The sequence below is a fragment of the Streptomyces sp. NPDC087859 genome (assembly GCF_044742595.1).
Classification (GTDB): Bacteria; Actinomycetota; Actinomycetes; order Streptomycetales; family Streptomycetaceae; genus Streptomyces; species Streptomyces canus_F.
The window spans coordinates 1-56,520 of record NZ_JBIUUU010000015.1 but is presented as its reverse complement, the minus strand read 5'-3'; the positions used below and the strand labels follow the sequence as shown (position 1 = coordinate 56,520).

General features: G+C 70.4%; 52 protein-coding genes, 1 pseudogene and 1 riboswitch (1 of these 54 only partly in view). Of the genes and pseudogenes, 13 read left to right on the top strand and 40 right to left on the bottom strand.

The annotated features are described in order from the left end of the window. Nucleotides 1–271, top strand: the 3' end of a protein-coding gene (locus tag ACIOHP_RS33425) for an ATP-binding cassette domain-containing protein (RefSeq protein ID WP_401893371.1). The gene continues 410 nt to the left of window position 1, outside the view; 271 of the gene's 681 nt are visible here — the last part of the coding sequence; the start codon falls outside the window, past its left edge; its stop codon occupies nt 269–271. Here ACIOHP_RS33425 and ACIOHP_RS33420 read toward each other — a convergent pair. Further along, a complete protein-coding gene (locus ACIOHP_RS33420; RefSeq protein WP_401893369.1) occupies nt 258–842 on the bottom strand; it encodes a TetR/AcrR family transcriptional regulator in 585 nt (194 codons plus the stop codon). The genes ACIOHP_RS33425 and ACIOHP_RS33420 overlap by 14 nt on opposite strands. Nucleotides 843–918: 76 nt before the next feature. Here ACIOHP_RS33420 and ACIOHP_RS33415 point away from each other — a divergent pair, with 76 nt between their 5' ends. Beyond that, nucleotides 919–2,460, top strand: a complete 1,542-nt coding sequence (locus ACIOHP_RS33415; protein WP_361545535.1) for an MFS transporter — start codon at nt 919–921, stop codon at nt 2,458–2,460. A 61-nt stretch (nt 2,461–2,521) separates the two neighbouring features. Here the strand turns inward: ACIOHP_RS33415 and serA are convergent, their stop codons facing one another. The 6 genes from serA to ACIOHP_RS33385 form a co-directional block, all read right to left on the bottom strand. Then, nucleotides 2,522–4,111 (bottom strand): phosphoglycerate dehydrogenase, encoded by a 1,590-nt coding sequence (gene serA / locus ACIOHP_RS33410; protein WP_327719553.1) that lies wholly within the window; start codon nt 4,109–4,111, stop codon nt 2,522–2,524. 230 nt (nt 4,112–4,341) lie between these two features. Beyond that, complete coding sequence (ilvC, locus tag ACIOHP_RS33405; RefSeq protein WP_046261684.1) at nt 4,342–5,340, bottom strand: ketol-acid reductoisomerase; 999 nt, start codon at nt 5,338–5,340, stop codon at nt 4,342–4,344. 117 nt (nt 5,341–5,457) lie between these two features. Continuing rightward, on the bottom strand, nt 5,458–5,982 hold the full coding sequence (gene ilvN, locus ACIOHP_RS33400) for an acetolactate synthase small subunit (protein ID WP_266887700.1): 525 nt from the start codon (nt 5,980–5,982) through the stop codon (nt 5,458–5,460). Nucleotides 5,983–6,003: 21 nt separating this feature from the next. Further along, on the bottom strand, nt 6,004–7,848 hold the full coding sequence (locus ACIOHP_RS33395) for an acetolactate synthase large subunit (protein WP_361545530.1): 1,845 nt from the start codon (nt 7,846–7,848) through the stop codon (nt 6,004–6,006). A 241-nt stretch (nt 7,849–8,089) separates the two neighbouring features. Beyond that, on the bottom strand, nt 8,090–11,083 hold the full coding sequence (locus ACIOHP_RS33390) for a putative bifunctional diguanylate cyclase/phosphodiesterase (protein ID WP_401893368.1): 2,994 nt from the start codon (nt 11,081–11,083) through the stop codon (nt 8,090–8,092). 393 nt (nt 11,084–11,476) lie between these two features. Continuing rightward, nucleotides 11,477–12,463: a 2-hydroxyacid dehydrogenase gene (locus ACIOHP_RS33385; protein WP_401893367.1), complete on the bottom strand. Its 987-nt coding sequence runs from the start codon at nt 12,461–12,463 to the stop codon at nt 11,477–11,479. Between the two features lie 76 nt (nt 12,464–12,539). On the opposite strand from ACIOHP_RS33385, the gene ACIOHP_RS33380 reads away from it, so the two are divergent. Both ACIOHP_RS33380 and ACIOHP_RS33375 read left to right on the top strand, forming a co-directional pair. Beyond that, on the top strand, nt 12,540–13,538 hold the full coding sequence (locus tag ACIOHP_RS33380) for an aldo/keto reductase (protein WP_361545522.1): 999 nt from the start codon (nt 12,540–12,542) through the stop codon (nt 13,536–13,538). A gap of 113 nt (nt 13,539–13,651) precedes the next feature. After that, complete coding sequence (locus tag ACIOHP_RS33375; RefSeq protein WP_401893365.1) at nt 13,652–14,818, top strand: PQQ-dependent sugar dehydrogenase; 1,167 nt, start codon at nt 13,652–13,654, stop codon at nt 14,816–14,818. A gap of 8 nt (nt 14,819–14,826) precedes the next feature. Here ACIOHP_RS33375 and ACIOHP_RS33370 read toward each other — a convergent pair whose 3' ends face one another. From ACIOHP_RS33370 to ACIOHP_RS33340, 7 genes are all read right to left on the bottom strand, one after another. Then, complete coding sequence (locus tag ACIOHP_RS33370; RefSeq protein ID WP_401893363.1) at nt 14,827–15,021, bottom strand: DUF6191 domain-containing protein; 195 nt, start codon at nt 15,019–15,021, stop codon at nt 14,827–14,829. An 88-nt stretch (nt 15,022–15,109) separates the two neighbouring features. Next, complete coding sequence (locus tag ACIOHP_RS33365; protein ID WP_401893571.1) at nt 15,110–18,148, bottom strand: AAA family ATPase; 3,039 nt, start codon at nt 18,146–18,148, stop codon at nt 15,110–15,112. 137 nt (nt 18,149–18,285) lie between these two features. Continuing rightward, nucleotides 18,286–18,471, bottom strand: a complete 186-nt coding sequence (locus ACIOHP_RS33360; RefSeq protein ID WP_361490618.1) for a hypothetical protein — start codon at nt 18,469–18,471, stop codon at nt 18,286–18,288. 196 nt (nt 18,472–18,667) lie between these two features. Beyond that, entirely contained in the window at nt 18,668–19,249 is a 582-nt protein-coding gene (locus ACIOHP_RS33355) for a hypothetical protein (protein ID WP_361545513.1), read from the bottom strand. Between the two features lie 35 nt (nt 19,250–19,284). Further along, entirely contained in the window at nt 19,285–19,857 is a 573-nt protein-coding gene (locus ACIOHP_RS33350; protein WP_361545510.1) for a GNAT family protein, read from the bottom strand. Next, nucleotides 19,835–22,063, bottom strand: a complete 2,229-nt coding sequence (locus tag ACIOHP_RS33345; RefSeq protein ID WP_401893360.1) for an MMPL family transporter — start codon at nt 22,061–22,063, stop codon at nt 19,835–19,837. Before ACIOHP_RS33345 ends, ACIOHP_RS33350 begins: the two co-directional genes overlap by 23 nt. A gap of 191 nt (nt 22,064–22,254) precedes the next feature. Next, nucleotides 22,255–22,551, bottom strand: a complete 297-nt coding sequence (locus ACIOHP_RS33340; RefSeq protein ID WP_307025548.1) for a hypothetical protein — start codon at nt 22,549–22,551, stop codon at nt 22,255–22,257. A gap of 186 nt (nt 22,552–22,737) precedes the next feature. On the opposite strand from ACIOHP_RS33340, the gene ACIOHP_RS33335 reads away from it, so the two are divergent. Next, a complete protein-coding gene (locus ACIOHP_RS33335) occupies nt 22,738–23,550 on the top strand; it encodes a methyltransferase domain-containing protein (RefSeq protein ID WP_401893358.1) in 813 nt (270 codons plus the stop codon). Between the two features lie 53 nt (nt 23,551–23,603). Here the strand turns inward: ACIOHP_RS33335 and gatB are convergent, their stop codons facing one another. The 10 genes from gatB to ACIOHP_RS33285 all read right to left on the bottom strand — a co-directional run bounded on the left by gatB (nt 23,604) and on the right by ACIOHP_RS33285 (nt 35,111). Next, complete coding sequence (gatB, locus tag ACIOHP_RS33330) at nt 23,604–25,118, bottom strand: Asp-tRNA(Asn)/Glu-tRNA(Gln) amidotransferase subunit GatB (protein WP_327719541.1); 1,515 nt, start codon at nt 25,116–25,118, stop codon at nt 23,604–23,606. Between the two features lie 15 nt (nt 25,119–25,133). Continuing rightward, entirely contained in the window at nt 25,134–25,373 is a 240-nt protein-coding gene (locus tag ACIOHP_RS33325; RefSeq protein ID WP_053747884.1) for a hypothetical protein, read from the bottom strand. Continuing rightward, on the bottom strand, nt 25,370–26,872 hold the full coding sequence (gene gatA, locus ACIOHP_RS33320; RefSeq protein ID WP_401893356.1) for an Asp-tRNA(Asn)/Glu-tRNA(Gln) amidotransferase subunit GatA: 1,503 nt from the start codon (nt 26,870–26,872) through the stop codon (nt 25,370–25,372). The genes ACIOHP_RS33325 and gatA overlap by 4 nt, the downstream gene beginning before the upstream one ends. Before the next feature lie 5 nt (nt 26,873–26,877). Continuing rightward, entirely contained in the window at nt 26,878–27,174 is a 297-nt protein-coding gene (gene gatC, locus ACIOHP_RS33315; protein WP_007384860.1) for an Asp-tRNA(Asn)/Glu-tRNA(Gln) amidotransferase subunit GatC, read from the bottom strand. A 227-nt stretch (nt 27,175–27,401) separates the two neighbouring features. Further along, a complete protein-coding gene (locus tag ACIOHP_RS33310; protein ID WP_361545497.1) occupies nt 27,402–29,645 on the bottom strand; it encodes a bifunctional diguanylate cyclase/phosphodiesterase in 2,244 nt (747 codons plus the stop codon). A 270-nt stretch (nt 29,646–29,915) separates the two neighbouring features. Beyond that, nucleotides 29,916–32,108 carry an NAD-dependent DNA ligase LigA gene (gene ligA, locus ACIOHP_RS33305; protein ID WP_401893353.1) on the bottom strand — a complete coding sequence of 731 codons (2,193 nt, stop codon included), beginning with the start codon at nt 32,106–32,108 and terminating at the stop codon, nt 29,916–29,918. Between the two features lie 15 nt (nt 32,109–32,123). Next, a complete protein-coding gene (locus ACIOHP_RS33300) occupies nt 32,124–33,122 on the bottom strand; it encodes a methionine synthase (protein WP_401893351.1) in 999 nt (332 codons plus the stop codon). Next, nucleotides 33,119–33,808, bottom strand: a complete 690-nt coding sequence (locus tag ACIOHP_RS33295; protein WP_401893349.1) for an SDR family oxidoreductase — start codon at nt 33,806–33,808, stop codon at nt 33,119–33,121. Before ACIOHP_RS33295 ends, ACIOHP_RS33300 begins: the two co-directional genes overlap by 4 nt. Nucleotides 33,809–33,834: 26 nt before the next feature. Continuing rightward, complete coding sequence (locus ACIOHP_RS33290) at nt 33,835–34,374, bottom strand: TIGR00730 family Rossman fold protein (RefSeq protein WP_351683765.1); 540 nt, start codon at nt 34,372–34,374, stop codon at nt 33,835–33,837. Then, on the bottom strand, nt 34,371–35,111 hold the full coding sequence (locus ACIOHP_RS33285) for a class I SAM-dependent methyltransferase (protein WP_401893347.1): 741 nt from the start codon (nt 35,109–35,111) through the stop codon (nt 34,371–34,373). Before ACIOHP_RS33285 ends, ACIOHP_RS33290 begins: the two co-directional genes overlap by 4 nt. A 77-nt stretch (nt 35,112–35,188) precedes the next feature. Here ACIOHP_RS33285 and ACIOHP_RS33280 point away from each other — a divergent pair, with 77 nt between their 5' ends. Both ACIOHP_RS33280 and ACIOHP_RS33275 read left to right on the top strand, forming a co-directional pair. Further along, nucleotides 35,189–35,515 (top strand): DUF427 domain-containing protein, encoded by a 327-nt coding sequence (locus ACIOHP_RS33280; RefSeq protein WP_327719533.1) that lies wholly within the window; start codon nt 35,189–35,191, stop codon nt 35,513–35,515. Nucleotides 35,516–35,544: 29 nt separating this feature from the next. After that, on the top strand, nt 35,545–36,327 hold the full coding sequence (locus ACIOHP_RS33275) for an alpha/beta fold hydrolase (RefSeq protein WP_401893345.1): 783 nt from the start codon (nt 35,545–35,547) through the stop codon (nt 36,325–36,327). Here ACIOHP_RS33275 and mnmA read toward each other — a convergent pair. Then, nucleotides 36,317–37,444 carry a tRNA 2-thiouridine(34) synthase MnmA gene (gene mnmA, locus ACIOHP_RS33270; RefSeq protein ID WP_401893343.1) on the bottom strand — a complete coding sequence of 376 codons (1,128 nt, stop codon included), beginning with the start codon at nt 37,442–37,444 and terminating at the stop codon, nt 36,317–36,319. The two genes, ACIOHP_RS33275 and mnmA, sit on opposite strands and share 11 nt — an antisense overlap. Nucleotides 37,445–37,504: 60 nt before the next feature. Here mnmA and ACIOHP_RS33265 point away from each other — a divergent pair, with 60 nt between their 5' ends. Further along, on the top strand, nt 37,505–38,167 hold the full coding sequence (locus ACIOHP_RS33265) for an N-acetylmuramoyl-L-alanine amidase (protein ID WP_401893341.1): 663 nt from the start codon (nt 37,505–37,507) through the stop codon (nt 38,165–38,167). 22 nt (nt 38,168–38,189) lie between these two features. Here ACIOHP_RS33265 and ACIOHP_RS33260 read toward each other — a convergent pair whose 3' ends face one another. Genes ACIOHP_RS33260 through ACIOHP_RS33250 form a run of 3 tightly spaced genes read right to left on the bottom strand, consistent with a single transcriptional unit; the run spans nt 38,190 to nt 39,902 of the window. Continuing rightward, nucleotides 38,190–39,359, bottom strand: a complete 1,170-nt coding sequence (locus tag ACIOHP_RS33260; RefSeq protein ID WP_401893339.1) for a cysteine desulfurase family protein — start codon at nt 39,357–39,359, stop codon at nt 38,190–38,192. Between the two features lie 52 nt (nt 39,360–39,411). Next, the gene (locus ACIOHP_RS33255) at nt 39,412–39,693 is read right to left on the bottom strand and encodes a DUF4190 domain-containing protein (RefSeq protein WP_361545469.1); all 282 of its coding nucleotides are present in this window, start codon (nt 39,691–39,693) and stop codon (nt 39,412–39,414) included. Nucleotides 39,694–39,737: 44 nt separating this feature from the next. After that, the gene (locus tag ACIOHP_RS33250; protein WP_361490644.1) at nt 39,738–39,902 is read right to left on the bottom strand and encodes a hypothetical protein; all 165 of its coding nucleotides are present in this window, start codon (nt 39,900–39,902) and stop codon (nt 39,738–39,740) included. A gap of 143 nt (nt 39,903–40,045) precedes the next feature. Here ACIOHP_RS33250 and ACIOHP_RS33245 point away from each other — a divergent pair, with 143 nt between their 5' ends. Then, complete coding sequence (locus ACIOHP_RS33245) at nt 40,046–40,672, top strand: TetR family transcriptional regulator (RefSeq protein WP_401893337.1); 627 nt, start codon at nt 40,046–40,048, stop codon at nt 40,670–40,672. A gap of 75 nt (nt 40,673–40,747) precedes the next feature. Here ACIOHP_RS33245 and ACIOHP_RS33240 read toward each other — a convergent pair whose 3' ends face one another. From ACIOHP_RS33240 to ACIOHP_RS33230, 3 genes are all read right to left on the bottom strand, one after another. Continuing rightward, entirely contained in the window at nt 40,748–41,128 is a 381-nt protein-coding gene (locus tag ACIOHP_RS33240) for a hypothetical protein (protein ID WP_401893335.1), read from the bottom strand. Nucleotides 41,129–41,242: 114 nt separating this feature from the next. Beyond that, nucleotides 41,243–42,259 carry a helix-turn-helix transcriptional regulator gene (locus tag ACIOHP_RS33235; protein WP_401893333.1) on the bottom strand — a complete coding sequence of 339 codons (1,017 nt, stop codon included), beginning with the start codon at nt 42,257–42,259 and terminating at the stop codon, nt 41,243–41,245. A gap of 61 nt (nt 42,260–42,320) precedes the next feature. Continuing rightward, nucleotides 42,321–43,175, bottom strand: coding sequence for a thioesterase family protein (locus ACIOHP_RS33230; protein ID WP_401893332.1), 855 nt, complete (start codon nt 43,173–43,175; stop codon nt 42,321–42,323). 136 nt (nt 43,176–43,311) lie between these two features. Between ACIOHP_RS33230 and ACIOHP_RS33225 the strand changes: the two genes are divergently transcribed. Then, nucleotides 43,312–44,532, top strand: a complete 1,221-nt coding sequence (locus ACIOHP_RS33225) for an alpha/beta hydrolase (protein ID WP_401893330.1) — start codon at nt 43,312–43,314, stop codon at nt 44,530–44,532. On the opposite strand, the gene ACIOHP_RS33220 is transcribed toward ACIOHP_RS33225, so the two are convergent. From ACIOHP_RS33220 to ACIOHP_RS33180, 9 genes are all read right to left on the bottom strand, one after another. Then, on the bottom strand, nt 44,441–45,097 hold the full coding sequence (locus ACIOHP_RS33220) for a trimeric intracellular cation channel family protein (protein WP_046261652.1): 657 nt from the start codon (nt 45,095–45,097) through the stop codon (nt 44,441–44,443). The two genes, ACIOHP_RS33225 and ACIOHP_RS33220, sit on opposite strands and share 92 nt — an antisense overlap. Before the next feature lie 66 nt (nt 45,098–45,163). Beyond that, entirely contained in the window at nt 45,164–46,396 is a 1,233-nt protein-coding gene (locus ACIOHP_RS33215) for an ABC transporter ATP-binding protein (RefSeq protein WP_401893328.1), read from the bottom strand. A gap of 11 nt (nt 46,397–46,407) precedes the next feature. After that, the gene (locus ACIOHP_RS33210; protein ID WP_266821713.1) at nt 46,408–47,505 is read right to left on the bottom strand and encodes an ABC transporter ATP-binding protein; all 1,098 of its coding nucleotides are present in this window, start codon (nt 47,503–47,505) and stop codon (nt 46,408–46,410) included. Beyond that, a complete protein-coding gene (locus tag ACIOHP_RS33205) occupies nt 47,502–48,500 on the bottom strand; it encodes an ABC transporter permease (protein ID WP_361545450.1) in 999 nt (332 codons plus the stop codon). The genes ACIOHP_RS33210 and ACIOHP_RS33205 overlap by 4 nt, the downstream gene beginning before the upstream one ends. A gap of 110 nt (nt 48,501–48,610) precedes the next feature. After that, nucleotides 48,611–50,410 carry an ABC transporter substrate-binding protein gene (locus ACIOHP_RS33200; protein WP_361545447.1) on the bottom strand — a complete coding sequence of 600 codons (1,800 nt, stop codon included), beginning with the start codon at nt 50,408–50,410 and terminating at the stop codon, nt 48,611–48,613. A gap of 69 nt (nt 50,411–50,479) precedes the next feature. Beyond that, nucleotides 50,480–51,490, bottom strand: coding sequence for an ABC transporter permease (locus tag ACIOHP_RS33195; RefSeq protein ID WP_361545444.1), 1,011 nt, complete (start codon nt 51,488–51,490; stop codon nt 50,480–50,482). 313 nt (nt 51,491–51,803) lie between these two features. Then, nucleotides 51,804–52,604 (bottom strand): enhanced serine sensitivity protein SseB C-terminal domain-containing protein, encoded by an 801-nt coding sequence (locus ACIOHP_RS33190; RefSeq protein ID WP_266821720.1) that lies wholly within the window; start codon nt 52,602–52,604, stop codon nt 51,804–51,806. A 172-nt stretch (nt 52,605–52,776) separates the two neighbouring features. After that, nucleotides 52,777–53,547 carry an enhanced serine sensitivity protein SseB gene (locus ACIOHP_RS33185; RefSeq protein WP_361545441.1) on the bottom strand — a complete coding sequence of 257 codons (771 nt, stop codon included), beginning with the start codon at nt 53,545–53,547 and terminating at the stop codon, nt 52,777–52,779. Between the two features lie 80 nt (nt 53,548–53,627). Further along, nucleotides 53,628–54,290, bottom strand: a complete 663-nt coding sequence (locus ACIOHP_RS33180; RefSeq protein WP_361545438.1) for an AAA family ATPase — start codon at nt 54,288–54,290, stop codon at nt 53,628–53,630. Nucleotides 54,291–54,511: 221 nt separating this feature from the next. Further along, a riboswitch (glycine riboswitch) is annotated at nt 54,512–54,621 on the top strand. Nucleotides 54,622–54,764: 143 nt separating this feature from the next. Here ACIOHP_RS33180 and gcvT point away from each other — a divergent pair. The 3 genes and pseudogenes from gcvT to ACIOHP_RS33165 all read left to right on the top strand — a co-directional run. Further along, entirely contained in the window at nt 54,765–55,880 is a 1,116-nt protein-coding gene (gcvT, locus tag ACIOHP_RS33175; RefSeq protein WP_361545435.1) for a glycine cleavage system aminomethyltransferase GcvT, read from the top strand. A 118-nt stretch (nt 55,881–55,998) separates the two neighbouring features. Next, entirely contained in the window at nt 55,999–56,376 is a 378-nt protein-coding gene (gcvH, locus tag ACIOHP_RS33170; RefSeq protein WP_266887787.1) for a glycine cleavage system protein GcvH, read from the top strand. Nucleotides 56,377–56,392: 16 nt separating this feature from the next. Next, nucleotides 56,393–56,520 (top strand): annotated as a pseudogene (locus tag ACIOHP_RS33165) (serine hydroxymethyltransferase); the annotation flags it as partial.

Genomic DNA, 56,520 nt, shown 5'->3' with positions numbered 1-56,520 from the left:
CGGCGACCGGTATCCGCACGAGCTCTCCGGCGGCCAGTGCCAACGCGCCGGGATCGCCCGGGCGTTGGCCTCCGAGCCGCGCCTGCTGGTGCTGGACGAGCCGGTGTCGGCGCTGGACCCGTCGGTGCGGGCCGGGGTGCTGAACCTGCTGACCGACCTCCAGGACGAGCTGGGGCTCGGCTATCTGTTCATCTGCCACGACCGGGCGGTCGTACGGCATTTCGCGGACCGGGTGATCGAGATGCGGGACGGGCGGATCAGCTCTTCGTGACCCCGGCGATCACCTGGCTCAGGCCTTCGGTGAGCGCGTCGGCGTCGGCCGCGTTCTTGGGGTCGAAGATCCACTGCGTGATGAGACCCGTCATCAGGGTCGTGTAGAACTTGCCGAGGGTGTCCCGGGTCTCGTCCGGGACGTCCTCCTCCGGCATCCCCATGAACAGTGCGACGAGGGCGCTGTCGGCATCGCGTTGCTGCTGCGCCAGGTGATCGCGTACCGCGGGCAGCTGGTCGCCCATGGCCACGATCTCCACGCTGAGGCGCCACATCGAACCCGGTCCCCGCATGGTGCCGATGATGTTCGACCACACCTCCCGGAACCTCTCGATCGAACCGGGCTCCGCCACGATCCCGGCGGCCCCCTCGCCGTCGAAGGCTTCGGAGAGATCCCCGACCAGCGACAGATACGCCTCCGCCAGCAGCGCGTCCTTCGAGCCGTAGTGATAGCCGATCGAGGCGAGGTTGGTCCCCGACTCCTTGACGATGTCGCGCGCCGTGGTGCGCGCGAAGCCCTTCTCCAGCAGGCAGCGCTTGGCGCCTTCGAGCAGGTCCTCACGGTGTCCCATGCGCCCACTCTATCTAGACAAGCGATTTATACAAGCGTCATAGACAAGCGTTTAAGACGTCCGTATAGTCGCCGCCATGACGAACCCGACGAGCACTCCCGAGGGCACTTCCGCCGGCACCCTCGCCGGACGCCGTGAATGGACCGCCCTCACCGTCCTGATGCTTCCGCTGCTCCTGGTCTCGATGGACGTCTCCGTCCTCTACTTCGCGATCCCGTCGATCAGCGCGGACCTTGAGCCGAGCGGCACCCAGCAGCTGTGGATCTTCGACATCTACGCGTTCGTGCTGGCCGGACTGCTGATGACGATGGGCTCGCTCGGCGACCGCATCGGCCACCGCAGGCTCCTGGTGATCGGCGCCGCCGCCTTCGGCGCCGCCTCGCTGGTGGCGGCATACGCGAACAGCGCCGAGACCCTGATCGCGGCCCGTGCGGTCCTCGGCATCGGCGGCGCGACCCTGATGCCGTCGACGATGGCCCTGCTGCGCACGATGTTCACCGACCCCGGCCAGCGCGCGAAGGCGATCGGCATCTGGTCCGGCGTGATGACGGCCGGGATCGCGCTCGGCTCGGTGATGAGCGGGGTACTGGTCGAGCACTTCTGGTGGGGCTCGGTCTTCCTGGTCAACCTGCCCGCGATGGCCCTACTGCTGGTCCTCGGCCCGCTGCTGCTCCCCGAGTCGAGGAACCCCTCCCCCGGCCGCTTCGACTGGGTGAGCGTCCCCCTGTCGATGGTCGCCGTGCTCCCCGTGGTCTACGGCCTCAAGGAGATCCCCTCGGAGGGCTGGAACGTCCGCTACGTCGTCTCGATCACCGTCGGTCTGCTCTTCGCGGCCCTCTTCGTCCACCGCCAGCGCACCACGGCCTCACCGATGATCGACCCGGCCCTGTTCCGCGGCCGCGGCTTCGCGCCCTCCGTCGCGCTGAACCTCGTCTCGGCGTTCGGGATCCTGGGGTCGGCCTACTTCACCACGCAGTACCTTCAGTCGGTGCTCGGCAAGAGCGCGCTGGAGTCGGCCCTGTGGGCGCTGCTGCCGTCGGTGCCGATCGGGGCCGCGGCACCGATCGCGACCGCTCTGGTCCAGAAGGGCGTCAACCGCGCCTACGTCATCACCGCGGGCTTCGCGATCTCCGCGTGCGGCTTCGCGCTGCTGGCACTGGCCGGTACGGACTCGATGTGGCTGGTGCTGGCCTCCTGCGGTGTCCTCGCGGTCGGCGGCGTCACCGTGATGTCCCAGATCATGGACCTCGCGATGGGCACCGCGCCGGTCGAGCGGGCGGGCACCGCGTCCTCCCTGATGGAGACCGGCGCGGAGTTCGGCGGCGCGCTGGGCATGGCGGTCCTCGGCTCCATCGGTACGGCCGTCTACCGCCACGACATCCCGGCCTCGGCGCCCGACGTGGCCCACGAGACCCTGGGCGGGGCGCTGGCGGTCGCCGATCAGGTGCCGGGACTGGCGGCCGCGGCCCGGGAGGCGTTCACCAACGGGATGCAGGCGGCGGCGATCGCGGGGGCGGTGCTGCTGGCGGGTGCGGCGGTGCTGGCGGCGGTGACGCTGCGGGGTGTCGAGGTACGGGAGCCGGTGAAGGAGCCGGAGCCGGACAAGGTTCCCGCGTAGGACGGAAAAGGCCGGGCGGGCTGAGGGTTTCCTCAGCCCGCCCGGCCTTTCGCGTGGTACGTCAGACCAGGTTCACCGCACGAGCCGACGTGGCCCCGATCTCCACCTCGAGCTCGGCCAGGACCGCCGGGGGCACCGTGTCGTCCACCGTCAGGACGGCGAGCGCCTCGCCACCGGCCACCGAACGGGACACCTGCATGCCGGCGATGTTGATGCCGGCCTCTCCGAAGACGCGGCCCACGGTGCCGACGACGCCCGGCCGGTCCTCGTACTTGAGGACGACCATGTGGTCGGCGAGGGCCAGGTCGACGTCGTACTCGCCGACCGCGACGATCTTCTGGAGGTGCTTCGGACCGGCCAGCGTGCCGGAGACCGCGACCTCCTCGCCGTTGCCCAGTGTGCCGCGCACGGTGACGACGTTGCGGTGGTCGGCCGACTCCGAGCTGGTCGTCAGGCGCACCTCGACACCGCGCTCCTGCGCGAACAGCGGGGCGTTGACGTACGACACGGTCTCGTCGACGACGTCCTCGAAGACACCCTTGAGGGCGCTGAGCTCCAGCACCTTCACGTCGTGCTGGGTGATCTCGCCGTAGACCTCGACGTCGAGGCGGACCGCGACCTCACCGGCGAGCGCGGTGAAGATCCGGCCGAGGCGCTCGGCGAGCGGCAGACCCGGCTTGACGTCCTCGGCGATGACGCCGCCCTGGACGTTGACGGCGTCCGGGACCAGCTCACCGGCGAGCGCCAGGCGCACGGAGCGGGCGACGGCGATGCCGGCCTTCTCCTGGGCCTCGTCGGTGGAGGCGCCGAGGTGCGGGGTGCAGACGACCTCGTCGAGCTCGAAGAGCGGGGAGTCCGTGCAGGGCTCCTTCGCGTACACGTCGAGGCCGGCGCCGGCGACGCGGCCCTCCTTCAACGCCGAGAACAGCGCCGTCTCGTCGACGATCCCGCCGCGCGCGGCGTTGACGATGCGCACGCTCGGCTTGACCTTGTGCAGGGCCTCGTCACCGATGAGACCGAGGGTCTCGGGGGTCTTCGGCAGGTGCACGGTGATGAAGTCGGAGACCTCGAGCAGCTCGTCGAGGGAGAGGACCTTCACGCCCATCTGCGCGGCCCGGGCGGGCTGCACGTAGGGGTCGTAGGCCACGACCTTCATGCCGAAGGCCGACATGCGCTGGGCGACGAGCGCGCCGATGCGGCCGAGGCCGACGACACCGAGGGTCTTCTCCGCCAGCTCGACGCCGGTGTACTTGCTGCGCTTCCACTCGCCGTTCTTCAGCGCGGTGTTGGCCTGCGGGATGTGGCGCGCGGTGGCCAGCAGCAGACCGCAGGCCAGCTCGGCGGCGGTGACGATGTTGGAGGTGGGGGCGTTGACGACCATCACGCCGGCCTTGGTGGCGGCGGAGACGTCGACGTTGTCCAGGCCGACGCCGGCTCGTGCGACGACCTTCAGCTTCTTCGCGGCGGCGATCGCCTCGGCGTCCACCTTGGTGGCGGAGCGGATCAGGATCGCGTCCACGTCGGCGATGGCGGGCAGCAGCTCGGCCCGGTCAGCGCCGTTGCACTGCCGGATCTCGAAGTCCGGGCCGAGCGCGTCGACGGTCGCGGGCGACAGCTCTTCAGCGATGAGTACGACAGGTTTCGAGCTCACGTGAGTCCTCACAAGTCCAATGCGGACGGCCGTCCCGACGGCCGCATGCGGTGGAGGTGGCTAGCCGCGTGGAAGACGCACGACGCTGTGGGCCTGACGCGAATGTTGTGCGCCAGTGTAGTGGCGCGGCGGAGGTCGTCTTGCGCCTCTGCGGAAGGATCACCCGTCCGTGCTCCGACGGGTTGGACAACGGGGCCGGAGCATGGCGTTCCGGCCCCGTCGGCCGAGGCTTACGCCTCCTCGTCGACCCAGCTCATCAGCTTGCGCAGCTGCTTGCCGGTGGTCTCCAGCAGGTGCTCGGAGTCCTGCTGCTTGTACTCGTTGTACTTCTTCAGACCGCCGTGGTACTCGGCCATCCACTCACGCGCGAAGGTGCCGTCCTGGATCTCGGCGAGGACCTTCTTCATCTCGGCCTTGGTGGCGTCCGTGATGATGCGGGGACCGGTGACGTAGTCGCCCCACTCGGCGGTCTCGGAGACGGACCAGCGCATCTTCTCCAGGCCGCCCTCGTACATGAGGTCGACGATCAGCTTCAGCTCGTGCAGGCACTCGAAGTACGCGATCTCGGGCTGGTAGCCCGCCTCGGTCAGCGTCTCGAAACCGGCCTTGACCAGCGCGGCCGTACCACCGCAGAGAACGGCCTGCTCGCCGAAGAGGTCGGTCTCGGTCTCCTCGGTGAAGGTCGTCTTGATGACGCCCGCGCGGGTGCCGCCGATGCCCTTGGCGTACGACAGGGCCAGCGCGAAGGCGTTGCCCGTGGCGTCCTGCTCGACGGCCGCGATGCAGGGAACGCCGCGACCCTCCTCGTACTGGCGACGGACGAGGTGGCCCGGGCCCTTCGGGGCGACCATGCAGACGTCGATGCCGGCCGGGGGCTTGATGAAGTCGAAGCGGATGTTCAGACCGTGGCCGAAGAACAGCGCGTCGCCGTCGTTGAGGTTGTCCTTGATGGACTCCTCGTAGACCTGGGCCTGGATCGGGTCCGGCACCAGGATCATGATGACGTCGGCCTCGGCGGCGGCCTCCGACGGCGTCACCACGCGCAGGCCCTGCTCCTCGGCCTTGGCCTTGGACTTCGAGCCCTCGTGCAGACCCACCCGGACGTCGACACCCGAGTCACGCAGCGACAGCGCGTGGGCGTGGCCCTGGCTGCCGTAACCGATGACCGCGACCTTGCGGCCCTGGATGATGGACAGGTCGGCGTCGGCGTCGTAGAACAGCTCGGCCACTTTGGGTTCTCTCCTTGAGTGCAGGTGTTGCGTCCCACCGTATGACGGCGGGGTGACGTGAAGTTTCGGGGTCTCGCCATACGGGCGGCCGACGACCGCGGCCGCCCGTACAAAGCGTTACGCAGATCGGTCGAGGGCGCGCAGTGAGCGGTCCGTGATCGAACGGGCGCCGCGGCCGATGGCGATCGTGCCGGACTGGACGAGCTCCTTGATGCCGAACGGCTCCAGCATCTTGAGCATGGCCTCCAGCTTGTCGCTGCCGCCGGTGGCCTCGATGGTGACGGCCTCCGGGGAGACGTCGACGGTCTTGGCGCGGAACAGCTGGACGATCTCGACGATCTGCGAGCGCGTCTCGTTGTCGGCGCGCACCTTCACCAGAACGAGTTCACGCTGAACGGCGCTCGCCGGCTCGAGCTCGACGATCTTGAGCACCTCGACGAGCTTGTTGAGCTGCTTGGTGACCTGCTCGAGGGGCAGCGCCTCGACGCTCACCACGATCGTGATGCGGGAGATGTCGGCGTGCTCGGTGACGCCGACGGCGAGCGAGTCGATGTTGAAGCCGCGACGGGAGAACAGCGCGGCGATCCGGGCGAGGATGCCCGGCTTGTTCTCCACCAGGACGGAGAGCGTGTGCTTGGACATGATCTTTTACGTCTCTCTCGCTCAGTCGTCTTCGTTGTCGCCGAAGTCGGGGCGGACGTCCCGGGCGGCCAGGATCTCGTCGTTGGAGGTGCCGGCGGCGACCATCGGCCACACCATGGCGTCCTCGTGGACGATGAAGTCGACGACGACCGGGCGGTCGTTGATGGAGTTGGCCTCTTCGATGACCTTGTCGAGGTCGTCCGGGGACTCGCAGCGGATCGCGTAGCAGCCCATGGCCTCCGACAGCTTCACGAAGTCGGGGACACGGGTGCCCCTGGCCTCCGGGTTGACGTCGTCGGGGCCGGAGTGCAGCACGGTGTTGGAGTACCGCTGGTTGTAGAAGAGGGTCTGCCACTGGCGGACCATCCCGAGGGCGCCGTTGTTGATGATGGCGACCTTGATCGGGATGTTGTTCAGGGCGCAGGTGGTGAGCTCCTGATTGGTCATCTGGAAGCAGCCGTCGCCGTCGATCGCCCAGACCGTCCGGTCCGGCTGACCGGCCTTGGCGCCCATCGCGGCCGGGACCGCGTAGCCCATCGTGCCCGCGCCGCCCGAGTTCAGCCAGGTGGCCGGCTGCTCGTACTGGACGTAGTGCGCGGCCCACATCTGGTGCTGGCCGACACCGGCCGCGAAGATCGTGCCGTCGGGGGCGAGCTGTCCGATGCGCTCGATGACCTGCTGCGGCGAGAGCGAGCCGTTGTCCGGCTGGTCGTAGCCGAGCGGGTACGTCTCGCGCCAGCGGTTCAGGTCCTTCCACCAGGCGGTGTAGTCGCCCTGGTGGCCCTCGCTGTGCTCCTTCTGCACCGCCTGGACCAGGTCGGCGATGACCTCGCGGGCATCCCCGACGATCGGCACGTCCGCGGCGCGGTTCTTGCCGATCTCGGCCGGGTCGATGTCGGCGTGGACGATCTTCGCGTACGGGGCGAAGCTGTCCAGCTTGCCGGTGACGCGGTCGTCGAAGCGGGCTCCGAGGGCGACGATCAGGTCGGCCTTCTGCAGCGCGGTGACGGCGGTGACCGCACCGTGCATGCCCGGCATTCCCACGTGCAGCGGGTGGCTGTCGGGGAATGCGCCGAGCGCCATCAGTGTGGTGGTGACGGGCGCTCCGGTGAGCTCGGCGAGAACCTTGAGCTCCGCGGTGGCGTGTGCCTTGATGACACCGCCGCCGACGTAGAGGACGGGCCGCTTGGCGTTGGTGATGAGCTTCGCGGCCTCGCGGATCTGCTTGGCGTGCGGCTTGGTGACGGGCCGGTAGCCGGGCAGGTCCATGGTGGGGGGCCAGGAGAAGGTGGTCCGCGCCTGGAGGGCGTCCTTGGCGATGTCGACCAGGACCGGGCCGGGGCGGCCGGTGGAGGCGATGTGGAACGCCTGCGCGATCACCCGCGGGATGTCCTCGGCCTTGGTGACGAGGAAGTTGTGCTTGGTGATCGGCATCGTGATGCCGACGATGTCCGCCTCCTGGAAGGCGTCCGTGCCGATCGCCTTGGACGCGACCTGCCCGGTGATCGCCACGAGCGGCACCGAGTCCATGTGCGCGTCCGCGATCGGGGTCACCAGGTTGGTGGCACCGGGCCCGGAGGTCGCCATGCAGACGCCGACCTTGCCGGTGGCCTGCGCGTAACCGGTGGCCGCGTGGCCGGCGCCCTGCTCGTGGCGGACCAGGACGTGGCGCACCCGCCGGGAGTCCATCAGCGGGTCGTACGCGGGCAGGATCGCACCGCCGGGAATGCCGAATACCGTCTCGGCGCCGACCTCCTCGAGAGAGCGGATGAGGGACTGCGCGCCCGTGACGTGCTCGGGGGCGGACTGCTGTCCTCCGGATCGGGGCCGCGGCTGCGGATGGGCCCCGGTGGCCTGCTCGGTCATCGTCATTCTCTTCTCGATGCTGAGGGTTTTTGCGAGGTTTGTACGGTGTGATGCTTTTTACGCCTGGTGTCTGTGCAACAAAAAACCCCTCGTGCCAAGAGGCAAGCGAGGGGAGCGCGCCGGGTGTGGTCGCTGGGAGTTCCGGGTCGATCCGGACGTCACCAGCTCAGCCGACGCGCTGTCCAAGTACGAGAATTCGGGTGCGCATGGCACAGACCCTCCCCCCGGCACACACCCAGTGTCAAGCGGGTGGGACGGGAGTCTCATTATGTGAGCGAAGGGCACTTCCGCCTCCGAGAACAGCGGGCACACCACTTGTGTACACCCCCGCACCTCCCCCCGCGAACGCGGGCTCCGCAGGTCCGTGCGGTACCGGATAATGGCCGGAACCGAGCGCCCGGCGCAGCCGGTACTCGTCCAACGGACCGGAGAACGCCATTCCCTGCCCGTGTGTGCACCCCATCGCGCGCAGCGCCACGACCTGCTCGGGCAGATCCACGCCGTCGGCCACGGACTGCAGCCCGAGATCCCCGGCGATCCTGAGCAGACCACTGGTGATCTTGTGCAGCCGCGCGGACTCCACGACCCCCTCGACCAGACTGCGGTCGAGTTTGAGCACGTCGACGGGGAGTCTGCGCAGTGCCGTGATCGCCGCGTAACCGCTCCCGAAGCCGTCCAGGGCGATCCGGACACCGAGCCTGCGCAGGGCGCCGAGACGGCGTTCCAGCTCGTCGAGGGAGACCCGGGGGTCGGTCTCGGACAGCTCGATCACCAGGGACCCGGACGGCAGGCCGTGCCGGGTCAGCAGGGCCTCGATCGAGCCGAGCGGCAGGGAGCGGTCCAGCAGCCGGCGGGCGTTCATCCGGACGGCCACCGGCATGGTCAGCCCGGTCGCGGCGCGCTCGGCGGCCTGCTCGACGGCCTCCTCCAGCATCCAGCGGCCCAGTTCGGCCGTCTTGTCGCTGTCCTCGGCGACCCTGAGGAACTCGGCCGGCGTGAAGAGCACCCCCTGCGAGGAGCGCCATCGTGCCTGGGCGGCGACCGATGTGATCCGGCCGTCCTCCAGACAGACCACGGGCTGGTGCAGCAGCGCGAACTCGCCGTCGTGCAGCGCGGCACGCAGGCGCGTGGCCAGCTCCGCCTTGCGCACGACGTCCTGCTGCATCTGGGGCGCGTACAGCTCGACGCGTCCCTTTCCGGCCGACTTGGCGCGGTACATGGCCAGGTCGGCGTTGCGCAGGATCTCGCCCGCGCCGAGGCCCGGCTCCGAGAACGCGACGCCGATGGAGGCGGCGACACGGACATCGTTGCCGTCGATGAGGTAGGGCTGCGAGAGCGTGATCCGGAGGCGGTCGGCGAGATCCAGGATGTGCCGCTCGCGGGCGCTGCGGTCACGGGTGCCGTCCCCGACGATCAGGGCCGCGAACTCGTCGCCGCCGAGCCTGGACGCGGTGTCGCCGTGCCGGACCGCGTCCTGGAGTCTGCGGGCGGCCTGGACGAGCAGCTCGTCCCCGGCCTGGTGCCCGATCGTGTCGTTGACGGCCTTGAAGCCGTCGAGGTCGATGAAGAGGACGGCGGTGCCGCGGTCGGAGGCGCGGCGGCCGGAGAGCGCGTGCTGGACGCGCTTGGTGAACAGGGCGCGGTTGGGCAGGTCGGTGAGCGGGTCGTGCTCGGCGTTGTGCTGGAGCTGCGCCTGGAGGCGCACTCTTTCGGTCACGTCCCGGCTGTTGAAGATGAGGCCGCCGTGGTGGCGGTTGACGGTGGACTCGACATTGAGCCAGCCTCCGTCACCGGACCGGAAACGGCACTCGATGCGGGTGGTGGGTTCATCGAGAGGGTTGGCGGCGAGGAAGCGGCGCACCTCGTGCACCACGCAGCCCAGGTCCTCCGGGTGGATGAGGTTGGCCAGTTCGGTGCCCACGAGGTCCTCCGCGGGGCAGCCGTAGACACCGGCGGCCGCCGGGGAGACGTAGCGCAGGATCCCGTTGGGCGCGGCGATCATGATGACGTCGCTGGAGCCCTGCACCAGGGAGCGGAAGTGGTTCTCCTTCTGCGCCAGCTCCTGGGTGAGGGTGATGTTGTCGAGCAGCATGATGCCCTGGCGCACCACGAGGGCGAGCACGACGGTGCCGCCGGTGAGGAGCACCACGCGGTCGACGCTGTGGCCGTTGAGGACGTTGTAGAGGATGCCCAGCGTGCAGACGGCGGCGGCGAGGTACGGCGTGAGCGCGGACAGGGAGCCGACGATGGGCCCCGCGGCCGGATACCGGCTGTGATCGCCTCCCTGCGGGGGCGCGTGGTGGTGGACGCCGCCGCGCTGTCCCGGCAGATGCTCGTGGACCACGCGCGTGTGCCCCGCGCCGTCCTGCCCGTCGGAGCCCGCCTGCCCCTGGCGGGATGCGGCCCAGGGCGCGTAGGCGAGCAGGAGCGAGCCGGCGAACCAGCCCGCGTCCAGCAACTGGCCGGAGCGGTAGGCGTTCTGGACCAGCGGCGAGGTGAACAGGGCGTCGCACATGACGGTCAGGGCGAGTGCGCCGATCGCGGTGTTCACCGCCGTACGGTTCACCGCCGAGCGCCGGAAGTGCAGCGCGAGCACCATGCTGACCAGGGCGATGTCCAGCAGCGGGTAGGCGAGCGACAGCGCGGTCTGCGACACGCTCGACCCGTCGGACCGTGCCGCCTGGGCGAGGGCCAGGCTCCACGAGAGCGTGAGCAGCGAGCCGCCGATCAGCCAGGCGTCCAGCCCGAGGCAGACCCAACCGGCCTTCGTCACCGGCCGTTTGGCGAGGACCAGAAGGCCCACGATGGCGGGCGGCGCGAAGCACAGGAAGAACCCGTCGGCGTAACTGGGGGTGGGCACCGGTCGTTGCAGAACGACCTCGTACCACCCCCAGACCAGGTTGCCCAGGGACGCCATGGCCGAGGAGAGGGCGAACAGTATCCAGGCGAGTCGAAAGCGGACGCGCCGGTTACGGGCGTAGAGGAAGCAGGAGACGGCGGCGATGGCCGCCGCGGCGCTCAGCCCGAAGTCGCCCATGATCAGCGCGACTTCCTGGGAGCCCCAGCCGAGCGCGGAACCGACGGCGTATCCCGCGCACACGAGGGCCAGCAGGAGTTGGTGGACCAGGCTCGTCCGGCTGCCGGAGGCCGGCGGCCGGGGAAGCAGCGCCCCCGGCGAATGCTGTGCCCGCAGCGCTCCGTTGAGGGTGGTCGTGGGAGGCGGCGGCGAACTCACCGGACCCTCCTGGTCCGCGCCGCTCCAGGGTCCCGGGAGTCCGGGGCCGCTGGATGCGCATGCCTCCTGCGGCTGCTGTGCCTGCGCTGGTGATGGCTGTGACGGCAGCTGTGGCTGCCGTGGTGACCGCGTCTGCGCGCGGCCGTGCGCCAGGGTCGTCGTCGGCGGCTTCGCCGCGTCGGATCGTTCGTCCATAGGCCGTGCATCGCCCGTCGCCCCCCTCACAGTCTGCAATGTCCATCCCCGGCGCCGAACTGTCCGCGGCGCAGCCCCTGTCGGGACGATACACCAGTCTCGTCACTCAGGGACATAGTTCCTCTACGCTCCGTGACGACCAGCGGCGATGCGAGCACGGACCGCGTCCGGGGGGTTGCGGAGGGTACCGGAAACGGATTACGCGCTTGTTGCTCCGCGGATCTCAGCGCTTGTGGGGCCCGTCGTAAGGATCACGTTGCGCAGTGGCTCCCGGTTCACGAAACGCCCCAACTGGTCCACCAACAGCCGCTTGGCGCGCGGCAGGAACGCGGACGTCGGTCCGCCCACATGGGGACTGATGAGCACACCGGGCGCCTGCCACAACGGGTGCCCCGCGGGCAGCGGTTCGGGGTCGACGACGTCCAGGGCCGCGGTGATCCGGCCGCTGTCCAGTTCGGCGAGCAGGGCCTTGGTGTCGACGACGCCACCGCGCGCGACGTTCACCAGGAGGGCGCCGTCCTTCATCCGGGCCAGGAACCCGGAGTTCACCAGACCCCGGGTGGTGTCGTTCAGCGGCGTGGAGAGGATGACGACGTCCGCCTCCGGCAGCAGGGCGGGCAGTTCGGCGAGCGGGTGCACCGGTCCGCGCTCCGTGGTGCGCGCGGAGCGCGCGACGCGCGCCACCCGCGCGACCTCGAACGGTACGAGCCGGTCCTCGATGGCGGAGCCGATGGAGCCGTAGCCGACGATGAGCACTGACTTGTCGGCGAGCGCCGGGTGGAAGTCGCCCTGCCAGTGCTCCTGCTGCTGGGCGCGGACGAAGCCGGGGATGCCGCGCAGCGAGGCCAGCGTGAGCGTCAGGGCGAGCTCGGCGGTGCTCGCCTCGTGCACACCGCGCGCGTTGCACAGGTCCACGCCGGGCACGATGTCGTCCAGTTGCGCCAGGACGTCGTCGACGCCTGCCGTGAGCGTCTGGACGAGCCGCAGGTTGCGCATCTCCTTCAGCGGGCGGACCTTCACGGGCTGCCGCTTCATGTACGGCACGACGTACACGGCGCAGTCGGCCGGGTCCCCGGGGAACTCCTGCCGCCCGTCCTCACCCCCGTCCCAGAAAAGGTAGTGGGGCCCTCGGGGGAGCCCTGCGATCTCTTCCGGCGGGATGGGGAGCCATACGTCAGCGGTCATGGTCAGAGGCTATGTCAGGTGTGTGAGGCGCAGAGGTTAGGTTGTGGGGTGCCGGAAGAGGGAGGGTCACGAGCAGGTGGAGCGCAGGACGATCGGGGCGGCGGCGCTCGCGGTGGGGGGTGTCGGACTCGGTTGCATGCCGATGAGCTGGGCCTACAGCGGGTCGCGGCAGCGGGGCGAGGAGTCGTTCAGGGCCGTGCACCGGGCGCTGGACCTGGGCTCGACGCTGCTGGACACGGCCGACATGTACGGCCCGTTCACCAATGAGCTGTTGGTGGGGCGGGTGTTGAAGGAACGGCGCGGTGAGGCCTTCGTGTCGACGAAGGTGGGGCTGCTGGTCGGCGAGCAGCACATCGTGGCCAACGGCCGGCCCGGTTATGTGAAGCGGGCGTGCGACGCGTCGCTGCGGCGGCTGCAGACGGACGTGATCGACCTGTACCAGCTGCACCGGGCCGACCCCGAGGTCCCGGTCGAGGAGACCTGGGGCGCGATGGCGGATCTGGTCCGGGCCGGGAAGGTGCGGTCGCTGGGGCTGTGCGCGGTGGGCGCGCGCGGTGGCCGCCGGTCCGGGGCCCGTCTGCACGACGCGACGATCCGCCAGTTGCAGCGCGTCCAGCAGGTCTTCCCGGTGAGCGCGGTGGAGGCGGAGCTGTCGGTGTGGTCGCCGGAGGCCCTGGAGTCGCTGCTGCCGTGGTGCGAGGCCCGCGGGGTCGGCTTCCTGGCGGCGATGCCGCTGGGCAACGGTTTCCTCACCGGCACCCTGACCCCGGGCGAGGGCTTCGAACCGGACGACGTCCGGGCCCGCCACCCCCGCTTCACGGCGGAGATGATGGCCGCCAACCAGCCGATCGTCGTCGGTCTGCGCCGCATCGCCGCCCGCCACGGCGACGCCGTCACACCGGCCCAGGTGGCCTTGGCGTGGGTGCTGTCCCGGGGCCGCCATGTGGTCCCGGTCCCGGGTGCCAAGCAGGAGCGCTGGGTGACGGAGAACGCGGCGGCGGCCGAGCTGCGGCTGTCCGCGCAGGACCTGGCGGAGGTGGCGGCACTGCCGAAGGCGCGGGGATCCTGGGACTGACGGGATCCGGCGGCGCAGCGGCCCGTCGCGGTTCGGGTCCCGGAGATCGGGAACCTGTGAGGCCCGAGCGGTGTAAGAACAGTAGAAGCCACCGCGTCGAAGGGACCGAGATCGTGCAACGACGAGCAGTGTCGGCCGTGTTGGCCGCAACCGTGCTCCTGGTGACGGCCGGGTGTTCCTCCGACGACGGCGGTGGCGGGGCGTCGGGCGGTGGTACGACACCGAGCAGGAGTACGACGTCGGAGGCCTCCCCCACCCGGCAGGCCGCCGAGGAGACACCTCCCGCGAAGGGCTCGGTGAAGGTGCTCCGCACGGCCGCCACCGGGCTGGACACCCCTTGGGGCCTGGCCCCGCTGCCCGACGGCGATCTGCTGGTCTCCTCCCGGGACGAGGCGACGATCACCCGCGTCGACGGGGAGACCGGCAAGAAGACCGAGCTGGGCGAGGTGCCGGGGGTCTCCCCCGCCGGTGAGGGCGGGCTCATGGGCCTCGCGCTGTCGCCGGACTACGCCTCGGACCACATGGTCTACGCCTACTTCACCTCGGCCTCGGACAACCGCGTCGTCCGCATGCTGTACGAGGAGGGGAAGCCGTCCGGCGAGCAGCTGGGCGCACCGGACACCGTCTTCAGGGGCATCCCCAAGGGCTATATCCACAACGGCGGCCGGATCGCCTTCGGCCCGGACAAGATGCTGTACGCGGGCACGGGCGAGAGCGGCAACACCGGTCTGTCCCAGGACAAGAAGTCCCTGGGCGGCAAGATCCTGCGGCTGACGCCGGAGGGCGAGCCGGCCCCGGGCAACCCGTTCCCCGACTCCCCCGTGTACTCGCTCGGCCACCGCAATGTGCAGGGCCTGGCCTGGGACTCCAAGCAGCGTCTGTTCGCCTCGGAGTTCGGCCAGGACACCTGGGACGAGCTGAACGCGATCGAGCCGGGCGGCAACTACGGCTGGCCGGAGGCCGAGGGCAAGTCCGACAAGGGCGACTTCCGCAACCCCATAGCCCAGTGGGCCACGGATGACGCCTCCCCCAGCGGTATCGCCTACGCCGAGGGCTCGATATGGATGGCGGGGCTGAAGGGGCAGCGCCTGTGGCGCGTCCCGCTGAAGGGCACGGAGGCCTCGGCGGACCCGCAGGCTTTCCTGGAGGGTGAGTACGGCCGGCTGCGCACGGTGGTGTCGGCGGGCGGCGACAAACTGTGGGTGGTCACCAGCAACACGGACGGGAGGGGCGACCCGAAGGAGGGGGACGACCGGATCCTGCAGGTACAGGTGAGCTGACCGGGCCGTCAGTCCTCGGCGGACTCGTCCTCGTCCTCGTCCGGCGTCGGCCGCCGTACGACGACCTTGCCGGACGCGAGGTCTATCGGTCCGCGTCCGGGGTCGTTGTCTCCGATGTCCTCCCGTGACAGTGCCAGCCGGTTCTCTTCGTCCTGGGTGTGTTTTCGACCGGGTGCGAACAGTTCCTCGAAGGCGTTGAACACGGGACCTCCCTGGGCCGACGTCCTTTACAGCGTAAACCTGACGCCGTTCGTCCGAAGGGTGAGCCTGTGGCGCCGATCCTGCGGGGTCTCACCCCGCCGTCCGGCCGGTGAGCGACTCCGCCGGGAACAGCCCCAGCCGGTGTGCCACGGCCGCGGCCTCGCCCCGGCCCGAGACGCCCAGCTTGGCCAGGATGTTCGAGACATGGACGCTGGCCGTTTTCGGGGAGATGAACAGCTCCTCGGCTATCTGACGGTTGCTGCGGCCGGCGGAGACCAGGCGCAGCACGTCGCGCTCCCGGCCGGTGAGGCCGAGGGAGTCGGCCGAGGGGGCCTGGGACCGCTTCGGGATGCGGGCCATGGGGAGGCGGGCACGCTGGGCGAGCTGGGTGACGGCGTCGGTCAGGGGACGGGCACCGAGGTGGCGGGCGACGGCGTGGGCGAGGCGCAGCAGCTCCGTGGCGCGGTCGCGTTCGTCCTCGCCGCCGGTGGTCAGGAGGGCCTCTGCGAGACGGTGGCGGACGCGCGCGAGGTCGTAGGGGCGGTCCAGGCACTCGAAGGCGGCGGTCACCTCCGACCAGTCCTCGGGGTCGCTCGTGCCCTCGGCGCGCAGGAGCTCCGCGCGGACCCAGCGTTCGTGGGCCTGCCAGACGGGGACGTTGGTGGCCAGGGGCTTGGCGGCCGTACGGATGCGTTCGAGGAGTTCGGCGCGGCCTGGGTCGGCGGCGGGCAGGCCGAGGGCGTCGGCCTCCATGGCGGCGGCGGTCCGCAGGAGGGGCCAGGCGTAGCGCTGGGTGTCGGGCGGGAAGCCGGTGTCCATGGCGCGTTCGAGTTCGGCGCGGGCGTCCAGGAGGCGGCCCTCGCCGGCGGCGACGCCGATGGCGATGCGGGCGAGGGGGATCTCGTTCTGGGGCGGCCGGTCGTGGCTGCCGAAGTGGGCTCGGGACGCGGCCAGTTGGTGGCGGGACTCGGCCAGGTCACCTCGGGCGAGGGCTAGTTCGGCGCGCAGGAGGGCGTGGAAGCCGCGGGGCTTGGCGCTCTGCCCGATGCGCCCGGCGTTGACGGAGGCTTCGGCGGCCTCGTCCCAGCGGCCCAGGCTGCAGAGGGATTCGGCGAGGTTGCCCCAGGCCCAGGCCTCGCTGTCCGGGAGGCCGAACCGCCGGGTGTAGGCGAGCCCTTCCTCCAGGATGGGCACGGCGTCGGAGGAGCGTCCGACGGCTTCGAGGGCGTCCGGCAGGTTCACATAGACGCGGGCCGCGACGGCGGAGAGGCCGTGCTCGACCGTCTCGCGCTTGACCTCCAGCATCTCGCCGAGTCCGGTCTCGATGTCACCGGCGTGGACCTTGAGGCTGCCGAGGGTGAGCCGGGCGTTCATCTCGATCTCGTGGACGCCGAGCATGCGCGCGTACTCCACGGCGCGCTCGGCGGCGGAGAAGGCGTCGGGGCCGGGGACGTGCACCATGGACCAGTTGGCGACGCTGGCGAGGACCTCGGCGTGCACCTCGGAGGGCGGCAGGCCGCGTACCAGCTCCTGGGCGGTGGCGAGTTCCTGCCAGCCGTCGCCCCGGGACAGCGCGGAGATCAGCCGGGAGCGCTGTACCCAGAACCAGGCGCTGCGCAGCGGATCGCCCTCCTCCTCCAGGAGGTGCAGCGCCCGCTTGATGATCTTCAGGGCGCGTTCCCGTTCTCCGCAGAGCCGGCCGGCCACGGCGGCCTCGGCCATCAGGTCGAGGTAGCGCAGCGGGGTGGTGGCCGGGTCGCAGCCGCAGGCGGGGTAGACCTCGGCGTAGTCGACGGGGCGCAGGGCGGCCCGTACGTTCTCGGGGGCGGTGTCCCAGAGCTCCATCGCGCGTTCCAGGAGCCGCAGTTGTTCGGAGTAGGCGTGCCGGCGGCGGGCGGTGACGGAGGCGGCCAGGACGGCGGGCAGGGCCTTGGCCGCGTCGTGGGCGTGGTACCAGTAGCTGGCCAGACGCATGACGCGGCCGTCGGCCGGTACGAGCGCCGGGTCGGCCTCCAGGGCTTCGGCGTAGCGGCGGTTGAGGCGGGAGCGCTCCCCGGGCAGCAGGTCGTCGCTGACAGCCTCGCGGACCAGGGAGTGGCGGAAGCGGTAGCCGTCGTCGTCGGGTGCGGCGCTGAGGATGTTGGCGTTCACGGCGGCCCGCAGTGCCTCGATGAGGTCGTCCTCGGCGAGCCCGGCGACGGCGGCGAGCAGCCGGTACTCGACGGTGGAGCCGCCCTCGGCGACGACCCGGGCGACCCGCTGGGTGCTCTCGGGCAGTCCCTCGACGCGGACCAGGAGCAGGTCGCGGAGTGAGTCGGTGAGGCCGGCGCAGCAGCCCTCGTGGGCGGCGACGGCGAGTTCCTCGACGAAGAAGGCGTTGCCGTCGGAGCGTTCGAAGATGTCGTCGACGGTGGCCGGGTCGGGTTCGGAGGCGAGGATGCCGGCGATCTGGCGGCCGACCTCGGTGCGGTTGAAGCGGCCGAGTTCGAGGCGGCGGACGGTGCGCAGCCGGTCGAGTTCGGCGAGCAGGGGGCGCAGCGGGTGGCGGCGGTGGATGTCGTCGGCGCGGTAGGTGGCGAGGACGACGAGGCGGCCGGTGCGCAGGGTGCGGAAGAGGTAGGCGAGGAGGTGGCGGGTGGAGGCGTCGGCCCAGTGCAGGTCTTCGAGGGCGACGACGACCGTGCGGTCGGCGGCGACGCGCTCCAGCACGCGGGCGGTGAGTTCGAAGAGGCGGGCCATGCTCTGCTCGTCGTGGCGTCCCGAGGGCGCCTCGCCCAGTTCGGGCAGGAGCCGGGCCAGTTCCTCCTCCTGGCCCGCGGCCGCGACGGCCATCTCGTCCGGCAGTTCGCGGCGCAGGGCGCGCAGGGCGGTGGAGAACGGGGCGAAGGGCAGCCCGTCGGCGCCGATCTCGACGCAGCCGCCGAGCGCGACGACCGCGCCCTGTCCGCCGGCCGCGGTGGCGAACTCCTCGACGAGCCGGGTCTTGCCGACGCCGGCCTCGCCGCCGATCAGCAAGGCCTGCGGCTCGCCCGCGGCGGCACGGGCGAGCGCCTCGTTCAAGTGGGTCAGCTCATCGGCGCGGCCGACGAACACGGGACTGACGGACCTGGTCTCCACGGGCCCGAGCATCGCACGGGGGTCCGACAGCGCGGCACCGGTTTTCGCGGGGAGCGTGTCCGCCTCCCCCCTCTTCGGGTCCGCTGCCGCCCCGGCGTCCGGGGGGACGGCCGCCTCGGTCGGCGGGCGGCCGTCCCCCTCCCCCGTGGTCACGCGGCGCGCAGGAAGCGGAGCCGGCGGGAGAGCCCGGTATGCACCTCGCCCTCGGTCTCGTGGCCGGCTGCCTCGCGGCGGGCGGCGCGGCGTCCGCGGACCGCCTCGCGGGCCAGCCGCTCCTGCTGGGCCTGACGGAGCAGGTCGGCGGAGCGAAGCTGGGAGAGCTCGTACTCGTACATGGTGTCCCCTTGGGAGAGTCGGTTTCGTGCTTCGCTTTCTGCGATGCCTTTACCTTCGTCTCCAAGGCGGGTCCGCCACATCGGGAGAGTTCCGCATCTTCGGCCACCGCGGGGGCCTTAGACGTGCCTAAGGGGCCTCAGACGCCGCGTAAGGTGCTTGCGGTCGGCCTAAGACCCCTTGGTGACCTGCGGTGATTCAGCTCGTGGAGGGCAGTCCGAGCAGGACGTCGGTGTACTTGAGGACGGCCAGCAGCAGGCCGATGACACCGAGCGAGACGCCCGCCCAGCCGACCGACTTGATCCACGGGGCCTGCGGCTTGCCGGGCGCCCCGAAGGCGGGCCGGGCCAGCACGAAGACGCCCACGATCAGCGCGGCCAGCGCGAAGAAGCCGGCCCACAGGGCGGAGGTCTGCCAGGCGTCGCCGTAGACCTCCTTGACCTGCGTGGCGACGGTCGCGGTCGACGCCGTCTCCAGCTGGCCCACGAGGGTCTCGCGGGCGGCGGCGACCGTACCGATCCAGCCACCGGTGAGGGAGACGAGACCGAGCCCGGCGGACACGACGGCGGCCGCACCCTGGCCGACGCCGGACGGGCCCTCCTTCTCGTCCTCGCCGAGGCCCTCGAGCAGCTCGGCCTCGTCGCCGTCCTCGGCGTCGTCGGCCTCGGTCACCTCGTCGGCGCCCACGGCGTCGCTCTTCGTGACGTCCACCTTCTCCTCGTCGGTCCTGGCCTCGGGGCCCGTCTCGGCCCCGGTCTCGTCAACAGTCTTGGTTCCCATACCTCGCACCGTACGGACGCAGTCTGAGAGGTTTCTTAATGATCGCTGTGAGCGGCACGCGCGCGTGCCTCACGCCACTCGGGCGCCAGCACCGACCAAACCTCGAGATCGTGCCGCACCCCACCATAGAGGTGCGCCTGCCGGTGGACGCCGTCGCGGGTCATCCCCAGCCGCCGGGCGACATTGAGGCTGTTGGTGTTGCCGGCGGCGGCGATCCATTCGACGCGGTGGATGCCGCGCTCCTCGATCACCCAGTCGATGAGCACCCGCATCGCCCGGGTGATCAGCCCGCGCCCGGTGGCGGCGGGCTCCAGCCAGCAGCCGACCTCGGCGTTGCCCTGAGCGGCGTCGAAGTTGAGGGTGAGCACTCCGCCGACGAGCTTTCCGTCCAGCCAGATGCCGTGGTAGCCGCCGGTGTCGTCGGCGCGCATCCGGGCGTAGCGCTGGAGCGTCTCGCGCGCGGACTCCACGTCCACCGCGTTGGAGCCGAAGGGGATGAACTCCCCGATGAACTCCCTGCCGCGGTCCAGGTTCGCCAGGAACTCCTCTGCGTGCCACGGCTCCAGCGGACGCAGTTCGGCGCCGTCACCCAGCGATATCGCGTACATCGATGTCCCGCTCCTTCTCCAGCTCCGCCACGACACCGTCCAGCCTCGCATGGGCGGCCCGGCACTCGGGCGGTTCGATGCTGATGCGGGGCATCCGGCGGTCCAGCCAGCCCGGCAGCCACCAGTTGGCGCCGCCGAGCAGGTGCATGAGGGCGGGGACGAGCAGCGTGCGCAGGACGAACGCGTCGAGGGCGACGGCGGCGGCGAGGGCGATGCCGAACATGGCGATCACGCGGTCGCCGCTGAGGACGAAGGCGAGGAAGACGGAGATCATGATGACCGCGGCGGAGTTGATCACCCGGCTGGTCTCGGCGAGGCCGACGCGGACGGCCCGCCGGTTGTCGCCGGTCTCCAGCCACTCCTCGTACATCCGGCTGACCAGGAAGACCTGGTAGTCCATGGAGAGCCCGAAGAGCACGGACACCATGATCACCGGCAGGAAGGGCTCGATCGGTCCCGCCCGGCCGAGGCCCAGGAACTCGCTCCCCCAGCCCCACTGGAAGATCGCGACGACGATCCCGAAGGCGGCGGCGACCGCGGCGACGTTCATCGCGGCCGCCTTCAGCGGGATGCCGACGGACCGGAAGGCGAGCAGGAGCAGCAGACAGCCCAGGCCGATGACGACGCCGACGAACAGGGGCAGTTTGCCGATGATCACCTCGGCGAAGTCGTCGTACGACGCCGTGACACCGCCGACCTGGATGTCGAGCGAGGTGCCGGTCTCGGCGCGCGGCAGCACCTCGGTGCGCAGCCGGTCGACGAGGTCGCTGGTCTTCTGGGACTGCGGGGACGACTCCGGGACGATCGTGAAGTACCCGGTGCCCCCACCCGTGTTGTAGGTCACCGGGGTCGCCGAGGCGACGCCCTCGGTGGTGCGGATGGTGGCGTCGAGGTTGTCGAGGAGGAGCTTGTCCTCGGCGCCGTCGACGTGGGTCACCAGGGTCAGCGGGCCGTTGACGCCGGGGCCGAAGCCGGCGGCGAGCAGGTCGTAGGCCTGGCGGGTGGTGGACGCCTGCGGGTTGTTGCCCTGGTCGGAGGTGCCGAGGTGCAGTCCCAGCGTGGGCAGGGCCAGGACGGTCATGACGGCCAGGGCGACCGCGCCGAGCAGCTTGGGGTGGCGTTCCACGAACGCCGACCAGCGCGCGGCGAGCCCGGTCGGCAGTTCGGGCTGGGGCCCGTGCTCGTCCAGGTGGCGTCGCTCGCGCCGGCTCAGGGCGCGCATGCCGATGAGGGAGAGCAGGGCGGGCAGCAGGGTGACGGAGGCCGCGACGGTGAGGACGACGGTGAGCGAGGCGGCTATCGCGACGCCGTTGAGGAAGCTCAGCCGGAGGATCAGCATGCCCAGCAGGGCGATGCAAACCGTGGCACCCGCGAAGACGACGGCCCGCCCGGTGGTCGCGACGGCGTTGGTGATGGACTCGGCGACGCCGAGTCCGCGTTTCAGTCCGCGCCGGTGCCGGGTCACGATGAACAACGCGTAGTCGATGCCGACGCCGAGTCCGATCAGCATGCCGAGCATGGGCGCGAAGTCGGCGACGGTCATGGCGTGCCCGAGCAGCACGATCCCGGCGTACGCCGTGCCGACGCTGACCAGCGCGGTGGCGATGGGCAGCAGCGAGGCGGCGAGCGAGCCGAAGGCGAGGAACAGCACGACCGCGGCGACGAGCACGCCGACGGCCTCGGCGAGATGTCCGCCCGAGGACTCGGTGAGGGCGATGGCGCTGCCGCCCAGCTCGACCTGGAGCCCGTCGCCGGCGGCCTTCTCGGCGGTGTCGACGACGGCCTGTGCCTGGCCCTTGTCGATGTCCTCGGCCCGGTCGTCGAAGGTGACCGTGGCGTAGGCGGTGCGGCCGTTCTCGCTGACCTGGGTGGCGCCCTGCTCGTCGTACGGACTGACGACGGTGGCCACCCCGGGCAGAGCGGCGATCTCGTCGAGGGTCCGGGTCATGGTCTGCTCGACGGCGGAGGCACGGACCGTGCCGGACGTGGTGTGCCAGACGACGGTGTCGCTGTCACCGCCGAGCTCCGGGAAACCTTCCTGCAGCAGCTGGGTGGCGCGGCCCGACTCGGTGCCGGGGACCTCGTAGTCGTTCGAGTACGCCGAGCCGGTGGCCACGGCGGCCGCGGTCACCCCGCCGAAGGCGAGGAGCCACAGCAGAACGGCGACGAGGCGGCGCTGGACACACCAGCGTGCGAGGGCTGCCACGAAACGTGCTCCCGGGTGGATTTGTGGATCTTTGACCGGGAACAGTCGTCAATGAGATGAACAGCCCGCAAAGAACGCATGAGCAATGCGGAGACCACTCTTGCAGCCAGAAATGATCGTTTACCGCATTCGTGCGTTTATTCACAGGAGTGGGAGGCAGATCACAGGACAGTAACGGCCTCTCTGTCACCTCAGTCGAACTGGTCGCCCAGCGCCATCACCATCACGCCGACGATCAGCAGCCACAGCGCCCTGCGGGTGCGTCCCCGGGAGCCGAGCACCGACGCGAGCGCACAGACCGCGGCCCCGGTGGCGTAGGCGGCCGGGACGAGCGCCGGGCCGGATCCCGTGAAGCGGAGCGCCGAGGCCGCCATGCCCGCGAGCGTCAGCACCGCCCCGGTGGCCAGAGCCGTCCAGCGGGCCCGCCGCGCGTCCTCGGCCGGGTCCGCGTACTCCTCCGGTATCTCGGAATCACCGCGTCCGTTCATGGCGGGCGAGCGTAGCGCGTCCCCCTGAGAAACCAGGTGCAGGGCAGCCTCGCCCGCTGCTACGGTCCCGCCGTCCGCCGTCTCCGGCTTCCCGCCGCCGACCGAAGCAGGTTGATTTTTTGAAGGTCCGACCGAGCTCCTACGCATCTCTCTTCCCTACGAAGGACTCAAGGAGCCCGTTCACCGATGTCAGACATCACCCCGAGTGCCTCGAGTGAGGACCTCGTCCGGCGGCTGACCCAGAGCCGCTACCCGCGCAGCAACGGCTACGACGTCCGCTGGGCCATCGAGAACCAGATGGGCCCGAACGCGCTGTGGCTGCTGGAGTGGCTGGCGCCCGCGCTGGGCCTCGACCGGCTGCGCCCCGGCGCCCGCGTCCTCGACCTGGGCTGCGGCCGTGCCATGACCTCCGTGTTCCTCGCCAAGGAGTACGACGTCCAGGTCACCGCCGCCGATCTGTGGGTCAAGGCCGACGAGAACGCCGTACGCGTCGCCGAGGCGGATGTCGGCGATCGTGTGCTGCCGGTGTACGCCGAGGCGCACGACCTGCCGTTCGGCGAGGGCACGTTCGACGCGATCGTCTCCGTCGACGCGTATCAGTACTTCGGTACGAACGACCTGTATCTGCCCACGCTGGCGCGGTTGTTGAAGCCGGGCGGGCGGATCGGGATCGTCGTACCGGCGCTTCGGGAGGAACTGGAGGGCGACGACCCTCCGGCCCATCTGAAGGAGTACTGGGAGAAGGATCCCGGTTTCTGGGCGTTCCACTCCCCCGCCTGGTGGCGGCGGCTGTGGACGCGCAGCGGAGCCGTGACCGTCGAGACGGCCGACTGGCTGGAGGACGGCTGGCGCGACTGGCTGCTGTGGAGCGAGGTGTGCGCCGAGGAGAGCTCCAGCGAGTTCATGGCGGACATGGCGCGCTGGTCGGTCGACCTGATGCACGCCGACGTCGAGCATGTGCTCGGTTTCGCGCGGGTCGTGGGACGCCGGACGCCGTAAGCGACAGCGGGGCCCCGGAGGTCATACCTCCGGGGCCCCGCCCCACGACTGCCTCAGCCCTCGCTGACGCCCAGCTTCTCCAGGATCAGCTCCTTGACGCGGGCCGCGTCGGCCTGACCGCGGGTCGCCTTCATGACCGCGCCGACCAGGGCGCCTGCGGCGGCGACCTTGCCGCCGCGGATCTTGTCGGCGATGCCCGGGTTGCCGGCGATGGCCTCCTCGACGGCGGTGGTCAGCGCACCCTCGTCGGAGACGACCTTCAGACCGCGCTTGTCGACGACCTCGTCCGGGGTGCCTTCGCCCGCGAGGACGCCTTCGATGACCTGACGGGCCAGCTTGTCGTTGAGGTCACCCTTGGCGACGAGCTCGGTGACCCGGGCGACCTGCGCCGGGGTGATGGCCAGCTCGTCCAGCGACGTGCCCGACTCGTTGGCGCTGCGGGCGAGTTCGCCCATCCACCACTTGCGGGCGGAGGCCGCGTCGGCGCCGGCGTCGATCGTGGCGACGATCGGGTCCAGCGCACCGGCGTTGAGGATCGCCTGCATGTCGAGCGCCGAGATGCCCCACTCCGCGACGAGGCGGTTGCGGCGGGCCAGCGGCAGTTCGGGCAGACCGGCGCGGATCTCCTCGACCCACTCGCGCGAGGGGGCCACCGGAACGAGGTCCGGCTCGGGGAAGTACCGGTAGTCCTCGGCCTCTTCCTTCACGCGGCCCGAGGTCGTCGACCCGGTGTCCTCGTGGAAGTGCCGGGTCTCCTGGATGATCGTGCCGCCGCTGTTGAGTACGGCGGCATGCCGCTGGATCTCGAAGCGGGCGGCGCGCTCCACGGAACGCAGCGAGTTGACGTTCTTGGTCTCGCTCCGGGTGCCGAACTTCTCGCGGCCGTGCGGGCGCAGCGACAGGTTCACGTCGCAGCGCATCTGGCCCTGCTCCATACGGGCCTCGGAGACACCGAGCGCCTTGATGAGCTCGCGCAGCTCGGCGACGTACGCCTTCGCGACCTCGGGAGCACGCTCGCCGGCGCCCTCGATCGGCTTGGTGACGATCTCGATGAGGGGGATGCCGGCCCGGTTGTAGTCGAGCAGCGAGTGGGACGCGCCGTGGATGCGGCCGGTCGCGCCGCCGACGTGCAGCGACTTGCCGGTGTCCTCCTCCATGTGGGCGCGCTCGATCTCCACACGGAAGGTCTCGCCGTCCTCCAGCTGGACGTCGAGGTAGCCGTTGAAGGCGATCGGCTCGTCGTACTGGGAGGTCTGGAAGTTCTTCGGCATGTCCGGATAGAAGTAGTTCTTCCGGGCGAAGCGGCACCACTCGGCGATTTCGCAGTTCAGCGCGAGGCCGATCCTGATCGCCGACTCGACTCCGGTCGCGTTGACGACCGGGAGCGCGCCGGGCAGGCCGAGGCAGACGGGACAGGTCTGCGTGTTGGCGTCCTGACCGAGTTCGGTCGAACAGCCGCAGAACATCTTGGTCTTGGTGCCGAGTTCGACATGGACCTCAAGGCCCATGACGGGGTCGTACGACGCGAGTGCGTCCTCGTACGACTCCAGGTCGGTCGTGGTGGTCACGGTGAAACTTCCCTCTCAGCCCAGCAGGACGTCGTCGTCGCCCAGCCGCTTCAGCTCGCGGTACAGGATGGCGAGGCCGGTGACGATCGCGACCGCGGAGACGGTGGCGTCGATCAGGACGAGCGTGTCCTTGTCGGCGCGCGCCTTCTTGAGCCGCTTGGCGACGCCGATCGCGCCGAACGCGGTCCCGGCGATGGACAGGTACGTGCCGGACTTGGACTTCTTGAAGCCCTTGGCCTTGGTCAGTGCGCTCACAGCGACGGTGCCTCCTCGAGAAGCGGATGCCCCCACTTTTCCACGAAGGCGGCCTCGACGGCGGCGCCGACCTTGTAAAGACGGTCGTCCTTCAGCGCCGGGGCGATGATCTGCAGACCGACCGGGAGGTTGTCCTCCGGGGCGAGACCGCAGGGCAGCGACATGGCCGCGTTGCCCGCCAGGTTGGTCGGGATGGTGCACAGGTCCGCGAGGTACATCGCCATCGGGTCGTCGGCACGCTCGCCGATCGGGAAGGCGGTGGTGGGCGTCGTCGGCGAGACGATGACGTCGACCTGCTCGAAGGCCTTCTCGAAGTCACGCGTGATGAGCGTGCGGACCTTCTGGGCGCTGCCGTAGTACGCGTCGTAGTAGCCGGAGCTGAGCGCGTAGGTACCGAGCATGATGCGCCGCTTCACCTCGGGGCCGAAGCCCGCCTCACGGGTGAGGGAGGTGACCTCCTCGGCCGAATGGGTGCCGTCGTCGCCGACCCGCAGGCCGTAGCGCAGGCCGTCGAAGCGGGCGAGGTTGGACGAGCACTCGGACGGCGCGATCAGGTAGTACGCCGACAGCGCGAGGTCGAAGGACGGGCAGTCCAGCTCGACGATCTCGGCGCCCAGGTCCTTCAGCAGTGCGACGGACTCGTCGAACCGCTGGATGACACCGGCCTGGTAGCCCTCACCGCGGAACTGCTTGACGACGCCGACGCGCATGCCCTCGACGCTGCCGTTGCGGGCGGCCTCGACGACCGGCGGGACCGGGGCGTCGATGGAGGTGGAGTCGAGCGGGTCGTGCCCGGCGATGACCTCGTGCAGCAGCGCCGCGTCCAGGACCGTACGGGCGCAGGGCCCGCCCTGGTCGAGGGAGGACGAGAACGCGACCATGCCGTAGCGGGACACGGCCCCGTACGTCGGCTTCACGCCGACCGTGCCGGTGACGGAGGCCGGCTGGCGGATGGAGCCGCCGGTGTCGGTGCCGATGGCGAGGGGCGCCTGGAAGGAGGCGAGGGCGGCGGAGGAGCCTCCGCCGGAGCCGCCGGGGATCCTGGTGAGGTCCCAGGGGTTGCCGGTCGGGCCGTAGGCGCTGTTCTCGGTGGAGGACCCCATGGCGAACTCGTCCATGTTGGTCTTGCCGAGGATGACGATGTCCGCGGCCTTGAGCCGCTTGGTGAGGGTGGCGTCGTACGGCGGGATCCAGCCCTCGAGGATCTTCGAACCGACGGTCGTCGGGATGCCCTCGGTGGTGAAGATGTCCTTCAGCGCGAGCGGGACGCCGGCCAGCGGGCCGAGCTTCTCGCCCTTGGCGCGCTTCTCGTCGACGGCACGGGCCTGGGCCAGCGCGCCCTCGCGGTCGACGTGCAGGAAGGCGTGCACCTTCTCGTCGACGGCCTCGATACGGGCCAGGTGGGCCTCGGTCACCTCGACCGCGGTGAGCTCGCCGGAGGCGATCCTCGCGGCGGTCTCGGCGGCGGTGAGCTTGATGATGTTGACGTTGTCCGTCATGGCGGTTAGTCCTCCCCCAGGATCTGCGGCACCTTGAAACGCTGCTGCTCCTGGGCCGGGGCGCCGGAGAGCGCCTGCTCGGGGGTGAGCGACGGACGGACCTCGTCCGCCCGCATGACGTTCGTCAGCGGGAGCGGGTGCGAGGTCGGCGGTACGTCTTGGTCGGCGACCTCACTGACGCGTGCGACCGCGCCGATGATGTCGTCCAGCTGTCCCGCGAAGTGCTCGAGCTCTTCGGGCTTCAGCTCCAGACGCGCCAGCCGTGCGAGGTGGGCGACCTCCTCGCGCGTGATGCCAGGCATGCAGCGATCCTCTGGGTGGGAGTGTGTGGTTTGGGGCCAATCCTATGGGGCGGCGCCCTGTGCCCGTGAAACGGTTTCCTCGCCCCCGACCGGCGTCGGTGAATTCAGCCCCTCCGGCGTTTGCGGAGCGGGGGTCCAGGGGGCAGCGCCCCCTGAGGGCGGGGCCGAAGGGGCGGCAGCCCCTGCGGAGGGAACGGGTGAGGGCGGCGGGGGCGGAAATCGCCTGGCTACTCGTCGGTGGCAGCCGCCGGCAGAGCCGCCCGCGGGCGCTGCCATCCACGCGAACCCCGGGCGCGCAGCCACGCCGTGGCCTCCTCGGCCGGCATCGCCGCCGCCACCAGCCACCCCTGTACGGCGTCGCAGCCCAGATCCCGCAGCCGCTCCCACGTCTCGTCGTCCTCGACGCCCTCGGCGACCACGAGCAGGCCCAGCGAGTGCGCGAGATCCACCGTGCACCGCACGATCTCGGCGTCCTCGGTGTCGATCGCCAGCCGTGCCACGAAGGAGCGGTCGATCTTCAGCTCGCTGACCGGCAGCCGACGCAGATGCACCAGCGACGAGTAGCCCGTGCCGAAGTCGTCCAGCGACATCTTCACGCCGTGCCCGGTCAGCCCGGCGAGGGTGTCGGCGGCGCGCTGCGGGTCCTCCAGGAGCACGTGTTCGGTTATCTCCAGCTGGAGCGAGCCCGCGGGGACGCCGTGCCGGGCCAGCCGGGCGGCGACGGAGCCTGCGAAGCCGGGGGTGTGGACGTCGCGCGGGGAGACGTTGACCGCGACGGGCACGTACAGGCCCTGGGCGCGCCACCGGGCCACCTGGGCGAGCGCGGTGTCCAGGACGTACTCGGTGAGGTGCGGCATCAGCCCCGAGGACTCGGCGATGGCGATGAACTCGTCGGGCGGCACCTTCCCGCGCTCCGGGTGCACCCACCGGACGAGGGCCTCCAGGCCCGCCACCTGTCCGTCGAAGCGGACTTTGGGCTGGTAGTGCAGCTGGACCTCGTGCGCGTCCAGGGCCCGGCGCAGATCGCCCAGCAGGCCGAGCCGGTCGGGGGTGTTGGAGTCCCGCTTGGACTCGTAGACCTCGACGCCGGTGCGGTCGCGCTTCGCCTGGTACATCGCCACGTCCGCCCGGCGCAGCAGCCCTTCGGCGTCCAGGGCGTGGTCGGGGAAGACGGCGACTCCGGCGCTGGCCTCCAGGACGAGGGTGAGCCCGTCGAGGTCGAGCGGGGAACTGAGGGCCGCGACGAGGTTGCGGGCGACCCGGGTCGCGGACGTCGTGGAGTCGGCGACGGGCAGTAAGACGGCGAACTCGTCACCGCCGAGCCGTGCGGCCTCCGCTCCGCGCGGCAGGGCCGCCTGCAGCCGGTCGGCTATCTGCAGGAGCAGCCGGTCACCGGCCAGGTGGCCCAGGGTGTCGTTGACCGACCGGAAGCGGTCGAGGTCGATGAGCATCAGGGCGGCCCGGGCGCCGATGCGTTCGGCGTCGTCCAGGGCGGTCCAGATCCGTTCGAGGAGCCATTGCCGGTTGGGGAGCCCGGTCAGCGGGTCGCGCAGCTGCTCCTCCGCCCGGGCCCGGGCTATCCACAGGGTGGAGTCGAGGGCGATGAGCGGGATCGAGAAGAGCGGCAGCAGCACCGGTTTGGCGACGGCGACGACGCAGACCAGCGGTGCGATGCCGAGCAGCGCGACCGCGACCAGGCCCTGTCTGACGAGGGCGGTGCGGGCCACGGTGGGCAGGCCGCCGGTGCGCGGGGCGTGCAGGTACCACAGCAGGGTGCGGGTGACCGCGAGGTAGGCGGCCGCTACGAGGAGCACCTCGGGGGCGGTGTAGAAGGTCCAGGTGTCGGGGTTCCAGGGGGCCTCGACGGACGGGAGGCGGCCGAACGCGGCCAGCACCAGGGCGCCGGCGCCGATGCCGAGGATGTCCACCGCGCCGTGCAGGACGCCCTGTCGCCAGCGGTTGCGCCTGGCTATGCCGACCAGGACGACGACGGTGAGGCTGACCATCCCGGCGGGCACCCAGCCGTACAGCAGCAGCACGGCGAGGGTGAGGGCGGCGCCCGAGCCGGTGCCGCCCCACCAGCGGGCACGGCCGAGCGCGACCAGGTGGCCGACGATGATGCCGGTCAGCAAGGCCAGGGACCAGCCCACGGTGCCGGACGGGAAGAGCGCGTGGCCTTCGGTGAAGGCCCGGTAGAAGCCGGCGCCGAGCACGAACCCGGCCGCGGCGACGACCCCGGTGGGCAGCGCGGGCCAGGACAGATGCCGCTCGGACCCGGAGCCCGGCAGCCCGGGGGTGTGTTCGGCGAGTTGTACGACGTTACGTCCGGCTGCCGCGGCGGAGTACGGTCCGAGGGCGCGCCCCTCCTCGCCCGGACGGTTCGGGGACCGCGTCGACCGCCGGCTCGCCCGCCAGGCGCCCGTCAGCCGGCGCAGCCGTGAGTCCGGGGCGGCGCTCTCGGTCGGTTCCATTCCCGTCCCTCTCACAGCCGGCGGTGCCCACGCCACGCGGCCCGTTGCCCGACAAACCCTCGACGGCGCCGCGTTGGAAAGCCCTTCCCCCCGCTCTGGAGGAGCAAGGGGATGCCCCGACCGCAGCTGGGCACGGCGGGCGCACCTCTCAACAGTAGGCCGCGGAAGGCTTTCACGGGCAACGGTCGTCGACGGTTGCCCGAATGCGCCCCGGCCACCCGTATGCATCTGGTATGCGCCGATCGGGTGGCCTTCAACCGCTGCTCCGTCCTACTCCTCGGTCGGAAGCGCGACTTCGGCGGCCGCCTCCGGGCCCTGTTCCAGCAGGACGTCGAAGCCGTCCTCGTTCAGGACGGGCACCTTCAGCTGCATCGCCTTGTCGTACTTCGAACCTGGATTGTCACCCACAACGACGAAAGACGTCTTCTTCGAAACAGAACCGGTCACTTTCGCACCCCGAGTTTGCAATGCCTCCTTGGCACCGTCACGGGTGAAGCGCTCCAGGGTGCCGGTCACCACGACGGTGAGCCCTTCGAGGGGGCGGGGGCCCTCGTCCTCGCCGGAGCTCTCCTCCTCCATGCGGACGCCGGCGGCCCGCCACTTGCGGAGGATCTCCTGATGCCACTCCTCGGCGAACCACTCCTTGAGCGACTTCGCGATGATCCCGCCGACGCCGTCGGTGTCGGCCAGCTCCAGCTCCGTCGCCTGCTCGATCCGCTCGATCGAGCGGAACTCACGGGCCAGCGCCTGGGCGGCGACCGGGCCGACGTGGCGGATCGAGAGGCCGGTGAGGACACGGGCCAGGGGGCGCTCCTTGGCCGCGGCGATGTTCTCCAGCATGGCCACCGCGTTCTTCTTCGGCTCGCCTTGCTGGTTGGCGAAGACCGTGGCGATCTTCTCCTCGCCGGTCTTCGGGTCACGCTTGGGCAGGCCGCTGTCCTGGTCGAGGACGTACGCCTTGATGGGGAGCAACTGCTCGATGGTGAGGTCGAAGAGGTCGCCCTCGTCGGTGAGCGGCGGTTCGGAGGGCTCCAGCGGATCCGTCAGGGCCGCGGCGGCCACATACCCGAAGTGCTCGATGTCCAGCGACTTGCGGCCCGCGAGGTAGAACAGGCGCTCCCGCAACTGGGCCCGGCAGCCCTCGGCGTTGGGGCAGCGCAGATCGACGTCGCCCTCCTTCATGGGCCTGAGCGCCGTCCCGCACTCCGGGCACTCGGCCGGCATCACGAACGCGCGCTCGCTGCCGTCGCGCAGGTCCGCGACCGGCCCGAGGATCTCCGGGATGACGTCACCGGCCTTGCGGATCACCACGGTGTCACCGATGAGGACGCCCTTGGCCTTGACGACGTCCTGGTTGTGCAGGGTGGCGAACTCGACCTCCGAGCCCGCGACCGTGACCGGTTCGACCTGGGCGTAGGGCGTGACCCGGCCCGTGCGGCCCACGCCCACACGGATGTTGATGAGCTTGGTGTTGACCTCTTCGGGCGCGTATTTGTAGGCGATCGCCCAGCGCGGCGCGCGCGAGGTGGAGCCGAGGCGTCCCTGGAGCGGGATCTCGTCCAGCTTGACGACCGCGCCGTCGATCTCGTGCGCCACCGAGTGCCGGTGCTCGCCGAAGTACGCGATGAACTCCCGTACCCCGTCGAGGTCGTCGACGACCCTGTTGTGCTCGGCCGTGGGCAGGCCCCATTCCTTGAGCAGGTCGTAGGCCTGGGAGAGACGGGTCATGCCGTCGAAGCCCTCCAGGGCACCGATGCCGTGGACGACCATGTGCAGGGGCAGGGTCGCCGTGACCTTCGGGTCCTTCTGCCGCAGTGAACCCGAGGCGGAGTTGCGGGGGTTGGCGTACGGCTTCTCACCGGCCGCCACGCGGCGGGCGTTGAGGCCCTCGAAGGCCTCCATCGGGAAGTAGACCTCGCCGCGGATCTCGACGAGGCTCGGCACCCGGTCGCCCTTCAACCGGTGCGGGATCTCGGCGATCGTCATCACATTGGGCGTGATGTCCTCACCGATCCGCCCGGTACCCCGCGTGGCCGCGCGGGTGAGCCTGCCGTTCTCGTAGGTCAGGTTCACCGCCAGGCCGTCGATCTTGAGCTCGCACAGGAAGTGGTAGCCGGAGGTACCGACGTCCTTGTGGACGCGCTCGGCCCATGCGGCGAGCCCCGCGTCGTCGAAGACGTTGTCGAGCGACAGCATGCGTTCGCGGTGCTCGACCTTGGCGAGGTCGGTCTCGAACTCGACGGCGACCTTCTGCGTCGGCGAGTCCGGTGTCCGCAGCTCGCTGTACTCCTCCTCCAGCGCCTCGAGCGACCGCAGGAGCTTGTCGAACTCCGCGTCGCTGACGACCGGAGCGTCCTGCACGTAGTACCGGAAGCGGTGCTCCTCGATCTGCTCAGCGAGCTTCGCGTGCTGCTCCCGCGCCTCGGCGGGCACCGTCGTCTCCGCTTGCTTGTCGCCGGCCACCGTGTTGTCCTCCCGTTACTCTGGGTTGTCCGCGAGGGACCTCGCCGCCTGGGCACAGTGGGCGAGAGCCGCGCGCGCGTAACTCGGGGAGGCCCCCGCGAGCCCACACGCCGGAGTGACCGTGACCGCCTCCGCGAGAAGCCCCGGATGCAGCCCCAACCTGCGCCACAGCGTCCTGACACCCATGACGCTACCGGCAGGGTCCGACAATGCCGTGTCCGTGCCGGGTACGACACCGGCGAAGAGCCGGGCGCCGTCCTCCACCGCCTCACCGATCGCGTCGTCGTCACGCTCGGTGAGAAGACTGAAGTCGAAGGAGATCGCCGCCGCACCGGCCCGGCGCAGGAGGGCGAACGGGACGTCCGGTGCGCACGAGTGGACCACGACGGGACCGTCCGCGTGAACCCCGACGACGTCGCGGAGGGTCGACTCGACGACCTGCCGGTCGACGGCGCGGTGGGTGCGGTAGCCGCTGGCGGTCTTGACGTGCCCGCGGAGCACGGAGATGAGAGAGGGCTCGTCGAGCTGGAGGACGAGCTGGGCGCCGGGGATGCGGCGGTGCACTTCGGCGAGGTGCTCGCGCAGTCCCTCGGCGAGCGAAACGGCCAGGTCCCGGCAGGCGCCGGGGTCGCCCAGGGCGGCCTCACCGTTCCTCAGCTCCAGCGCGGCGGCGAGGGTCCAGGGACCGACGGCCTGCACCTTGAGCGGGCCCTCGTAGCCCTGGGTGAACTCCTCCAGGGCGTCCAGGTCCTCATTGAGCCAGGACCGGGCACGCTTGGTGTCCCGGCCCGGCCGGTCCCCGATCCGCCACCCGCTGGGCTCCACGCGCGCGTACACCTCGACGAGCATCCCGGCGGTCCGCCCGATCATGTCCGCGCCGGGTCCGCGCGCGGGGAGCTCGGGCAGGAACGGGAAGTCCTCGAAGGAGCCGGTGGCCGTCCTGGCGGCCTCCCTGGCGTCGCCGCCGGGCAGGGAGCCCACGCCGGTGGCGGGAGCGAAAGCGAACGCGGTCATCGTCCCGGCCTCACCGTCAGGTCGTTGATCTCCGCGTCCCTGGGCAGATCGATCGCCGTCAGGATGGCCGTGGCGACCGACTCCGGGTCGATCCACGCCGAGGGGTCGTACTCCTTGCCCTCCTGCTGGTGGACCTTGGCCTGCATGGGGCTCGCCGTCCGGCCGGGATACACGGAGGTGACCCGGACGCCGTTGCCGTGTTCCTCCGCGCGCAGGGAGTCCGCCAGGGCCTTCAGGCCGTGCTTGGAGGCGGCGTACGCCGACCACTCCGCGCTCGCCCGCAGGCCCGCGCCCGAGTTGACGAACACCACGTGCCCGCGCGCGGTGCGGAGTTGGGGCAGGAGGTGACGGGTCAGCTCGGCGGGGGAGATCAGGTTGACGTTGAGCTGGTGACGCCACGACTTGGGGGTCAGGTCGCCGACCGGCCCGAGGTCGACCACCCCCGCGATGTGCAGCAGGGAGTCGACCCGGTCGGGAAGCGTCTGGTGGGAGAAGGCCCAGGACAACTTGTCCGGGTCGGACAGGTCACCGACGAGTGTCCTCGACCCGGGGAACTCCGCCGCCAGCTCCTTCGCACGGCCCGCGTCGCGCGCGTGGAGCACGAGTTCGTCTCCGCGCGCGTGCAGACGGCGGGCCACCGCCGCGCCGATGCCGGAGCCCGCCCCGGTGATCACATGTGTAGCCATGCCGCCATGCTCGCATCACCCGGGGGTCATCCGATGCCCTGGCTCTCCTCCAGGTACGCCAGCGCCCCCACCGGCTCCTCCGCGAAGAACACCAGGTCGGTCAGTGGACGCGGCAGGAAGCCCTCGTCGTCCATGCGCCGGAACTGCTCCTTGAGTCCGTCGTAGAAGCCCGCGGTGTTCAGCAGGACCACCGGCTTGTCGGTGTGGCCGTGCTTCTTCAGCTCCAGGATCTCCGTCGCCTCGTCGAGCGTCCCCGTGCCGCCCACCATGATCACCACCGCGTCGGCCTTCTCCAGGAGCAGCTTCTTGCGCTCGGCGAGGTCCTTCGCGATCACCATCTCGTCGACCCCGGGACGGACCTTGGCGGACAGGAACTCGACGGAGACACCGACGAGCCGGCCGCCCGCCTCGTGCACCCCGTCCGCGACCACCTTCATCAGCCCGACGTCCGAGCCGCCCCACACCAGTGTGTGGCCGCCCTTGCCGAGCAGTTCCGCGAACTCCCGCGCGGGGCGGGTGTAGCGCTCGTCGAGGTCGGCGGCGGAGAGGAAGACGCAGATGTTCATGGGCCCACGGTACGGGCCCGGTCCGACATCAGGGTGACGCGGATCTTCGACTGCCGGTGCGGCAGCCGCTCCCAGTCGTCCATGAAACGGACCTTGAGGCCGTGCCGTGCGGCGATCGTGGTCAGGGTCCGCGTCCGGTAGGAGAAGTCCTCGTGCGGCGCCTGGTGTTCGCGGCCCTCGGTGCGGTTGAAGGTGAAGTCGAAGTGGCCGCCGGGCGCCAGGATGCGCCCCACATGCGCGAGGCACTGCTCGACGACCTGCCGGGGCGAGTGCGAGAAGACGCTGTGCGCGTGGACGACGTCGAAGTGCCCCTCGGGCAGGAAGCCGAAGGTCAGGTCGCCGACGAGCGTCAGGTGCGGCAGTTTGGCCTGCAAGCCCTCGCGCACGAGGGTGCCCTGGGCGGCGAGCAGGATGGCCGGGGAGATGTCGATGCCGTAGTAGTGGCCGGTCTCCAGGTGGTCGATCAACAGGCGTCCCGCGCGGAGGTTCCCGCAGCCAATCTCGAGCACGTGGTGTTCCGGGCGCAGGCCGTGGGCCAGCAGGTAGTCGAACTGCATCCGGCCGAGCTGTGTCCAGTGTTCGCGCGACGGGTCGTACCCCGCCGCCGCCTCGGGGCTGCGGTCCGTGTCGTCTTCCGTCACCGCGCGGTGGTACGCGATGTGCCCGGGGTGCCGCAGGGCGTGACGGACCCGGTGGACGACGTTCTGGCGGTCTCCGGACGGATCTGCGGCTCCCATGAGGACCTCCTCGGGAAGAACTCGGGGCCGGCGCGCGCTGCATCTTCCACATACGGCTACCCCAAGGAGGCCCCACCGTGTCCCAAGGGCACCGCATCACCGTCGAGAAAGGCACCGCGCACGTCCGCGTCGTCCACGGCGACCAGGTCCTCGCGGAGACCGACCGGCCTCTCGTCCTGCGCGAGACGGGCTCTCCGGTGCGCTACTACATCCCCGCCGAGGACGTACGCCTGGACCTGCTGACCCCGTCCGACACCCACACCGTCTGTCCGTTCAAGGGGACGGCCTCGTACTGGTCGCTGCCGGACGCGGCGGACCTGGTCTGGGCCTACCCCGATCCGAAGCCGGGCGTGGCCGAGATCAAGGACCACCTCTGCTTCTACGAGGTGGACGTCACCGATTAGTCCGGCGGCCCGTGGCAGTCTGCACCGGCATGGACAAGAAGATTCTTTCCCGCGACGGCACGCCTCTCGCCTACGAAAGCACCGGGCAGGGCCCCGCCGTGATCCTCGTGAGCGGGGCGATGTCGACGGGCGGCACGGTGGCTCCACTGGCCGTGCCGCTGTCGGACCGGTTCACGGTCCTCGTGTACGACCGCCGGGGCCGTGGCGAGAGCGGTGACACGGCGCCGTACGCGGTGGAGCGTGAGGTCGAGGACCTCGCCGCGCTGATCGACGCGGCGGGCGGTGAGGCGTGTCTGTACGGGATCTCGTCGGGCGGGGCGCTGGTGCTCCGGGCGGCGGCGAGCGGGCTGCCGGTGCGCCGGGTCGCCGTGTACGAGACGCCGTTCGCGGACTTCTCCGAGCACGGTGCGAAGCGGCGGGCCGAGTACACCGAGAACCTGACCGCCTCCCTGGCCCAGGGCCGGCGCGGGGACGCGGTCGAGCTCTTCCTCCGGCTCGTCGAGATGCCCGACGAGATGATCCAGGGCGCCCGCCGGTCCCCCATGTGGCCCGGCATGGAGGCCGTCGCACCGAGTCTGGCCTACGACAATGCCGTCCTCGGCGACGGTCTGGTGCCCCGGGACGAGCTGGCCTCGATCACCGTCCCCGTCCTCGCTGTCGCGGGAGGCGCGAGCCCCGAGTGGCTCCAGGAGGCCACCCGGGCGGTCGCGGAGGCGGTGCCGGAGGGGTCGTACCGGAATCTGGCGGGTCAGACCCACATGGTGGATCCGGACGCCCTGGCTCCGGTGCTGGCCGACTACTTCACGCCGTAGCGCCCGCCCTCGCGCGCGTGGTCGTCGCGATCGTCGCCGAGCCGACCACGCGCGTGTCGTCGTACAGCACGATCGCCTGGCCGGGGGCCACGCCGCGGACGGGCTCCGTGAACGACACCCGCAGCTCGCCGTCCACCAGTTCCGCGGTCACCTCGGTCTCGCCGCCGTGCGCGCGGAGCTGGGCGGTGTAGGTGCCGGGGCCGGTCGGGGCGGTGCCGCACCAGCGGGGCTTGATCGCCGTCAGCGCGTCGACGTCCAGGGCGGCGGCCGGACCGACCGTCACGGTGTTGTTCACCGGTGAGATGTCCAGGACGTAGCGCGGCTTGCCGTCGGCGGCCGGGGTGCCGATGCGCAGGCCCTTGCGCTGGCCGATGGTGAAGCCGTACGCGCCCTCGTGGGTGCCGATCTTCGCGCCCGACTCGTCGACGATGTCGCCCTCCGCCTTGCCGAGGCGGTTCGCCAGGAAGCCCTGGGTGTCGCCGTCGGCGATGAAGCAGATGTCGTGCGAGTCGGGCTTCTTGGCGACCGCGAGGCCGCGGCGCTCGGCCTCCGCGCGGATCTCGTTCTTGGTCGTGACCGTGTCGCCGAGCGGGAAGAGCGCGTGGGCGAGCTGCTTCTCGTCGAGGACGCCGAGGACGTACGACTGGTCCTTCGCCATGTCGGAGGCCCGGTGCAGCTCGCGCGAGCCGTCCTGACGGACGATCACCTGGGCGTAGTGGCCCGTGCAGACCGCGTCGAAGCCGAGCGCCAGCGCCTTGTCGAGCAGGGCGGCGAACTTGATCTTCTCGTTGCAGCGCAGGCACGGGTTCGGGGTGCGCCCCGCCTCGTACTCGGCGACGAAGTCCTCGACCACGTCCTCGCGGAAGCGGTCGGCGAGGTCCCAGACGTAGAACGGGATGCCGATGACGTCCGCGGCGCGGCGGGCGTCTCGGGAGTCCTCGATGGTGCAACAGCCACGCGCGCCCGTGCGGAACGATTGGGGATTCGCCGAAAGGGCGAGGTGGACACCGGTCACGTCGTGGCCGGCTTCCGCGGCACGGGCGGCGGCGACGGCGGAGTCCACGCCGCCGGACATGGCGGCGAGGACGCGGAGGGGGCGCTGCGTGGAGTGAGTCATAACTCCTCCAGGGTACGGGGGCGCGGGAACCGGAGCCCACGAGTATCCGTTGACGATCACATGGGGGCGACAGAGGCATCCAAGGACGGCGACCGGCGGATCGGGCGCCGTGCCCTGCTGATCGGCGGGGCGGCCGCCGCGGTGGGTACCGGTGTGCTGGCCCGGGACGAGCTGGCGCGCCTGTGGTGGCGTACGCCCGGCGTGGAGAAGCCGCGCAAGGAGGGCGAGGTCGACTACACCGGAGCACGCTGGGTCGCGGCCTCGGACGCCAACTGGCGGCGCGCGGACCGGCCCGACGACTACGGCATAGACATGGTGGTCGTCCATGTCACCCAGGGCAGCTTCGACAGCGCGGTGAAGGCCTTCCAGGACCCGGACCACCAGGCGGCCGCGCACTACATAGTCGGCAAGAACGGCCGGGTCACGCAGATGATCCGCGAGCTGGACGTGGCGTATCACGCGGGCAACCGCGACTACAACGAGCGCAGTGTCGGCATCGAGCACGAGGGCTTCGTGGACCGGCCCCAGGACTTCACGGACGAGATGTACGGGGCCTCGGCCCGGCTGACGGCCCGGATCTGCGCGCGCTACGACATCCCCGTGGACCGCGAGCACATCATCGGGCACGTGGAGGTGCCGGGGACGGACCACACCGACCCGGGTGAACACTGGGACTGGGACCGGTACATGAAGCTCGTGCGCCAGGCAACAGTGAAGGTGTGACACACGTCACGCCTTCGGCTCCCTAGGTCAGCCCCGCCGCCCGGGCTCGCTCCACCGCCGGACCGATCGCCTTGGCGACCGCCTCCACGTCGGCCTCGGTGGAGGTGTGGCCGAGGGAGAATCGGAGGGTGCCGCGGGCGAGGTCGGGGTCGGTGCCGGTGGCGAGGAGGACGTGGCTGGGCTGGGCGACGCCGGCGGTGCAGGCGGAGCCGGTGGAGCACTCGATGCCCTGGGCGTCCAGGAGCAGCAGCAGGGAGTCGCCCTCGCACCCGGGGAAGGTGAAGTGGGCATTGGCCGGGAGGCGGCCCTCCGGGGACGGGTCGCCGCCGAGGATCGCGTCCGGGACCGCCGCACGGACCGCTTCGACCAGAGCGTCACGCAGGGCGCCGATCTCCCGGGCGAACCACTCGCGCTGCTCGGCGGCGAGCCGGCCCGCGACCGCGAAGGAGGCGACGGCCGGGACGTCGAGGGTGCCGGAGCGGACGTGGCGCTCCTGGCCGCCGCCGTGCAGGACGGGCACGGGGGTGTACTCACGGCCGAGGAGGAGCGCTCCGATGCCGTACGGGCCGCCGATCTTGTGGCCGGAGACGGTCATCGCGGCCAGCCCTGAAGCGGCGAAGTCGACGGGGACCTGACCGAACGCCTGCACGGCGTCGGCGTGCAGCGGGACGCCGAACTCCTGGGCCACATCGGCGAGTTCACGGACCGGCAACACGGTGCCGATCTCGTTGTTCGCCCACATCACGGTGGCGAGGGCGACGTCGTCGGGGTTGCGCTCGACGGCCTGGCGCAGGGCGTCGGGGTGGACGCGGCCGTACGCGTCGACCGGGAGGTACTCGACCGTGGCGCCCTCGTGTTCGCCGAGCCAGTGCACGGCGTCGAGGACGGCGTGGTGCTCGACGGGGCTGGCCAGGACTCGGGTGCGGGCCGGGTCGGCGTCGCGGCGGGACCAGTACAGGCCCTTGACCGCGAGGTTGTCGGCTTCGGTGCCGCCGGAGGTGAGAACCACCTCGCTGGGGCGGGCGCCCAGTGATTCGGCGAGGGTCTCACGGGCCTCCTCGACGGTGCGCCTCGCGCGGCGGCCGGACGCGTGGAGGGAGGAGGCGTTGCCGGTGACGGCCAGCTGTGCGCTGAGTGCCTCGACTGCCTCGGGAAGCATCGGGGTCGTCGCGGCGTGGTCGAGGTAAGCCATGGTGACCCGATTCTACGGGCCCTGCGGAGAGGACTCGGTGCACGGGTTGGCGCTAGAAGCTCCAGGACACCGTGCTGTCCATCTGCATGAACGCCACCAGCACCAGAAGGTCGGCGACACCGAGGCCCAGACCCAGGAAGGCGCGGCCGCGGCGGGCGGTGCCGCGCCACAGGGCGACCGAGGCCAGGGCGATGGCGATCGGGCCGAGGAAGACGTTCAGGACGAGGAGGCCGACGAGGCCGAGGATGAAGGCGGCCACGGCCATGCCGTCAGCGTCGCGGACCGGGGTGTCGCGGACCGGGGTGCGCTGGGTGGTCGGTGCGGTGAGCTGCATGGTGATCAGTCCCCTGGGTGCGTGATGTCGGGTGGGTCGGCGGGTCAGCGGGTCGAGGCGTGGCGGCGGGAGTGCCGCTCGCGGAGCGCGAAGATGCCGAGCCAGGCGGCGATCACGGTCGCGGCGACGGCGGTGAAGGCGAACGGCGCGTGGGCGACGGTGCCCAGGACGGCACCGAAGAGCAGAAGTGCGGCGACGAGGAACAGCATGGGATGGATCCCCCTCCGAGATGCTTGCGTGGTGCTTCTCGTTACATTTCGGTGAACAGTTGTAGTAACAGTTGTTCACTGACTTCAGAGTCTAGCGCGTCCGACGACTTCTCAATTCCAGAGAACAGTTGTTTACTGATGACATGAGTCACACCCTCGGCATCCGGCAGGCCCAGAAGCAGAAGACCCGACAGGCGCTCCTCGACGCCGCGTTGGGACTGCTGGAGGAGCAGAGCCTGAGCAGTCTGGGCCTGCGCGAGGTCACGCGTGCCATCGGCGTCGCGCCGACCGCCTTCTACCGGCACTTCCGCTCCACCGCCGACCTCGGCGTCGCCCTCGTCGAGGAGGCGCTGGGCAGCCTGCATCCGCTGATCCGCACCACGGTCACCTCGGCCGACAACGCCGAGGAACGCATAGTCCGCGCCGTCGAGTTGATCGCCCACCATGTGGCCACCCACCCCGCCCACGTCCGCTTCATCGCCCGTGAGCGGCACGGCGGTGTCCAGCCCGTACGGGAGGCCATCCGGGGCCAACTGACCCGGTTCGCCCAGGAGGTGAAGGACGAGCTCGCCAAGGACGTGGAGTCCGAGGGCTGGAGCGACGACGACCTGCTGATGCTGGCGAACCTCTACGTCGACCAGATGCTCATCACCGCCTCGCTGTTCCTGGAGGCACTGGAGGGCTCGGAGCAGGAGCGGGAGCGGGTCCGGCAGGTCGCCACCAGCCAGATGCGGCTCATCAGCATCGGCCGGGACCACTGGCGCGGCTGAGCCGCACCGAGCCAACGCCCAGGGGCGGCACCCCCGTTCGCCGGGAGTGCCGCCCCTGTCGTACGACGTGGCAGGTCAGCTCTTCGTGGCCGACGCCGTCGCCTGCTGGGTGGGGGCACCGCTGGGCGCCCCACCGCCGCCGGGACCACCGCAGCCGCCGCCCTGACCGCCGCCGGGACCGCCACCCTGACCGCCCCCGCCGGGGCCGCCGCTCGGCATGCCCGAGGGCGCGCCGGACGGCTGGGCCGTGCCGTTGGCGGTGGGTGCGCCCGACGGGGCGCCGCTCGGCATGCCCGACGGGTTGCCGCTCGGCGCGCCGGAGGGCGCCTGACACGACTGCTGCCCGGAGTTGCCGCTGTTCGAGGAGGACGAGGAGTCGCCCGAGCCGCAGGCCACCAGGGCGAGGGGCGAGAGCGCCAGCAGGGCCACTGCGGGGATGAGACGCACACGCTGCATGAGAAACAACTCCAAGAAGGATGAGGGAGTCCTGAGGGCTGGAACTCAATCAACGCGGCTTAGGGCTTCCTTGAGTGATCGCTGTCCCCGGCCTGTGCGCAAGGCAAAGCCCCCCTAAAGGACCGCGTCTGACCTGCTGCTTCCTCCGGTCCCGTCTTCTACTTGCTGGTACAGGCCCGTGACAGAAGCGGCCGCCCGGAACAGTTCCTCGCGCACCTCGGGAGGAGAGAGCACCTCAACGCGGTCGGAGAACTGGAGCAGTTGGCGGGCCTCGCCGAGCTCGCCGTACGACATCCGGACCGTCACCCACTCCCCCGCGCCGTCGTCCTCGCCGTCGTCCGCGGGGAGTTCGGCCAGCCACGGGCCGTTGAGCCGCAGGAACAGGTCGAGGCGGTCGCGCCGGACCCGGACGACGACGTCGATGCCGCCCGGCTGCTTCTCGACCTCGCGGCGCAACACCTCCCACACGTCGGCGAGTTCGACGCCCGGGCGGCGTTTCACCGGGTGGTCGAGCACAGTCGCCGCCCGCACCCGGTCGGCGCGGAACAGCCGCGGCCTGCCCCGCCGGTCGGCGACGAGGTACCAGACGCCGGCCTTGGAGACGAGGCCGTACGGGTCGACGGTGTACGTCCTCGGTTCCGGCCGCCCGCCGTGCCGGTAGCGCAGCCGGAGCCGGCGGTCGGCGAAGACCGCGTCCTGGAGCACGTCCAGGTCGACGGCGGCCCGCGGTCCGCCCTTCCAGCGGGTGGCGTCGACGAGGATGCGCCGGGCGGTCGCCTCGGCGGCGGGCCGATGGGGCGCGGGCAGCGCCGCCATCACCTTGCGCAGCGCCGAGCCGAGCGCCGCGTCCAGACCGAGCGCGGCATGCGCGCCCTGGGCGGCCAGGATGAACAGGGCACGGGACTCGTCGGCGGTCAGCCCGGTGACGTCCGTACGGAATCCCGCGAGCAGTTCGATGCCCCCGTGCCGCCCGCGTTCGGCGTAGACGGGGACACCCGAGGCGGACAGGGCCTCGATGTCCCGGTAGATGGTGCGTACGGACACCTCCAGTCGCTCCGCAAGCTCGTGTGCGGGGACGCGGCCGCGGGTCTGCAGGAGCAGCAGGATCGACAGGAGGCGGTCGGATTTCACCCCACCAGGATCCCTCCCGCGCGGCAGGCACCCACCGGGAGCGGCCTGGACCGGCGTCGGATCAGCCGAGCCTGACGCGGGCGAGCTGGCGGGACTGGGCGACCAGGCGGTCCGTGCTGTCCCAGACCTCGGCGTCCTCCTCCAGGAAGCCGCCGGCGAGGTTGCGGGTGGTGATCGAGACGCGGAGGGGGCCCGGGGCGGGGCGGCAGCGGACGTGGACCGTCAGCTCGACCGTCGGGACCCAGCCCTTGAGGCCGATCTCGAAGGCGGTGGGCGGCAGCGCGTCCACCGCGAGGAGGAGCGAGAAGGGGTCGGCGTCACGGCCGTCGGCGAGGCCGAACCAGGCCCGCATCTCGCCCTTGCCGGACGGCGCGCCGAGGGCCCAGCCCAGGGTCGACGGGTCCAGCTTGAGCATCAGCCGGTCGGTGATGGCGGAACTGCCGTCGACCGGGGCCGGCCCGTCCTCGGGACCGAAGCACTGGTCCATGGGCGGGAACGCGGGCGGCTTCGCCGTCGTACGGACGTCGTCGGGCAGGGAGCCCAGGTCGCCGTAGGAGGCGAGGACGCGGATGCGTTCGATCTCGTTGCCCTGCTCGTCGTACTGGAAGAGCGAGGCCTGACCGGTGGAGAGGGTGCGGCCGGTGCGGACGATGTCCGTGCGGACGACCGCGGGGCCGGGCTGGGAGGCCGTCAGATAGTGCGCGGAGATCGTGAACGGGTCGGCGTGCGGCAGGGCATCCGCGAGGGCGCGGCCGAGGACGGCCAGAAGGTAGCCGCCGTTGACGGCGCTGATGATCGTCCAGCCGGCGGAGAGGTCGATGTCGTAGACGCCGGGCTCGCGGAGGGTGAGCGCGGTGTCGCGGTCGAACTCGCTGTCGCCGATCGAGGCCTGCGTGGCGGTAGCTGCTTCTGGCATGGCTGAACGGTACAACAAGTGATTACTAAGCGGTAGCTTTGCATGCGATCACACGAGGGTGAGAGCGGGGCAATTTCCTGGTAAGTGTCCGCACTCGTCCGTAAACCCGATGCCCCGCCGCCCCCTCTGTAGGGGCATGAGCCTCACCGGGACCACGTTCCTCTCCACACTGATCGTGCTGTCCGTCGTCGCCGTCCTCCTTCCGCTCCTCCTGTGGTCCCGGCTGCGGGGCCCCCGCGCCCTGCGCGCCGCAGGACGTCTGCTGATGGTCGTCTTCGCGCAGGGGACCGCCGTCGCCCTCGTCTTCGTCCTGGTCAACAACCAGAACAACCTGTACGACGACTGGGCCGACCTGCTCGGCACCGGCGACCACGTCCAGCAGGCCGCGGACCTGGGCGCCGACGGCACCGGCGGTATCGCGCTGCAACGGCTCCCGAGAGTCCGGCAGCACTTCACCGACACCTCCGGACCCGGGATGCGGGGGGTCCGGGAGACCCAGCTCGAGGGCCGGGTGTCGGGGGTGAACGCCGAGGTCTACGTCTGGCTGCCGCCGCAGTACGGCCGGCCCGCCTACCGGCACCACAGGTTCCCCGTGGTCGAACTGCTGTCGGGCTACCCGGGCTCGGCGAAGGCCTGGTTCGGATCGCTGCACGCGGCGGACCAGTTGCGGCCCCTGATGCGGGACGGCCGGGTGGCGCCGTTCATCATGGTCGCCCCGCGCATGAACCTGCTGGCGGGGGTGGACACCGGGTGCGCCAACATCACGGGCACCGTGAACGCCGACACCTGGCTCAGCGTCGACGTGCCGAAGATGGTCACGGACAACTTCCGCGCCCAGGCCGGTCCGGCGGGCTGGGCGGTGGCCGGCTACTCGGCGGGCGGGCACTGCGCGACGAAGCTCGCCGTCGCGCACCCCGACCGCTACCGGGCCGCGGTGAGCATGTCCGGCTACAACGACCCGATCGGCGAACGCAACTCACTGGCCGCCGAGACACCCGCGCTGCGCCGCGCCAACAACCCCTACGTGCTGCTGCGCGAAGCCCGCACCCCGCCCGCGATCGCGCTCTACCAGTCCGGCCAGCCCGGCGACGGCTACGAGGCGGCCACCGGCCTCGAGCAGATAGCGAAGGCGCCGACGACCGTGCACGCCGTCTACGTCCCCAAGAGTGCGGGCGGCCACAACATGGCGCTGTGGCGGCCTCAGGTGGTCCCGGCGTTCCGCTGGCTGACCGAGGAGATGGGGCTGCTGCACGACCGGGCGGGAGCTACTCCTCGCGCACGGTCGAGCGCCGGTTCCAGGCCCGCGGAGCTCGCCAGTGGAACCGCATCGCCAGCAGCCGCAGCACGAAGGCCGTGAGGGCCGCGAGCCCACTGGTGAACGAGGTGAGGGCGTCGTAGCGGATGCACAGGGCGACCATGGTGGCGCCGACGATCGCCGGGACCGCGTACAGGTCGCGGTCCCAGCGCAGCAGCGAGGGCACCTCGTTGGCGAGCACGTCCCTGAGGACACCGCCGCCGACGGCGGTGGCGAGGCCGAGGGTCACCGACTGGGTGAGGCCGAGCCCGTACTCGTACGCCTTGGTCGTCCCGGCTACGCAGAACAGGCCGAGGCCGGCCGCGTCGAAGACGTTCACGCCGACCTGGATGCGCTCCACGTGGGGGTGCAGGAAGAAGACCAGCAGGGCGGCGAGCAGCGGGGTGACGAAGTAGCCCAGGTCCGTGAAGGCCGCGGGCGGTACCGCGCCGATGATCAGGTCCCGGAACAGTCCACCGCCCAGCGCCGTGACCTCGGCGAGGACGGCGATGCCGAAGACGTCGAAGTTCTTGCGGACGGCCAGCAGCGCGCCGGAGATGGCGAAGACGAAGATGCCGATCAGATCGAGCGTGTGCTGGACGGAGGGGCTGAACAGGTTCTGGAACACCCCCATATTCTCACCCAGCAGTAAGCCCCCGCCTTACAAATGAAGGCGGGGGCTCGCTGGCAGGACTTACTTCTCCTTGGAAGGAGCTTCCGGCTCTTCGGAAGGAGCTTCAGGCTCTTCCGTCTCCTCGGCGGTGAGGTCGGCGACCTCCGCCGCCACCGCCGCCGACGTCTCCGCCGACTCCGCGAGCACCTCGTCCGCGACCAGCTCGGCCGCCTCCTTGGCGACCGTCAGCAGGACGGTGTCCTGCGGGGCCTGGTCCTCGAAGTTCTCCGGGTGGTGGCAGGCGACCTGCTGACCGGGCTTGAGCTCGACGAGCTTCGGCTCGGTCGTCTTGCAGATCTCCGTCGCCTTCCAGCACCGGGTGTGGAAACGGCAGCCGCTCGGCGGGGAGATCGGCGAGGGCACGTCGCCCTTGAGCAGGATGCGCTCGCTCTTGGCGTTCTTGCGCCGCGGGTCCGGGATCGGCACCGCCGACATGAGCGCCTTGGTGTACGGGTGCATCGGCGCCCTGTACAGCGACTCACGGTCCGCCAGCTCGACGATCTTGCCGAGGTACATCACCGCGATCCGGTCCGAGACGTGCCGGACGACCGAGAGGTCGTGCGCGATGATCACGTACGTCAGACCGAGTTCCTGCTGGAGGTCGTCCAGCAGGTTCACGACCTGGGCCTGGATCGACACGTCCAGCGCGGAGACCGGCTCGTCGGCCACCACGAGCTTCGGGTTGAGCGCGAGCGCGCGGGCGATGCCGATGCGCTGACGCTGACCGCCGGAGAACTCGTGCGGGTAGCGGTTGTAGTGCTCGGGGTTGAGACCGACCACCGACAGCAGCCGCTGGACCTCCGCCTTGATGCCGCCCTCGGGCGTGACGCCCTGGAGCTTGAAGGGGGCGCCGATGATCGTGCCGATGGTGTGGCGCGGGTTCAGCGACGAGTACGGGTCCTGGAAGATCATCTGCACATCGCGGCGCAGCGGACGCATACCGCCCACCCCGAGGTGGGTGATGTCCTTGCCCTCGAACTCGACCGTGCCGGCGGTCGGTTCGAGCAGCCGGGTGATCAGCCGGCCCATCGTCGACTTGCCGCAGCCCGACTCGCCCACGACACCGAGGGTCTCGCCGGACTTGACCTCGAAGTCGATGCCGTCGACCGCGCGCACCGCGCCGACCTGCCGCTGGAGCAGGCCCTTCTTGATCGGGAAGTGTTTCTGGAGCCCGGTCACCTTCAGCAGGGTCTCGCCCGGGGCGGCGTCGCCCTTGGTGATCACCGTGCCATCGCTCTGCGCAGGGATGCTCACTTTGTCCTCGCTCACAGCTTCGGCGCAATCTCTTCGATCCAGATACGCTCCCGCTGCTCCTGCGACATGTGGCAGGCGGCCCAGTGCTGGCTGCCCACCTCCGACAGCTCGGGGCGGACCGTGCGGGTGACGTCGTCCTTCGGGATGTCCGCGTACGGGCAGCGCGGGTTGAAGGCGCAGCCGGACGGGATGTTGATCAGCGAGGGCGGGGAGCCCTTCACCGGGATCAGGCGCTCCTGCTGGTCGCGGTCCAGGCGCGGCATCGAGCCGAGCAGACCCCAGGTGTAGGGGTGTCGGGGCTCGTAGAACACCTTCTCCGCCGGACCGCGCTCGACGCAGCGGCCGCCGTACATAACCAGGATGTCGTCGGCGAGCTCGGCGACGACGCCCAGGTCGTGGGTGATGATGATGACCGCGGAGCCGAACTCCTTCTGCAGATCCCGAATCAGGTCGAGGATCTGCGCCTGGACGGTCACGTCCAGGGCGGTCGTCGGCTCGTCCGCGATGAGCAGTTCGGGGTTGTTGACCAGCGACATCGCGATCATCGCGCGCTGGCGCATACCGCCGGAGAACTCGTGCGGGTAGCTGTCCACCCGCTTGTCCGGCTGCGGGATGCCGACACGGTCGAGCATCTCCACGGCACGGCGCTTGGCGGTCTTCTTGTCGACCTTGTGGTGGATGCGGTACGCCTCCACGATCTGCTGGCCGATCGTGTAGTACGGGTGCAGCGCGGACAGCGGGTCCTGGAAGATCATCGCCATGTCACGGCCGCGCAGCTTGCGCACGTGGTCGGGGTCGGCGGTGAGCAGCTCGGTGCCGTCCAGCCAGATCTCGCCGGAGATCTGCGCCTTGCGCTTGCCGTACTGGCCGGCGGTGTGCAGGCCCATGATGCCGAGCGAGGTCACCGACTTGCCGGAGCCGGACTCGCCCACGATGCCGAGGGTCTTGCCCTTCTCCAGCTGGAAGCTGAGCCCGTCGACGGACTTGACCAGACCGTCGTCGGTCGGGAAGTGCACCTTCAGGTCGCGCACTTCCAGGAACGCGGTCGGCGCGGGCGAAGCGGGGGTGGGCTCGCCCACGGCCGCTCCGCTCTTGCTGAGTTCGGTCATGCGAGCCTCACTCGGGGGTCGATCACGGCGTACATGACGTCCACCACGAGGTTGGCGATCAGCACGGCTACGGAGGTGATCAGGGTGACGCCCAGGATGATGGGCAGGTCCTGATTCTTGATGCCGTTCAGCACCGCCTGGCCGAGGCCGGGGAGGCTGAACGTGGTCTCGGTCAGGATCGCGCCGCCGATGAGGGCGCCGAGGTCCATGCCGAGCATGGTCAGGATGGGCGTCATCGTGGAGCGCATGGCGTGCTTGCCGATGACGACCTGTTCCTTGAGGCCCTTGGCCCGCGCGGTTCTGATGTAGTCCTCGCCGAGGATCTCCAGCATGGTGGCGCGGGTGATCCGGGCGTACATCGCGGCGTAGAGGAAGGCCAGGGTGATCCAGGGCAGGATCATGCCGCCGAACCAGCCGGTGAAGCTGTCCTCGAGGGGCACGTACTCGCCCTCGATCCAGCCCAGGCTGTAGGAGAAGATCGCCAGGCTCAGCAGACCGGTGAAGTAGATCGGGAGGGAGACACCCGCGAGGGCGACGACCATCGCACCGCGGTCCCAGAGGCTGCCCCGCTTGAGCGCGGAGAGCACACCCGCCGAGACGCCGAGGATCAGCCACAGCACGGCGGCACCGAGCGCGAGTCCCAGGGTCACCGGGAAGCGGTCGGTCAGCACCGGCCAGACGGCCTGCTCGCTGCGGAAGGAGTAGCCGAAGCACGGCGCGGAGCAGTGGATGACGTCGCCGCCACCCGCATAGGTGCGGCCCGCGAAGATGCCCTTGAAGAACTCCCAGACCTGAGCGTAGATCGGGTCGCCCAGTCCCAGCTTCTGCCGCACGCCCTCGACAGCGGCGGGGTCGGCCTGCTTGCCCACGAAGCTCAGGGCGACGTCGACACCCGCCCACTTGGGGACGAGGAAGAAGATGCCGAAGACCACCATGATGATGACCACGAGCATCACTGCGGCGGCAAACAGCCGCCTGATGAGGTAAGCGAGCACAGCTCTCGGCCCGCCGCGGATCGCGGGCCACCGGAGGTCGTCCGATGGCCCGCGATCACACGTCGCCGGCCTTCACCTGCCTTTCGTGCCGTTCGGCGGGTGTGCCGGGATTACTTCGAGGACTTCAGACCGAGGTTGACGAAGTCGTACATGCCGCTGTAGTTGTCCGACGTGTAGACGTTGGCCAGGCGGTCACCGCGCCAGTTCACGAACTTCTCGAAGACGAACGGCAGGTAGTAGCCACCGTCCATCACCGCGTGGTTGATGTCCTTGGCGAGCTGGAGCTTCTCCGCGTCACCCTGCGTCTTGACGTAGGTGTCGAACAGACCGTTGATCTTCTTGTCGTCGATCATCGCGAAGTTGTTGTTACCGCTCTCCAGGATGTACTTGCCATCCCACAGCGGCAGACCGAAGCCCTGGACGGACGGGAAGTCCGCGCCCCAGCCCATGATGATGATGCCGAAGCCCTTCTTCTTCACGTTCGAGGGGCTGCCGATGATGCCGGAGGTCTGCGAGCCGTCGTACTGCTCGATGTCGACGGAGATGCCGATCTTCTTCAGCGAGGCCTGGAGGGACTCGGCGGTGGCCACCTCGACCGGCTTGTTGTTACGCACCGCGATGGTGGTCTTGAAGCCGTTCGGCTGACCGCAGGCCTTCAGCTCTTCCTTGGCCTTGGCGACGTTGCCGTTCTTGTTGGCACCGGCGAGCTCGTACGGGTCGTAGGACTGGCCCTCGGAACCCGGAACGGTCGGCGGGAGCATGTTGGTGCCGATGTCACCACCGGCGACCGGGCCACCGCGCGCGGTCTGCAGCGAGACGTGGTCGGCGCCGTAGATCACGGCCTTGCGGCAGTGCTCGTTGTCGAACGGCTTCACCGTCTGCGGGAAGACCGCGTAGCGGATGTAGCCGGAGACCGGGTTGTCCAGGTTGGCCTTGTGCTCCTGGAGGGCGCTGGTGCGGCCCTGCGGGGACAGACCGGTCTGGTTGATGTCCAGGTCGTAGTCACCGGCGAGCAGACGGGCGTCCAGGTCGTTGGCGTTCGAGAAGAACTTGACCGAGATCTTGTCCGGGTACGCCTTGCGGATCGGGTCCGAGGCCTGGTCCCACTTGTCGTTGCGGACCAGGACCAGGTCCTTGCCCGGGCTGTACGACTGGAACTTGTACGGGCCGGAGGAGAACGGCTTCAGGCCGTACTTGGACTTGGTGTCCTTGTCCTGGCGGACCGGGGAGGCCGAGACCAGGGCGAGGATCTCCTGGAAGTCGGCGTTGGCCTCGGGCAGCTTGAAGACGATGGTCTTGTCGTCCGGCGTCTCTATCGCCTTCAGACCGAGCTTGTCCGCGGAGGTGTCCTTGTACGGGCCCTTGTACTCGCCCTTGGGGTCGAGGACGTCCTTCAGGTACACCGGACCGCCGGACAGCACGTCCTGCGCCCAGACGCGCTCGATGCCGTACTTGACGTCCTTGGACGTGATCGGCTTGCCGTCCTCCCACGTGATGCCGTCACGCAGGGTGTACGTGTAGGTCTTGCCGTCGTCGGAGACCTTGGCCAGACCGGTGGCGAGGTCCGGCGTGAGCTCGGTGCCCTTCTCGCCCGGCGCGGCGGCACCCGTCACGAGCTGACGGCTGTAGTAGCGCGCGAAGTTCCACATGAAGCCGTAGTAGCCACGCGTGGTGTCCCACGAGTCGGCGTCCTGGGCACCGGCGAACTTCAGCTCGCCGCCCTTCTTGGCCAGCGAGGCCTGGGCGACCTTGTTGTTCGCGGCGTTGAAGCCGGCCGCGCCCGATGAGCTGTTGTTGCCGTCGCCGTCATCACCGCCGCCGCCGCACGCCGCCGTGGTCAGCAGCGCGGCGACCGCGGCGACAGCGGCAAACGCCTGCTTCCGCCGCCCTGAGGTGCGTTGGGTAGTCACGATCTCGGATCCTCCGGATTTGATGAGAGACCCCGTGTTGGTGCCACGGGACGCTTTGTGTACGGCAGTTCAGCGGGAACCCTTCGGGTCCAGCGCGTCACGCACGCCGTCGCCGAAGAGGTTGAAGGCCAGAACGGTGATGAAGATCGCTACACCGGGGACCACCATGTACGTGGGGTCCGACTTGTAGTAGTCGATCGCGTTCGAAAGCATCTGCCCCCAGGAGGCCGTGGGCGGCTTGACGCCCACGCCCAGGAAGCTGAGCGCCGCCTCGGTGAGGATGTTGGTGGGGATCATCATCGTCGTGTAGACGATGATCGGCGCGACCAGGTTGGGCAGCAGTTCCTTGAACAGGATGTAGAACCGCCCGGCGCCGAGCGAGCGGGCCGCCTCGACGTATTCACGCTCGCGCAGCGAGAGCGTCTGGCCGCGCACCACGCGTCCGATGTAGGGCCAGCCGAAGAAGCCGATGACCAGGATCATCACGAACAGGCGCACGTCGGTGCCGGTCAGTCCCAGCATCTCGTTCGGCATGACGGAGACCAGCGCGATGATGAAGAGCAGCTGCGGGAAGGCCAGCAGGCCGTCCATGACCCGGCTGATGGCCGAGTCGATCCAGCCGCCGAAGAAGCCGGCCAGGATGCCCAGGATCGTGCCGATGACGACGGCGACGATCGCGGACAGGAAGCCGACGAGCAGGGAGATGCGGGCACCGTAGAGGACCCGGGCGAAGATGTCCCGGCCGTTGACCGGCTCGACCCCCAGCCAGTGGTCGCCGCTGACGCCGCCGAAGGACCCCTTGGGGGTGCCGAACAGCGGGTCGATCAGGTCTTTGTCGTTGTACGTGTTCGGGTCCTGCCCGTACAGGTTGGTGATCACCGGCGCGAGCAGTGCGACGACGATGAGGAAGAGCACGACAATGCCGCCCGCGAGCGCCAGCTTGTCCCGCTTCAGGCGCTCCCAGGCGATCCGTCCCAGGGAACGCCCCTGTACGGCCTTGGCGTCGGCGCTGATAACCGCCGCTTCTTCGGCCGCGCTCGGGGCCGCTTCCGCGGTCGGCTCGTGCAGTGGTGCCGTCATCTGGCAGGGGCCCCTCTCAACCGGCGGTAGCCGGCCTTCACTTGCCGCTGTGGCGGCGTGATCAGTCCGTCGTACACAGGGGCGAACCCACCCCTGCTGCGGGAGTCTTCAACGCTTTGGCGATCTGTTGCCAGACTTGGCGGTGAAAGGATGCATAAACGTGATGCGGCTAGGAGGGTTCCGTTATCCGGACGCCGGGTAACGGCCGCCGGACGGGGACCAGTTGGGACAATGAGGGCCTCATAGGGGCTATCTCCCCTCATCTACGCGCGCAGATACACTCTCGTAACAGTAGAGCCTGTGACTGTCTGGATCAGTAGCCGCCGGGCGCCGGAGGGTAGCCGTACCCCGCCGCCGGGGCCTGGGCCGGAGCCGCCGCGTGCGCCTCGCGGTCGTAGAAGGGGCGGGCGCTCGCGCGCATCCACATCGCGACCGGGTCGTACTCGTCGGACATGGCGACGGTCGACACCGGCAGCCCGTCCGGGACCGCGCCGATGGACTGCTGCATCATCGCCCGCACCGAGTCCACGGCGGGCGGACTGGTGTCGTACACGTCCAGCCCGATGGCGAGGTACGGCGCTCCGAGCGCGGGCTGCACCCAGGCGCGGCGCAGCGAGCGGACGGCCGGGGTGCGGTGGGCGTTCTGCGCGATCAGGCCGTAGAACTGCGGAATCTCGATCCCGGGCTCCGACAGCCGCAGCGGGCCGGCGGGCTGGCGCTCCAGACCGGTGGCGATCCGGCGCAGGTCGAGCCAGGGGATGCCGACGCCGCCGCCGGGGGCGTGCGGGTTGAGCCAGAGGCCGAAGTGGTCGGGGTAGAGGGTGCGGGCGACGTCGACCCCGTCGACGACCTCGTAGGAGCGGTTCCACCCACTGGCGCTCAGTTCCTGGGCGGAGGTGACGCACGGGGCGTATCCGTACCCGCCCACCTCCATGTTTCCGTACTGGGCGTCCGGGGAGCCCGACTGGCCGTGCCAGAGGAGCATCCAGATCTGGCCGGAGGAGGGGGTGGCGAGGGCGCGGAGGAGTGCCTCGTAGGCGTCGTATCGCCCTGGCGTCACCTGGCGCAGCATGTGCTCGACCTGGCCGGTCGCGGCGGTGCCGCTCGCGCTCACCTTCTACCGCCCCTTCGGGAAAGTTGCGTGTGTCTGCCGACAGCTTAAGCGGTGGGAGCTCGGGGCTTGCGTGGTCTGTCGGCTGCGGGTGTGTGGGGGTTGATCGCGCCCACGCGGCGGAGCCGCAAATCGACACAGCCCCGCGCCCCCGGGTCGGTGCCCCTGGCGGCGTTTACACGTCCCCTTGGTAGAACGGGCGTACTTTTTGTCGCATCCAGTGGCCGACCGGATCGTCCGCCACGTCCAGCAGGACCAGGTTCACCGGCCACTGCACCGGGGTCCGGCTCAGGGCGCGGCCCAGTGCGTCCATGGGGAGGGTACGCAGGTCGCCCTCCCACTGGGAGAGTTCGACTCCCACGAACATCACGGGCTCGGCCGTCTCGATCGAGGCAAGGCAGCGGCGGGCCGTGCGGACCACGCCGGTCGCGGCGAACTCGGCGGAGGCGGCGGCGAGGAAGTCGACCGGGTCGTCCTGCCAGTCGGGCTCGTAGAGCTTGACGCGGCCGCCGGTGTTGGGGCCGTCCAGCGGGGTGCGGCCGACGCGGCAGAGCTCGGCGACGGCGGGCGGCGGGAGCGGGACGCCGACCACACCGTCCGGGTTCACGGCGATCCCGATGTGCGGGGGCAGACCGCGCGCGAACTCGACCGCGGGCGCGATCGTGTACGCCATGTGCCCGCCCGCGACGTGCCGGAACTGCTCCTCGGAGCTGAAGACCGGGACGTACGCCTGACCCTCGATCTCCATGCTGGGCAGGTCCAGGGGGCCGGCGTGCGGGCCGCCGCCGTTCGGCAGCGGGACCCAGACGAAGCTGCGGCCCAGGACCTCGATGATCCGGCCGCCGGCCGCGGGCATGCCGAGGGAGGCCGAGAGCACCTCCTCCAGCTCGTTGCCGGGCCATCCGCCGCCGTACGGATGGGGGTGTGCCTGTGCCGGGAATGCCATCTGTCCGTCCGCCTGCCGAGTGCTGCCGCTTGTGGCCTGTCTGTGGCTGAAAAGGCTAGCGGGTGTGGAGGCGGCTGAGGTCAGCCCGTGAAACCGACCCGGCGCAGGGTGTCCGCCGCGTCGCGGTCGAGGAGCACCGCCGAGCCGACGCCCTGCGGCAGGTCGCCCTTGGCCACGGAGCGGATCAGCCGGTCGGCCGCGGTGCGGTGCCGCAGGAAGGCGTACCTGGAGACGCCGCGGCCGCGCTCGCGCTGCCCGGCCAGGGCGGTGTCCGGGGTGACGTCGAGCAGCAGCAGATGCAGGGTGCCGCCCCGGCGGCGGGCCTCGCGGGCCAGCCAGCCGCGCACCCAGGACTGGGTGCCGCAGTCGTGCACGACGACACCCTTGCCGGAGCGCAGGGCGCGGAACAGACCGAGGTAGTGGGCGGCGCGGACGAGGGGGCGGTAGATCGCGTACGGCAGGAAGCGCGGCGCCCGGTCGTCCCAGCGGTCGCGGGTGTCCTGGGAGTCGATCCGGATGCCCTTGACCGTCCGCCGCATCAGGGTGGACTTGCCGCTGCCGGGCAGGCCGGTGATCACGACCAGGTCGTCCGGGGCGAAGAGCAGGGCGTGCGGGCTGTGGCCGGCGCGGTCGCGCAGGTCGCGGACGACCGGTTGCGCCGCGCACGTCTGCCGGGCCGGAGCGGCCGGCTGTGCGGGCAGCGCGACGGCCGACGTGGTGGCGTACGCAGTGGTCCTGTTCACCGTGATCGTCCTCCCCTGGGGCGGGTCACGAGTTCCCCTCCCCGTCGAGTGTAAAGAGAAGGTAATCCGCGGCGCCTCCTGTTTCCGTCCGTTTCTCGCAACAGGCCTGCTACAGGGTGCGGCGAGTGACGGTTGAGTCTGTGCGGCCCCTGTGGGAACCTCCCCTGCCCCGCCGGACGGATGCGTGCAATGATGTCCGCGCCAACTGCATACCGGCCGTTTGAATCCGCGCGGGAGAGTTCCGGGCCGTACGTCCTCGTACGAGTGCCCGGGCGCCGAAGGAGCAAGTCCCTCCCTTGAATCTCTCAGGCCCCGTTACCGCGCGGGCGAGGCACATCTGAAAAGCGAGCCGCCCTCCGGCGGCTCCACCCAAGGTGCAAGTCATGTCCCCTGCGGTCATGGCGAACCTCTCAGGTTCCGATGACAGATGGGGAGGAACGACCTCGCCGTCATGCCTTGGGAGACAACCGTCCGATGAGCAATGAACCCCGCCTCACCGCGCTCGATGCCCTGCATCGCTCGCTCGGCGCGACCATGACCGACTTCGCCGGCTGGGACATGCCCCTGCGCTACGGCTCCGAGCGCGACGAGCACAACGCCGTGCGCACGAAGGCCGGGCTCTTCGACCTCTCGCACATGGGCGAGATCACAGTGAGCGGACCGCAGGCAGCCGCCCTCCTGAACCACGCCCTGGTCGGCAACATCGCCTCCGTCGGTGTGGGCCGCGCCCGCTACACCATGATCTGCCGTGAGGACGGCGGCATCCTCGACGACCTGATCGTCTACCGGCTCGAAGAGACCGAGTACATGGTGGTCGCGAACGCCTCCAACGCCCAGGTCGTCCTGGACGCGCTCGTGGAGCGTGCGGCCGGCTTCGACGCCGAGGTGCGGGACGACCGGGACGCCTATGCGCTGCTCGCCGTCCAGGGACCGCAGTCGCCGGGGATCCTCGCCTCGCTCACCGACGCCGACCTCGACGGACTGAAGTACTACGCCGGGCTGCCCGGCACGGTCGCCGGCGTCCCGGCACTGATCGCCCGCACCGGTTACACGGGCGAGGACGGCTTCGAGCTGTTCGTGAAGCCCGAGCACGCGGTCGAGCTGTGGCAGGCCCTGACCAAGGCGGGCGAGGGCGTCGGCCTGGTCCCCTGCGGTCTGTCCTGCCGGGACACGCTGCGTCTGGAGGCGGGCATGCCGCTGTACGGGCATGAGCTCTCCACGGAGCTGACCCCCTTCGACGCGGGCCTCGGCCGGGTCGTGAAGTTCGAGAAGGAGGGCGACTTCGTGGGCCGCGCGGCCCTGCGCGAGGCCGCCGAGCGCGCCGGTCACGAGCCGCCGCGCGTCCTCGTCGGCCTGATCGCCGAGGGCCGCCGGGTCCCCCGCGCCGGGTACGCCGTGGTCGCCGACGGCCAGGTGATCGGCGAGGTCACCTCCGGCGCCCCCTCGCCCACGCTGGGCAAGCCGATCGCGATGGCCTACGTCGACGCCGCGCACTCCGCGCCGGGCACCACCGGAGTCGGTGTGGACATCCGGGGCAGTCACGAGCCCTACGAGGTCGTGGCTCTGCCGTTCTATAAGCGCCAGAAGTAGACACTGGACGCGAGGTCGCGCGCACGTGCGTGACCCTGCGCACCTTTCCGCTGCTCACGCACGTTCCCAGTAGCCCCCCATCCACCAGCACTCCCCCGCGTACAGGAGAATTCAGGCCATGAGCAACCCCCAGCAGCTGCGCTACAGCAAGGAGCACGAGTGGCTGTCGGGCGCCGAGGACGGCGTCTCGACGGTCGGTATCACGGAGCACGCGGCCAACGCCCTCGGCGATGTCGTCTTCGTGCAGCTCCCGGAGGTCGGTGACACGGTGACCGCGGGCGAGACCTGCGGCGAGCTGGAGTCGACCAAGTCGGTCTCCGACCTGTACTCCCCGGTCTCCGGCGAGGTCACCGGGGTCAACGAGGACGTCGTCAACGACCCGTCGCTGGTGAACTCCGCCCCCTTCGAGGGCGGCTGGCTGTTCAAGGTACGCATCGCGGACGAGCCGGCCGACCTGCTCTCCGCCGACGAGTACACCGCCTTTTCCGCCGGCTGAGGAGTCGTAGAACCTGATGTCCGTTCTGAACACGTCCCTGCATGAGCTCGACCCGGAGATCGCCGCGGCGGTCGATGCCGAGCTGAACCGTCAGCAGTCCACCCTGGAGATGATCGCCTCCGAGAACTTCGCGCCGGTCGCGGT

Bases quoted from the DNA above. Each gene is read 5' to 3' on its own strand.
- ACIOHP_RS33420 (WP_401893369.1), bottom strand. From the start codon at position 842: ATGGGACACCGTGAGGACCTGCTCGAAGGCGCCAAGCGCTGCCTGCTG.
- ACIOHP_RS33350 (WP_361545510.1), bottom strand. From the start codon at position 19,857: ATGTACGCGATATCGCTGGGTGACGGCGCCGAACTGCGTCCGCTGGAG.
- mnmA (WP_401893343.1), bottom strand. From the start codon at position 37,444: ATGACTCACTCCACGCAGCGCCCCCTCCGCGTCCTCGCCGCCATGTCC.
- ilvN (WP_266887700.1), bottom strand. From the start codon at position 5,982: ATGTCCAAGCACACGCTCTCCGTCCTGGTGGAGAACAAGCCGGGCATC.
- ACIOHP_RS33360 (WP_361490618.1), bottom strand. From the start codon at position 18,471: ATGTACGAGTACGAGCTCTCCCAGCTTCGCTCCGCCGACCTGCTCCGT.
- ACIOHP_RS33195 (WP_361545444.1), bottom strand. From the start codon at position 51,490: ATGACGGCACCACTGCACGAGCCGACCGCGGAAGCGGCCCCGAGCGCG.
- ACIOHP_RS33255 (WP_361545469.1), bottom strand. From the start codon at position 39,693: ATGCAGCTCACCGCACCGACCACCCAGCGCACCCCGGTCCGCGACACC.
- ACIOHP_RS33275 (WP_401893345.1), top strand. From the start codon at position 35,545: ATGGACAAGAAGATTCTTTCCCGCGACGGCACGCCTCTCGCCTACGAA.
- ACIOHP_RS33335 (WP_401893358.1), top strand. From the start codon at position 22,738: ATGTCAGACATCACCCCGAGTGCCTCGAGTGAGGACCTCGTCCGGCGG.
- ACIOHP_RS33290 (WP_351683765.1), bottom strand. From the start codon at position 34,374: ATGAACATCTGCGTCTTCCTCTCCGCCGCCGACCTCGACGAGCGCTAC.
- ACIOHP_RS33260 (WP_401893339.1), bottom strand. From the start codon at position 39,359: ATGGCTTACCTCGACCACGCCGCGACGACCCCGATGCTTCCCGAGGCA.
- ACIOHP_RS33240 (WP_401893335.1), bottom strand. From the start codon at position 41,128: ATGCAGCGTGTGCGTCTCATCCCCGCAGTGGCCCTGCTGGCGCTCTCG.
- ACIOHP_RS33415 (WP_361545535.1), top strand. From the start codon at position 919: ATGACGAACCCGACGAGCACTCCCGAGGGCACTTCCGCCGGCACCCTC.
- ACIOHP_RS33365 (WP_401893571.1), bottom strand. From the start codon at position 18,148: ATGCTCGGGCCCGTGGAGACCAGGTCCGTCAGTCCCGTGTTCGTCGGC.
- ACIOHP_RS33265 (WP_401893341.1), top strand. From the start codon at position 37,505: ATGGGGGCGACAGAGGCATCCAAGGACGGCGACCGGCGGATCGGGCGC.
- ACIOHP_RS33245 (WP_401893337.1), top strand. From the start codon at position 40,046: ATGAGTCACACCCTCGGCATCCGGCAGGCCCAGAAGCAGAAGACCCGA.
- ACIOHP_RS33250 (WP_361490644.1), bottom strand. From the start codon at position 39,902: ATGCTGTTCCTCGTCGCCGCACTTCTGCTCTTCGGTGCCGTCCTGGGC.
- ACIOHP_RS33300 (WP_401893351.1), bottom strand. From the start codon at position 33,122: ATGACCGCGTTCGCTTTCGCTCCCGCCACCGGCGTGGGCTCCCTGCCC.
- ACIOHP_RS33230 (WP_401893332.1), bottom strand. From the start codon at position 43,175: ATGCCAGAAGCAGCTACCGCCACGCAGGCCTCGATCGGCGACAGCGAG.
- ACIOHP_RS33295 (WP_401893349.1), bottom strand. From the start codon at position 33,808: ATGGCTACACATGTGATCACCGGGGCGGGCTCCGGCATCGGCGCGGCG.
- ACIOHP_RS33355 (WP_361545513.1), bottom strand. From the start codon at position 19,249: ATGGGAACCAAGACTGTTGACGAGACCGGGGCCGAGACGGGCCCCGAG.
- gatC (WP_007384860.1), bottom strand. From the start codon at position 27,174: ATGCCTGGCATCACGCGCGAGGAGGTCGCCCACCTCGCACGGCTGGCG.
- ACIOHP_RS33340 (WP_307025548.1), bottom strand. From the start codon at position 22,551: ATGAACGGACGCGGTGATTCCGAGATACCGGAGGAGTACGCGGACCCG.
- gcvT (WP_361545435.1), top strand. From the start codon at position 54,765: ATGAGCAATGAACCCCGCCTCACCGCGCTCGATGCCCTGCATCGCTCG.
- ACIOHP_RS33185 (WP_361545441.1), bottom strand. From the start codon at position 53,547: ATGGCATTCCCGGCACAGGCACACCCCCATCCGTACGGCGGCGGATGG.
- ACIOHP_RS33225 (WP_401893330.1), top strand. From the start codon at position 43,312: ATGAGCCTCACCGGGACCACGTTCCTCTCCACACTGATCGTGCTGTCC.
- gcvH (WP_266887787.1), top strand. From the start codon at position 55,999: ATGAGCAACCCCCAGCAGCTGCGCTACAGCAAGGAGCACGAGTGGCTG.
- ACIOHP_RS33395 (WP_361545530.1), bottom strand. From the start codon at position 7,848: ATGACCGAGCAGGCCACCGGGGCCCATCCGCAGCCGCGGCCCCGATCC.
- ACIOHP_RS33210 (WP_266821713.1), bottom strand. From the start codon at position 47,505: ATGACCGAACTCAGCAAGAGCGGAGCGGCCGTGGGCGAGCCCACCCCC.
- ACIOHP_RS33310 (WP_361545497.1), bottom strand. From the start codon at position 29,645: ATGGAACCGACCGAGAGCGCCGCCCCGGACTCACGGCTGCGCCGGCTG.
- ACIOHP_RS33285 (WP_401893347.1), bottom strand. From the start codon at position 35,111: ATGGGAGCCGCAGATCCGTCCGGAGACCGCCAGAACGTCGTCCACCGG.
- ACIOHP_RS33385 (WP_401893367.1), bottom strand. From the start codon at position 12,463: ATGACCGCTGACGTATGGCTCCCCATCCCGCCGGAAGAGATCGCAGGG.
- gatA (WP_401893356.1), bottom strand. From the start codon at position 26,872: ATGACGGACAACGTCAACATCATCAAGCTCACCGCCGCCGAGACCGCC.